Source organism: Pseudomonas sp. L13, assembly GCF_009935965.1.
Classification (GTDB): Bacteria; Pseudomonadota; Gammaproteobacteria; order Pseudomonadales; family Pseudomonadaceae; genus Aquipseudomonas; species Aquipseudomonas lactis.
Map to the genome: position 1 here is coordinate 1 of NZ_QODJ01000022.1, position 57,671 is coordinate 57,671.

The window sequence follows — 57,671 nt, forward strand, 5'->3', positions numbered from 1 at the left end:
AACCTGGTGCTGGCCGTGTACCGCCTGATCACCAACCCGGAGTGCCGCCAGTACATCCTGCGCCAGGCCTTCGAAGAGGCGATCCACACCCACGCCTACCAGTACTGCATCGAATCGCTGGCCATGGATGAAGGCGAGATCTTCAACATGTATCACGAGATTCCATCGGTCGCCAAAAAGGCCGCCTGGGGCCTGAAGTACACCCGCTCGATCTCCGATCCGAAGTTCGAAACCGGCACTGTCGACACCGACAAAGAGCTGCTGCGCAACCTGGTCGCCTATTACTGCGTGCTGGAAGGCATCTTCTTCTACTGCGGCTTCACCCAGATCCTGTCCATGGGCCGCCGCAACAAAATGACCGGCGTGGCCGAGCAGTTCCAGTACATCCTGCGCGATGAGTCGATGCACCTGAACTTCGGTATCGACGTGATCAACCAGATCAAAATCGAAAACCCACACTTGTGGGATGCCGAGATGAAGGAAGAAGCGACCCAGATGATTCTGCAGGGTACGCAGCTGGAGATCGAATACGCGCGCGACACCATGCCTCGTGGGGTGTTGGGCATGAATGCGGCGATGATGGAAGACTATTTGAAATTCATCGCTAACCGTCGTTTGACGCAGATTGGCCTTAAAGAAGAATACCCTGGCACCACCAACCCGTTCCCATGGATGAGCGAGATCATGGACTTGAAGAAAGAGAAAAATTTCTTCGAGACCCGTGTGATCGAATACCAGACCGGCGGCGCGTTGAGCTGGGACTGACGTAACCTCTGTAGGAGCGAGCTTGCTCGCGAAAAACTTCAACGATAACGCGTGCATCCTGAATGAACGCGGTGCCCTTGGGGTCTTCGCGAGCAAGCTCGCTCCTACATGATGGGGGCCGCGGTGTTCTTCAAACTTTTGCAAATTGCCTTTATGCCCAACCAAACCATCAAGACCCCTTGCGTCGGCCTGTGCTCCACCGTCTACGGTGACCTGGTCTGCCGGGGCTGCAAGCGTTATCACCATGAAGTGATCCAGTGGAATGGCTATAGCGCTGAGGAAAAACAAGCGGTGTGGCTGCGCCTGGAGCAGTTGCTGGTACAGGTGATGGCCAGCAAGCTGGAAGTGTTCGATCCACACTGCCTGCGTCAGCAACTGGAAGCGCGCAAGATACGCTTTATGCCGCACCAGTCGCCGTATTGCTGGGCATACCAACTGATTGCCCGTGGCGCGCGGGTGATCTCCAAGCTGGATGCGTATGGCTTGGCGTTGCTGCCGGAGTTTCGCGAGCGCCACCTGGCGGACCTGCGCGATGCGATAGACCGGGAGTTCTTTCTACTGTCCGAGGCGCATTACGAACGCTACATCGCCCCGGTTTTCTTGAAAGAGTCATTCGGGCCGGCGCTGATTGCTACGCGCTGACCCACATCGCAAACGCCGTGTGAGCCCCCTGCGATGGTGATCGACGGTAACCACGATGCGAAGCGAGCCGCTCTTGATCTGCTTTTGATCTTAGGCGCCCCGTTAAACCACGCTGGCCGGAATTCGACAGGGATTTGGGGGGTAAACCGGCAGGGATGCCGGTTTAGCCGCCCCGCGCCATGGATGGCGCGTGGCGGCGGCCCCCCAAATCACTGGCGGATTACGGGCACACCGAGCCTAGGCGAGGTGCCGAGTGGTGGGGCAAGAGCCTTTTGCTTACTTTTGGGCTCCTTTCAAAAGTGAGCCGCTGTCAGAGCGGAACCCTAGGTGGCCGTTACCGCAGGAACGGATATGTACACTGTCTACCTGTGTTGGCTGTCAGGCCGCTATCGCAGGCAAGCCAGCTCCCACAGTTGGATCGCGAGGCATCATCCCCCTTCACAGGCCAGCCCCCTCCTCCCCAATTGTGTTTAAAATGCCGCCCGCCCCGATGACCGACGCTTAACGATGACCCCAGACGCCCTCGCTACCCTGCACACCCACCTGCTCACGGCCCTGGCTGACGCGCCTACGGAAACCCGACGCCTGTTCCATGGCCGTGGCCGCTGCTGGCCAGGCCTGGAGCAACTCACCGTGGACTGGCTGCAAGGGGTCGTGCTGGTCGCCCTGTTCAAAGAAACCGAGCACCTGCAAGCCCTGAAGGACACCCTGTTGCAGATAGAGTGGAGCCGCTTCGGCGTGCACACCGTGGCCCTGCAACACCGCTACCTGCCGCAAAGCACCACCGAATGGCTGGTGGGCGACGCCATCGACGAGTTGACCATCACCGAAGGCGGCCTGCGCTACCTGATCGACCTGGGCAAAAAACAGAACAGCGGGCTGTTCCTCGACATGCGTTACGGGCGCAACTGGGTGCGCGAACAGGCCAGCGGCCAACGCGTGCTCAACCTGTTCGCCTATACCTGCGGCTTTTCCGTGGCCGCCATCGAAGGCGGCGCCGACCATGTGGTGAACCTGGACATGGCCCGTGGTGCCCTCAGCCGTGGCCGCGACAACCATCGCCTGAATGGGCATGACCTGAGCCGGGTGAGCTTCCTGGGCCACGATCTGTTCAAGTCCTGGGCCAAGGTGACGAACAACGGCCCTTACGACCTGGTGATCATCGACCCGCCCTCCTTCCAGAAAGGCAGTTTTCTGCTCACCAAGGATTACCAGCGCGTGCTGCGCCGCCTGCCGGACTTGCTCAGTGCCCAAGGCACCGTGCTGGCATGCATGAACGATCCGGCCTTCGGCGAAGACTTCCTGATCGACGGCGTGACCCGCGAAGCGCCGGGCCTGCGCTTTGTGCAGCGGCTGGAAAACCCACCGGAATTTCCTGATATCGACCCCCAGAGCGGGTTAAAGGCACTGGTGTTCCGTCAGGGCTGATGCCGAAACATCCTACGCTTGCTACGCTAACGGATACGCCGGGCGGTGAACCTTATCCTCCCCTTCCCGGTCGATACCTGCATTCCCTGGCCAGACTCGACGGCGCTACGTCGTCGGCTGCCCCGTTTGACCTTTTGGAGAACCGCCCGTGATATCGACCCTGCATGTAGCCAGACTCAAAGCCTGGGGCGCCCACGGCTTTACCGCCACCGGTGTGGTACTGGCCTTTCTGGCCACTCTGGCGCTGCTGGAAAACTCCCCCAAGGCGTGCCTGCTGTGGCTGGGCCTGGCGCTGGTGGTGGATGGCGTCGACGGCTCGCTGGCGCGACGGGTGAATGTCAGCACGGTGCTGCCCAGCTTTGATGGCTCGGTGCTGGACCTGGTGATCGACTACCTCACCTACGTGTTCATTCCTGCACTGTTTATCTACCGCTACATCGACCTGCCCGATTTCACCCACCTGTTTGCGGTGTCGGTGATCCTGGTGTCGTCGCTGTTCTGCTTTTGCAACGTGAACATGAAGAGCAAGGACAACTACTTCGTCGGCTTCCCTGCCGCCTGGAACGTCGTTGCCCTGTGCGTCTATATCATCCAGCCGGATGCCTGGGTCACCTTGCTGACCGTGATCGGCCTGGCGCTGTTGACCGTGACGCCGATGAAGTTCCTGCACCCGTTCCGGGTCAAGCGCTTCATGCCGATCAACATCGCAGTGACGACCATCTGGCTGTTGTGCAGCTTCCTGATGGTAGTGGACTACCCCAACACCAACCCTTGGACATTTGGCCTGTGGTCGCTGATGTCGGCGTACTTCCTGGGTATCTGCATCTGGCGCACGGCCGTGGAATGGCTGGGCGCGCACAAATAACGCTCTAGAACGCCCCGTTGTCGTGAGGTACGACATCGGGGAACACCGCCGCTACCTGCCACTGTTCAGTGATGTTTGCATGCGCATCGACCCTGAACAGGTCCCAGAAGGTATGGGTTTGACCATTGACCCGCCCTTCTGACTGGACCGCGACAAACTCACCTTCAGCCACCACCTTCCTGATCGCGACATACTCCTTGTCGCTCACCGTCAACGCTTGCGCCAGGCAAGCGGCGCCATCGGCAATTTCCGTAATGTGCTGCGCCAACCCATGCTTGCTGATGAACTCGGGCAGGCGCTGATGCTGCTTGTCGACCAGTACCGTCTGGACGAAGGCTTTAGCCGTGTTTCTGCTCTGCCGCGTCATGCCTGCATGTTCAACCGTAGCCGGGCCGTCAAGCTGGGTGCGGCCGGAGGCAGAAATGCGCATCACGGGCACCGACGCATCCCAATGCTCCTGGATCTGATCATCCACGACGCGGAACATGTCGACGCCGACAACGGCTTCGCCGCCGGTGAATACACCGTTGAGCCAGTTGCGATGAATGCCGTGCAACACCACCAGGTCGCCGTCGCTGAAGACCCGCACCAGCTCGTAGCTGTAGTCGTCTCGCAGGCTTGCCACTAACCGCTCAAGACCTTCTCGGCCGGTTTGCACATAGGGGCTGTGCTGCTTGTAGGTCGGGGCGACCCACTTCTGGATCACGGCCGGGTCCTTGGCGGTCATCAGTTCGGTCCACATCGTGGTCACCACATCTTTTGCGTTCATGTATCACCTCGTCTTTGCAATCAGGAGTCGCCGCAGTCGCTACTTCGCGTCACCGTCAACGGGACGCGCCAGGCCGAAATCGAGCAGCGCGACGTAGGGGTCCCAATGTTCGCGATAGGTTTTGATCTTGCCGCCTTCCAGCGTCACGATCGAAATGTAGTTCTGCTCGTAGAGCTTGCCCGAGCCCTTGATGGTGGCTGTGCCGGTGTATTCGTACACGTAGGTATGCGGGGTCTTCAGCGTATGGATGGTCCAATTTTCTACCGGCCCGACATCCAGGTTTTCCATATAAGGCACGAGCGAGCTGAAGTAGCGTTTCATGGCTTCAGCTCCACGGATCTCTTTGAAGAACAGGCCAAACTCGGTGGGCGCGAACGGAAACTCCCAACCGCCGTCCGGGGTGAAATAGGGAATCATCCGTGTCGGGTTTTCGGTCCAGCCGTTGACTGCATTGCAGACAAAGCGCGCCACTTCCAACGCATCGTCAGGGCCTTTGTAGGTGTGTTTCATGGTCTACCTCCAGGGGGTCAGGTCATGCACGGTTGTGAATGGGATGGCTTGAGGGGATGGGGCGCAGTTCTCGCAGGAACAGCGACAGCGCCAGGCCGATCTCGGCCGGAGAGTCTTCCTGCAAGCTATGAATGCCCGGCACGCTGACCTCGCGTTGATTGGCCCAGGTGCGGGCATAGGCCAGCGCACGCCCGGTGAGTACTGCGCCTGGCTGCCCGACGATCAGCAGCTTGGGTAACGCGTCGGTTGCGAGCCATGCGCCGAACGCCTCGACGATCCTAACCACGCCTGCCGGCTCACCATCGATAGGCAGTTCGCGGGGCCAGGTCAGTGTCGGCCAGCGGTCTTCCCGGGTGGCAAAAGGCGCGCGATAGGCGGCCATTTCCTCGACACTCAGAGTGCGCAAGGTGGTGCGAGGCAGAATCCCTTCGATGAAGAGGTTCTGCTCAAGGATCATTTGCTCGCCTGCTTGCGAACGCAGGGCTTTGAAGAGCTCCTCGCCTGCACCGGCGTAATCGTCCCAGCTCCCCGGAAACACCACGCCTTCCATATAGACCAGCGCCTGTACGCGATCCCGGTTGCGGTTGGCCCAATGCGCCCCCAGTGCAGTGCCCCAGTCATCGGTGACCAACACAACGTTGCTCAACCCCAAGGCCTCGAACCAGGCATCGAGATAGCGGGCATGGTCCTCGAAGCGATAGGCGCGGGTCGGCGACTTGCCCGAGAGCCCCATGCCGACCAAGTCCGGTGCCAGGCACCTGCCGTGCGGCAGCGCGTGAGGAATGATGTTTCGCCATAGGTACGACCACGTCGGATTGCCGTGCAGGAAGACGATGGGGTCGCCAGCGCCAACGTCCACGTAGCTCATGTCGGTGTCGAGCACGGCAACGCGTTGGCGTGGATGAGGGTCGCCGTATTTCGCAAGATTGTCGGCGGTAAGCAGAGGCATGTCGGGGGCTCCTTGAGTGCCAGCTGATTCGGTAAGTCATCAGCCTAACCAAAGGACAATCATTCAAATAGATGCTAGTTTTGAACCTTCTGTTACTTAAAACCGGACAATAGAATGACCATTCAGGCTGTACTGGAGGACCTCAACGATCTCTACTATTTCTCCATGGTCGCCGAGCACGGCGGGTTTTCGGCGGCGGGACGGGTGCTGGGCATCCCCAAGTCGCGCCTCAGCGCACGCGTCGCGGCGCTCGAACAACGCTTGGGTGCCCGCTTGTTTCATCGAACCACACGGCATGTGTCCTTGACCGACCTGGGTGAGCGATTTTTTATTCATTGCCGCGCCTCGATCACCGAAGCGCTGGCGGCTCAAGAAGTCATCGACATGGCCAGCGCCGCGCCGCGTGGGCTGGTGCGCATCAGTTGCCCGGTGCTGGCGACGCAGGTATTCCTGGCCCCTTACCTGCCGGCGTTCATGACCCTTTACCCCCAAGTGCGCGTACAGGTGCTTGCCACCGATCGCACGGTGGACCTGCAGGCAGAATCGGTGGACATCGCCGTGCGGCTGCGCCAGCCGGAGGACATGGACCCCGACCTGGTGGCCAAACCCCTGGGGATCAGCCGGCGCATCCTGGTCGCCAGCCCGGACTACCTCAAGCGCACAGGGCCGCTGTCTCATCCGGACGAGCTGGCACAACGGCCAACGCTCTACTACGAAGCGGCGGATGAGCCACAGCCACAATGGCTGCTGGTGGGCCCCGATGGCGCACGCACCACGGCCAGGCTGCGGCCGACCTTGATGTGCCGCGAGCATGAAACGATCCTGAATGCGGCCATCCACGGGCTGGGTATCGCGATGATGCCGGATGTCGCGTGCCTGCCCGCGCTGGCTCGACAGCGACTGGTGGTGGTACTACCAGAATGGAGTGCCCCCGAGCTGACGCTCCACCTGGCGTATTCGGCGCGGCGCGGCATGCTGCCTTCGGTCAGGGCGCTGATTGACTTTCTGTCCGAGCACCTGCCACAGATTGTGATGCAGAACTCGGTACCTGGTGGGATCTGCGCCGGGCGCTGATTTTTGGGCAGTGTAGACCTGTGTGGGAGCAGGCTTGCCTGCGATAGCGGTGGTTCAGCTAAAGACTCACTGACTGACACACCGCCTTCGCGGGCAAGCCCGCTCCCACAGGGATCGGTGCAATACAGGATCAGTGTGGGAGCAGGCTTGCCCTCACATTTGCATCGCCTGCACCCGCCACATCGCAGTAAGATGCTGGCTTTCTGCGGCCCTCCAACAATAAGCCCTGCCCATGCCTTTCGAACTCAGCGTTGACCTCACCACCCTGGCCATCCTGGCCGTTGTCGCTTTTATCGCCGGTTTTATCGACGCCATCGCCGGCGGCGGCGGTTTGTTGACCACGCCCGCCCTGCTCACCGCCGGCATGCCGCCGCATCTGGTACTGGGCACCAACAAGCTCAGCTCCACCTTCGGCTCGGCCACCGCCAGTTTTACCTTCTACCGCCGCAAGCTGTTTCACCCACGCCAATGGGTGCACGCCATCGTCGGTACGTTAATCGGCGCGCTGACCGGCGCGGTCGTCGCCCATTACTTGCCCGCCGAAACCCTGAACAAGATGCTCCCGGTGATCGTCTTCGCCTGCGGTGTGTACCTGCTGTTCGGCGGCACGCCCAAGGCGCCACTGGACGCCGAGGCACCGATCAAGAAGAAATGGCAAGCCACCCAGGGCTTTGGCCTGGGCTTCTACGACGGCGTGGCCGGGCCCGGCACGGGGGCATTCTGGACGGTCAGCACGATGCTGCTGCACCCTATCGACCTGGTGAAGGCCAGCGGCGTGGCGCGCAGCATGAACTTCGTCAGCAACGCGGCGGCGCTGACGGTGTTCATCATCAATGGGTCGGTGGACTGGATTGTCGGCCTGGCGATGGGCGTGTCGGTGATGTGTGGCGCGTTCTTTGGCGCACGCAGCGCGATCAGCGGCGGCGCCAAATTCATTCGCCCGGTGTTTATCACCGTGGTCCTGGGCCTGACCGTACGCCTAGCCTGGCAGCACTGGTTCAGCGTGGCCTAAGCGGCGGGCCACGTAGAGGTCGATGAGGTAACGCGCAATCGAGCGTGACGCCGGCAACGGCGGCAGCTCGTGGATATTGAACCACTGCGCATCCTCGATCTCGTCGGCCTGGGGCACGATATCGCCACCGGCGTATTCGGCGTGAAAGCCCAGCATCATCGAGTGAGGGAACGGCCAGCATTGGCTGCCCATGTACTGGATGTTCTTGACCTCCAGCTGCACCTCTTCGCGCACCTCACGGATCAGGCAGTCTTCGGCGGACTCACCCGGCTCGGCAAAACCGGCCAGGGTGCTGTAAACCCCGGTGACGAAACGCGGCGAACGCGCTAGAAGGATCTCATCGCCACGGGTCACCAGCACGATCATGCTCGGCGAGATCCGAGGGTAGCTGCGCAGGTCGCAGGCCTGGCAATACATCGCCCGCTCCCTCGGCACCTGCGCCATCGCCTGGCCGCAACTGCCACAAAAGCGGTGCTCCCGCGCCCAGGTGCCGATCTGCGCGGCGTAGCCCAGCACCTTGTACAGGGTGTGATCGCCTTGCAGCATAAAACCGCGCAGGCCCTGCCAACTGCACCCTGGCACATCCGCCACCGAGTCGAGTTCCAGCAGGTACACCGGCTCGCCGTCGAGGTGGCCGATGCCGTGTTCGGCAAACATCGACAAGTCCTGACGCTTGAGCCATTCGCGCGGGAACAGCGGGCCGTTGGTGTCGTGTAAAAAGCCTTCGCGGCTGCGGGCGACGGCCCAGCCGCCAGGGGCGTCGTTGTCCAGCAGCGTTGTGGTAATCCAGCCTGGGGTCATGTCGGTCAATCCACGAATTCGGGTTTCTGCTTACTCATGTGGGCCGCGATGGCCACGCGCAGGTCGTTGGATTGCAACATAGCCGAGTTCCAGGTGGCAACGTATTCCAGGCCGTCATTGACTGTGTGGTCACGCATGTAGCTGATCATGGCCTTGGTGCCGGTCACGGCAATCGGCGACTTGGCGGCGATTTGCTGGGCGAGGTCCATGACGCCCGCCAGCAGGCTTTGCTGATCGGCAAACACGCGATTGACCAGGCCGATGCGGCGCGCTTCATCGGCGCCGAACTGACGGCCGGTGTAGGCCAGTTCACGCAGCATGCCGTCGCCGATAATGCGCGGCAGGCGTTGCAAGGTGCCGACGTCGGCGGCCATGCCGATGTCGATTTCCTTGATCGAGAATTGCGCGTCTTCAGCTGCATAGCGCATGTCGCAGGCACTGATCAGGTCGATGGCGCCGCCGATGCAGTAGCCCTGGATCGCCGCGAGCACAGGCTTGCGGCAAGTGTCCACGGCGCTGAACGAGGCTTGCAGCTCAAGGATCTTGCGGCGCAGCAGGCGCGCATTGCGCCCCACGTCCTTGCCAAAATCATTGGCGATCGAGGCCAGCATCATCAGGTCGATGCCCGAGGAAAAGTGCTTGCCCGCGCCGCTGAGCACCACGGCACGCACGGCGTCGGTTTCGTCGATCCATTGGAAGATGTCGATGATTTCGGTCCAGAACGCCGCGTTCATGGCGTTGATCTTTTCCGGGCGATTGATCTGCACATGGGCAACGTTGCCGCTGAGTTCGACTACGAAGGCTTGGTATTCGGACATGGCAGTGATCCCTGACTGGCGATTGAGAAAGGCCAGACTATATCAAGGGTGCGCCACGGCGCATCGGCCAAAAACGGGACTGGCCACGGTGAAGGAAAAGACGCTGGATAAAACCCGATGCACAGGCCATCCTTTGCGCTTTAAGCCGCGCTGCCAGCGGCGCTCGACGTTTTAAGGATATGCCATGCACGCCCAACCCCTCGCCCCCGACGATTTCGAATTCATTGACGCCACCTTGCTCAAATACGGCGAAGACCACTCAGTGCTGAACATGGCCGAACTCGACGGTTATTTCACCGCCCTGGTTTCCAGCCCGGCCAAGGTGGATGTGGCCGACTGGTTCCCGGCGATCTGGGGCGGGCAAAATCCTGAATGGGATAACATGGACGAGGCCCAGGCTTTTCTCGAACTGTGTGTACGCCATATGAATACCCTGGCCGAACAATTGGCCACTGATGCCCAGGCATTCAAAGCCCGTTTCGATGAAACAGAACATCAAGACCAGGCGGTGACCCTTGCCGAGGAATGGTGCTTTGGCTATGTGCGCGGTGTGGAGATCGCCAACTGGCCGCCATTGCCCGCTGTACAAGCCGGGCAACTGGAGCGGATTTCCTGGTGCGCCGAGCAGGACAATTTCGAACTGCCGGCAGACCTGGATGTAAACGCCCATCAACAGCAGGTCAGCGAGATCGAACCGGCTGCGCGTGCGCTGCATGACTACTGGCTGAGCCAGCGTTAAGGCAGCAGGAGCGAGCTTGCTCGCTCCTACAGTTAGGGTAAGTCCCTCACACATTTGGGCACGCAAATCACCCGCTCACTCGACAAGCATGGCGTGTTTGCCTGATGATTCGGGTCCGCATGTCGGCCACTCCACGCCACCTCGCCTTGACCAGGAGCCTTGTACCTTGAGTTCGCAGAAAACCGTGACCGTTACACCGCCCAACTTCCCCCTCACTGGCAAGGTCGCGCCCCCCGGCTCCAAATCCATTACCAACCGTGCGCTGTTGCTGGCGGCATTGGCCAAGGGCACCAGCCGTTTGAGCGGTGCGCTCAAAAGCGATGACACGCGCCACATGTCGGTCGCCCTGCGGCAGATGGGCGTCACCATCGACGAGCCGGATGACACCACCTTTGTGGTCACCAGCCAAGGCTCGCTGCAATTGCCGGCCCAGCCGTTGTTCCTCGGCAACGCTGGCACCGCCATGCGTTTTCTCACGGCTGCGGTGGCCACCGTGCAAGGCACCGTGGTACTGGACGGCGACGAGTACATGCAAAAACGCCCGATCGGCCCGCTGCTGGCTACCCTGGGCCAGAACGGCATCCAGGTCGACAGCCCCACCGGCTGCCCACCGGTGACCGTGCACGGCCTGGGCAAAGTCCAGGCCAAGCGTTTTGAGATTGACGGTGGCTTGTCCAGCCAGTACGTATCGGCCCTGCTGATGCTCGCGGCGTGCGGCGAAGCGCCGATTGAAGTGGCGCTGACCGGCAAGGACATCGGCGCCCGTGGCTACGTGGACCTGACCCTCGATTGCATGCGTGCGTTCGGGGCCCAGGTGGACGCCGTGGACGACACCACCTGGCGCGTGGCCCCCACTGGCTATACCGCTCATGATTATTTGATCGAACCCGATGCGTCCGCCGCCACTTACCTGTGGGCCGCAGAAGTACTGACCGGTGGCCGTATTGACATCGGTGTAGCCGCGCAGGACTTCACCCAGCCCGACGCCAAGGCCCAGGCCGTGATCGCGCAGTTCCCGAACATGCAGGCCACGGTGGTAGGCTCGCAAATGCAGGATGCGATCCCGACCCTGGCGGTGCTCGCCGCATTCAACAACACCCCGGTGCGTTTCACTGAACTGGCGAACCTGCGCGTCAAGGAATGTGACCGTGTGCAGGCGCTACACGATGGTCTCAACGAAATTCGCCCGGGCCTGGCGACCATCCAGGGCGATGACCTGCTGGTCGCCAGCGACCCGGCCCTAGCGGGCACCGCCTGCACCGCACTGATCGACACCCACGCCGACCATCGCATCGCCATGTGCTTTGCCCTGGCCGGGCTGAAGGTCTCGGGCATTCGCATTCAAGACCCGGACTGCGTGGCCAAGACCTACCCTGACTACTGGAAAGCCCTGGGCAGCCTGGGCGTCCACCTAAACAACTGACACAGCCACCTGTAGGAGCGAGCTTGCTCGCGAAAAACGTTAACGAAACGCGTGTTTGCTGAATGAATGCGGCGCCTGTGAGTTTTTCGCGAGCAAGCTCGCTCCTACAATCCCGCCGGGAGCGTCAATGACCCTTCGCCAACCCTGCCCACCCGGCGCCTGTGTCTGCAACCGTGAACACCTGCTGCAAGCGCCCGGCGCTGACCTGCGCATTCTCCAACTGACGCGACAGCAGGAAAAAATCCTGCTGTCGCGCCTGGAGAACCTCAAGAGCCTGCAAGACCTCGAACACCTGCAACAGCGGATGTACGACCAGTTGGGCATCCGCGTACACATCGCACCAGGGCATACCGAGGTCAAGAGCATGCGCGGGATCCAGATCGTCATCGACGAACTGCCGGGCATGTGTCGCAAGACCCGCCAGTCCATCCCCGCCTCCATTCGCCGTGGCCTGGAGAAAAACCCAGAGATTGCCTACCGCTTGCTCGACGCCCACGACCTGTTTCGCGACGCTTGAATTAACCCGCGACGGCCTCATGCTCAAACAACCCCTGCCCCACAGCCCGGGCCTTGTGCAAATGCGCCTGGGCCGTGCCACTTTCCGAATCCAGCAACAACTCGGAGGTGAGAACCCGCGCACCGCAATAATCAAAGATGCCGTAGTCGATCTGGGTGTTCATGGCCTTGGCATAACCGTGTCGATCGAAGGCACTTTCGTCAGCTGCCCCCAGGGCCAGCAGATGCACGTGCAAATGCCTTAGTTTCTTCTGCACCGGTGTATCGGGGCCGTAATCAATCGCCCAGCCATTGACGAATACGCGGTCAACCCAGCCCTTGAGCAACGCCGGCATCGACCACCAGTAGATGGGGAACGCCAGCACCAGCGCGTCGGCGCGGTCGATGCGGGCCTGTTCGGCCAGCACGTCGGCTGGCGGCGTGGCGCGTGTACGGTGAACCCAATGATCGGCGGCGGTATAGCGTGGGTCGAAACCTTCGGCGGCAAGGTCGGCCATTTCAAAGGTGTGACCAGAGGCGGTCAAGCCCGCCCCCACCTCGGTGGCCACGCTATGGGTGAGGGATTGTGGGTCGTGATGAGCAACAACGATCAGTGCGTGCATGACTTTGCCTCCGTTTCGGCTTAATCTACTTTTAGTAAGTTACGTCGAATAAGTTACTTTTGGTATATAAGCATGTCAAGCAGTGAATCCCCTGCCCCACGTCGTCGTTTGTCCCGTGAAGATCGCCTGCGTCAGTTACTCGACGTGGCCTGGCAATTGGTGCGTGACGAAGGCACCGACGCCCTGACCCTGGGCCGCCTGGCCGAGCTGGCGGGCGTTACCAAACCGGTGGTGTACGACCACTTCGCGACGCGCGCGGGGTTGCTGGCCGCGCTGTATGCAGACTTCGACGCGCGCCAGGACCAGGTGTTTGCCGAAGCCATCGCCACCAGCAACGCGACCCTTGAAGACCGGGCGTGGGTCATCGCGTCGTCGTATGTCGATTGTGTGTTGTTGCAAGGTCGGGAAATCCCCGGCGTGATTGCCGCCTTGAGCGGTTCGCCGGAGTTGGAAGCGTCCAAGCGTGAATACGAGGCGATCTTCCTCGATAAGTGCCGGGACGCGCTGTCGCCCTTCACCCACGGCGGCAGCATTTCTCAGGCTGGGTTGCGCGCCATGCTCGGCGCGGCGGAAGCGCTGTCCCATGCGGCGGCCAATGGCGAGATCAGCCGCGAGGAAGCTCAGCAGGAGCTGCTGGAGACTATCCTCGGGATGGTCAGGCGCGTCAGGCCATAGGCAGACGGCTCTGGACGAACAGTTGCGCCTTGCGCGTCAACTGGTCCAGGTGCCGATCACGCTGTTTCTCTGCGTCGACCATGGCGCGCTTGCCGTGTTTTTGCAGCAGGTAGGTGTGGATCTGCCGCACTTCCAGCGAGCTGTAGATCGAGGCCACATCCAACACGCCCATCAGCCCTTCGGTGGCGTAGTTGCGAGTGTTCATCACGACCTGGGGGCCACGCGCACCGCGCACCTGGAACCCCATGGCTTCGAACACCGCGACCTTCTCTACCGCACAGGCCAGTTCGGCGTGGGGATAACGCGCCAACACCTCGTCCAGCATGCTGCGTGCCACACCCTGGCGACGAAAGCCGGCCTGCACCGCCATAAACGCGATGCCACACGCATGCGGATCATCCTTCACCGGCAGATACAGGCAAAAGCCCACCACCGCGTCGTCTTCCATCGCCACGACCAACTCCACCGCAACGCCTTTTTCGCCATTCAACGCCTCAAGGTACAGGTGCACCTCAAACCCGATGGTGTACTGGTAGATGTTGTAGAGCAGGTTGCTCGGCGCCAGCGCCACGCTGCTGATGTCGGTGAGGTTGTCTACCACCATCTGCAGGATCTGGCTGTTGATCGGTTCGGGGCACGGCGTGGTGTAGCGGGTAAGGCTGAACATGCAAATTCCTGGGGTTTCGCGTCAAGGCAGCGGCGATTGTACCTGTTGCGGGCCGCTCATGGCCCGCACACCTCGCGCAAACAGGTGCGCAGCCAGCGATGGGCCAAGTCGGCATCCTGTCGCGGGTGCCACAGCATCGCCACGGTAAACGGCGGCAACGTCACCGGCAGCTCAAAGCAGTGCAAGCCTCGAGGCGGCACGGTGATATAGCGCTCAGGCACGCTGGCGATCAGGTCAGTGCCCCGCGCCAGGGCGATGGCCGTGTTGAAACCCGCGACCACGATGCTGACCTGCCGAACCAGACCTTGCGCCTCCAGAGCATCGTCGATCTGGCCACGGTCCTGCCCGCGCCGCGACACATAGACGTGTTGTCCCTCGGCGAAACGCGCTGCGCTCAAAGGGCCGCGACTCAGAGGATGGCCCTCGCGCACCACGCCCACCAGGCGGTCACGAAACAGCGCTTGGGTCAGCACCTCGGGGCTGGCGCCGACATCGACTACACCGGTTTCCAGGTCGACACCACCGTCGCGCAGCAACGCACTGTGCTTGTCGCTCTTGTGCACAAAGCGCAAGCGCACACCGGGCGCTTCCTGGGCGATGCGCGCCAGCAAGGCGGGGCCAAAACGTTCGATGAATTCCTCACTGGTGCGCAGGGTGAAGGTGCGCACCACCGCCCCCAAGTCCAGAGTGTGTGCCGGGCGCAATACGGCCTGAGCGTCCTGCACCAGTTGGCTGACCTGCTCGCGCAGTTGCAAGGCCCGGGGCGTCGGCACCAGGCCGCGCCCGGCGCGCACCAGCAACGGGTCGCCAGTGGCCGCACGCAAACGCGCCAGGGCCCGGCTCATGGCCGAAGGGCTCAGGCGCAGGCGCTGGGCGGCGCGAGCGACGCTGCCTTCGGCAAGCAGCACGTCGAGGGTGATGAGTAAATTGAGGTCGGGCATGCGGGCTCCTTATCAGGCGTTGGGTGCAGCTATAACCTGCAACCCATGCGTCTTCCGCCATGTTAGGCGACGCCGTAGATTTGTGACAGGTGCATTCACTCAAGGAAACGCGCATGCAAACCTCCACACGCGGCGGCCTGGTCGCCTTGTCGCTGTCCATGTTGCTGGCCGCCCTGGGCACCAGCATCGCCAATGTCGGCCTGCCCAGCGTGGCGCACGCCTTCGGGGCCTCGTTTCATGCCGTGCAATGGGTGGTGCTAGCCTACCTGCTGGCCATCACCGCCGTGATCGTCAGCGCCGGGCGCCTGGGCGACCGTCTGGGGCGCCGGCGCCTGCTGCTGGCCGGGTTGCTGGTGTTTGCCCTGGCCTGCGCCGGGTGTGCCGCCGCGCCAACCCTGCCCTGGCTGATCGGGGCACGGGCATTCCAGGGCCTGGGCGCGGCAATCATGATGGCGATGACCCTGGGCATGGTGGGTGACACCGTCACTAAAGAAAATACCGGCCGAGTCATGGGCCTGCTCGGCACCCTGTCGGCACTCGGCACGGCCATGGGGCCGAGTGTCGGCGGGGTATTGCTCAGCCTGTGGAGCTGGCGCGCGCTGTTTTTGATCGGCCTGCCCTTGGCGGGTGTGGCTGCCGCCCTCGCCTACCATTATTTGCCGGTGGATGCTGACCGCCGCGACGCTTGGCCAGGCGATACATTCTGGGCGCCCCTGCGCGATGCGCCGTTGCGCGCCGGCTTGGCCATGAGTGCCCTGGTGTCGGCGGTGATCATGGCCACGTTTGTGGTGGGCCCGTTCTACCTGTCGCGTGGCCTGGGCCTCGATCCCGCCTGGATGGGCTTGGCCATGGCCGTGGGGCCAGCGGTCGCGGCGGTTACCGGTGTACCGGCGGGTTACCTGACCGATCGCCTCGGCAGCCAGTGCGTAACCCTCATGGGGTTGGGTGTAATGCTGTGCGGGAGCTTGTTGCTGTCGCAGGTGTCGGGGCTCGCCATGTATCTCGCGGCGCTGATCGTGTTGACGGCCGGCTACAGCCTGTTCCAGGCGGCCAACAACACGGCGGTGATGAGTCATGTACAGGCGGCACGCCGAGGTACTGTGTCCGGCCTGCTGAATCTATCGCGCAACCTGGGCCTGATTATCGGCGCATCGGCCCTCGGCGCGGTGTTCGCCCGCGCCACCCCGGATGTCAGCCACGCCGCGCCTGATGCGGTGGTTGCCGGCTTGCACGCGACCTTTGCCACGGCAACGGGTTTGTTGCTGCTGGCCGCCCTGATCGCCTGGAAACGCGCGCCCACGCTCGCCAACGCGAAGCAGACAAATATTGACAAGCTAAAATCGTAACGACTATTGTCTGACAACCTGATCACCAAGGTTTTCCCATGCTTGAGCTCCAGCGCCCCGATTCGCTTGTCGTACGGGTTGTCAGCGCCATTCGCGCAGAAATCGACTCCGGCCAACTGGCGCCGGAGTCGCGCCTGCCGACCGAACAGCAACTGGCCGAACAGCTCAACGTCAGCCGCTCCGTGGTGCGTGAAGCCATTGCCCAGCTCAAGGCCGACGGTGTGCTCACCGCCCGCCGGGGCCTGGGCTCGTTCATTTCGCAGACCCCTGCGGGCACGGTGTTTCGTTTCCCGCAGCCAAACGGGCGACGACCTGACCTGGCGCAGATGTTCGAAGTACGTCTGTGGATCGAAACCCAGGCCGCTTCGATTGCTGCCCAGCGCCGCGACAGTGCCGACCTGCAACGCATGCAAAGCGCCTTGCAGGCCATGCAGGACAACCGCGACGACTTTGAAGCGGCGGCCCTGGCCGATGTGGAGTTCCATCGCGCCATTGCCGACGCCAGCAAGAATGACTACTTCGTGGCCTTCCATGACTTCCTCAGGAGCCAATTGGCCACGGCGCGTAAAACCGCGTGGGAGAACTCGGCCTCGCGCTTTGCCAATGGTTCGGCCGACGCAACCTTGGAACATCAACAGCTCTACCAGGCCATCGTCGACGGCGACGCCCAACGCGCCGCCGCCGGTGCCGAGGCGCACCTGCGTGCCGCGGCGCGGCGCCTGCACCTGGAATTGCCGACCACGAATTGATCCACCCTGTTTGCAGCGTGTCCCTGGACACGCCATTTTTTTAACAAAAACATTAGTCTGACAACCTGATAAGCAGACCAAAATGTATAGCCTTAGGTATCCCTGCAATGATTCATGACTTTTGCATTATCGGCGGCGGCATCGTCGGCCTGGCCACCGCCATGGAGCTGCTCAAGCGCCAACCCGGCGCGTCGTTGGTGATCCTGGAAAAAGAGTCGGTGCTGGCCAAGCACCAGACCGGCCACAACAGCGGTGTGATCCATGCCGGCATCTACTACGCACCCGGCAGCCTCAAGGCCGATTTGTGCAAGCGCGGCGCCGAAGCCACCAAGCAGTTCTGCCGCGAACACGGAATCAAATTCGAGGTATGCGGCAAGCTGCTGGTGGCTTCCAGCCCGCTGGAAATGCAACGCATGGAAGCGCTGTACGCCCGTGCCCAGCTCAATGGCATGCAGGTCGAGCGCTTGAATGCCGAACAACTGCGCCAGCGTGAACCGAACATCGTCGGCCTCGGCGGCTTGTTTCTCGATGCTACCGGGATTGTCGATTACCGCCAGGTGTGCGAGACCATGGCCCAGGTGATCCGTCGCAACGGTGGGCAGATCTGCCTTGAACGCACCGTAACCGCCATTCACGAAGACACCGACACCGTCACCGTCAACACCGAGGGCGAGACCTGGCGAGCCCGCCACCTGGTGGTGTGCGCCGGCTTGCAGTCAGACCGCCTGGCCCGCCTGGCCGGCATCAGCATCGACCATCAGATCATCCCGTTTCGCGGCGAATACTTCCGCCTGCCTGCTGCCAAGAACAACATCGTCAACCACCTGATCTACCCGATCCCCGACCCGGAGCTGCCCTTCCTCGGCGTGCACCTGACCCGCATGATCGACGGCAGCGTCACCGTCGGCCCGAATGCCGTGCTCGGCCTTGGCCGCGAGAACTACCGCAAGTTCTCGGTGAACTGGCGCGACGTGGCGCAGTACGCCAGCTTCCCGGGCTTCTGGAAAACCCTCTGGCAAAACCTCGGCTCCGGCACCACCGAGATGAAGAATTCGTTGTTCAAGTCCGGCTACCTGGAGCAGTGCCGCAAGTACTGCCCGTCCCTGACCCTCGATGACCTGCTGCCCTACGAGGCCGGCATCCGCGCCCAGGCGGTGATGCGCGACGGCAGCCTGGTGCACGATTTTCTGTTCGCCCAAACCTCACGAATGCTGCATGTGTGCAATGCGCCCTCACCGGCCGCCACTTCAGCCATGCCCATCGGCGCGATGATCGCCGACCGCCTGTTCCAACCCCAGTAAGACCCGCACGGCCCGTTCACCCAACAATAACTACAAAGACCCAGAAGGAAGTCCAGCATGTCGGCATCCGCCTCCATCCCCGGTACCGAAACGCCCGAACAAACCCGCAAGCGCCTGCGCAAAGTAGCCGCCGCCACCATCTTCGGCTCGATGCTGGAGTGGTACGACTTTTACCTGTACGCCACCATGGCGGCGATTGTGTTTTCGAAGATCTTCTTCGATAACAGCGACCCGAAGACCGCCACGCTGATGGCCTTTTCTACCTTTGCCATCGGCTTTATCGCCCGCCCCTTCGGCGGCATCCTGTTTGGCTACCTGGGCGACAAGTTCGGGCGCAAGCAAGTGCTGGTGCTGACCTTCTGCCTGATGGGCGTGTGCACCACCTTGATTGGCTTGATTCCCAGCTACGCCTCCATCGGCATCTGGGCCCCGATCTTGCTGGTGTTTATCCGTATCATCCAAGGCCTGGGCGCCGGTGCCGAGCTGTCGGGCGCGGCGGTCACCTCCTACGAACATGCATCCCACGGCAAGCGTGGCAGCCAGGGCGCCTGGCCGGCATTGGGCCTGAACCTGGGCCTGTTGTTGTCCTCGCTGACCATTTACCTGCTGACCATCAACGGCAACGAGTTCCTGTTGGCCGGCGGCTGGCGCATTCCGTTTATCTGCAGCATCGTGCTAGTGGGCGTCGGCCTGTGGGTGCGTAACAGCATTCCGGAAACCCCACAGTTCGAAGAACTGAGCAAGGAAAAAGCCAAGGCCAAGCCATCACCCCTCAAAGCCTTGTTCAAGAATGACCTCAAGGGCCTTGCCGTGGTGTTTTTTGTCGCGATTGGCTACAACGCCCTGAGCTACATCTTCAAGACTTTTTCCCTGGCGTACCTGACCCAATTCAAAGGCGTGGATGTGCATGTCACCTCGCTGTCGGTGACCATCGCCAGCCTGGTGGCTATCGTCGCCGTACCCTGCTTCGGCTGGCTGTGTGACAAATGGAGCAGCAAGACCGTATTGATGCTCGGCGGGCTGTGTTCACTGTTGTTTGCCTACCCGTTCCTGGCCCTGCTCAACAGTGGTGAAAGCCTGATGATCTACCTCGCCATCGGCGTGGGCACCGGTATCCTCGCGCCGATGATGTTTGCACCCCAGGGCTCGTTCCTGAGCCGACAGTTCCCGACGCAAACGCGCTCTTCGGGTTTCGGCACCGGGCGTGAAATCGGCACCGCCATTGCCGGTGGCCTGGCGCCGCTGGGCGCGCTGTCAATGGTAGCGGCCTCGGCCACCCACTCCACTGATGGGGTGGTGGTGATCCTGGCGATTTCTGCGTTGTTGGTGGTGGTGTTTGCCCTGTGTGATCAGGGCGCGAAACACTCGGCATTCAAGAACTGAGCAAAAAAGTTCGGACCAACGGGTGCATGGATGCACCTGGATCGCGCATCATGGGCACTTTCAAGCTCAAGGGTAACGTCCATGCGCGTTCTGTCATTGATGATGGGTCTTACGACGCTGGCCGCCACTACGGTGTTCTGCGCCAGCGCGATGGCGAATGAAGAAAGTCAGTTAGTCCAACAGATCAACCAATACCGCAGCCAGGTACAACGCTGCGGTGACCAGGGTTCCCAGGAGCTGCCACCGCTGGCAAGCGACACACGGCTGGTATTGCCGGCCTCCAATGTCGGCGATTTGCAGCAGTCGCTGGCGCGGGCTGCGTACCCGATGGTGAACGTGCAGGCCATCAGCCTGTCCGGTCCCAAGGACGCCGAGGCCGCGATGAAAGCGGTACGCGAAAGCTTCTGCCGCGTAGTGCTCGATCCGCAGTTTGTCGACATCGGCGTGAGCAACAGCGGCCAGGACTGGCGCATCGTGCTGGCCCGCCCACTGCTGACCAGTGGCCTCGGGGACTGGCAAACCGAAGGCAGAAAACTGCTCGACCTGATCAACACCGCGCGTGCCGAGCCGCGCCAGTGCGGCACCCAGGCGTTCACCGCGACCACACCGCTGTCGTGGAACGACACGCTGGCCAGCGCGGCCAACAGCCACACGCGCAACATGGCCAACGGCAACTTCTTCGACCACCTGGACCACGACGGGCGTACGCCCGGTGACCGCGCCGAACTGGCCGGGTATATCGCGAAGAACATCGGCGAAACCATCGCCGCCGGCCTCGACACGCCGCGCAAGGTCGTCGACGGTTGGCTCGCCAGCCCCGGCCACTGCGCCACCCTGATGAACCCGCAATTTCGCGATTTGGGTGCTGCCTACGCGATGGACCCCAAGAGTGACGCGGGCATCTATTGGACGGGGTTATTCGGCACGCAATGAAGGTTGGGCGCCGGCCCAACCCGGCCAATAATGACGGCGTGAAAATAGACAATGAAATCAAAGTGCTATCAGGGAGATAATCGCGCTGAACTGAATGCGGTCATTCCGGTCTGTTGCTAGTCGGTGTGACTCTTCAAAGCTAAACAATGCGTGGCAAGCAAGGTGTGAACCCAATGATGAATTGGCTGCAAGGCAGCAGCGAAATGGCAGAGCGGGTTCGTCAGCATGATTGGGCCAATACGCCCCTGGGGCCGCTTGAGCACTGGCCCGATGTGTTGAAGACAACCGTTGCGCTGTCCTTCGCGTCGAGTTTTCCCCAGGCCATCGTCTGGGGACCTCAGTTGATTACCCTCTACAACGACGCGTTCACGCCGATCCTGGGTAGCAAACCCGACGCTCTGGGCCGCCCGTTCAACGAGATCTGGCACGAAGTGTGGGACGATATCAGCCCTATCGCCGACGCCGCGTTCGACGGGCACGCCACCTATATCGAAAACTTCCCGCTGCTGATCCAACGCAACGAAGCGCCGGAACAAGCCTATTTCACCTTTTGCTACAGCCCGATTCGCAACGCCCAAGGCGTGGTGGTCGGTCTGCTCGACACGGTGACCGAAACCACTGCCACCGTGTTCCTGGCCCGTCGTCTTGAAGTGCTGGACGCCATTAGCAACTGCGTGACCAACGCCACCGACGCCGAAACCATCATGACGTCGACCACCCGCTTGTTGGCCCAGCACCTGCAGGTGTCCATCTGCGCCTACGCTGACATGGACGAAGATCAAGACGGCTTCACCATTCGCGGCGACTGGTCGGCGCAAGGCTCGCCGAGCATCATCGGCCATTACAGCCTGGCGGCGTTTGGCGAATGCGCGGTCAACTGCCTGCGTGCCGGCGAGCCACTGGTGATACGCAATAATCTGAGCGAGTTGCCGCCCCATGATGCCGCAAGCTTCCAGGCACTCGGTGTGACAGCCACTATTTGCATGCCTTTGATCAAAGACGGGCGGCTCACCGCGCTGATGGCCGTACACGACAAAGTGCCGCGTTTTTGGTCGTCCTACGACATCGCGCTGTTGGGCGAAGTCACCGAACGTTCCTGGGCGCACATCGAGCGCGTGCGTGCCGACGCCGCCGTGCGTAAGGGCCTGGCCGCCTATACGGAACTCAATGCCACCCTCGAGCAGCGCGTGAATGAGCGTACCCGTGCGCTGGCCGAAGCCGAAGCTGCACTGCGCCAGTCACAAAAACTTGAGGCCATCGGCCAACTGACCGGTGGCGTCGCCCATGACTTCAACAACCTACTGACCATCATTCGCTCATCCGTGGATTTCCTGCGCCAACCGGGCCTGTCCGAAGAGCGTCGGCAACGCTATATGTGCGCGGTGTCCGACACCGTGGAGCGGGCCAGCAAGCTCACCAGCCAACTGCTCGCCTTTGCCCGTCGCCAGCCGTTGAACCCGCAGGTGTTCGATGTCGGCCAGCGCGTGCAGAACATCGGCGAGATGCTCGAAAGCGTCACCGGCGCACGCATTCATGTGCAGGTGCAATTGCCCGATCAGCCCTGCTATGCACGCATCGACCCCAGCCAGTTCGAAACCGCGTTGATCAACATCGCCCTCAACGCCCGCGATGCGATGGACGGCCAGGGTACCCTGACCCTCAAGGTCGCCGGCGAGCAAACGCTGCCACGTATTCGCGGGGATGCCGCGTCGTGCATGCCCTACATCGCCATCTCCCTGGCCGACACCGGCACCGGGATTCCCAGCGATACCTTCGAGCGCATTTTCGAGCCGTTCTTCACCACCAAGGCCGTGGGCAAAGGCACGGGCCTTGGCCTGTCGCAGGTATTCGGCTTTGCCAAGCAGTCAGGCGGCAATATCGATGTGGCCAGCACCCTGGGCCACGGCACGGTGTTTACCTTGTACCTGCCGCAAGTCGAAGGCGAAACGGCGCTGGATCAAGTCCCGCACGCAGACCTGCCTGCGTCGCAAGAGGCGGCTCATCAGCATGTGCTGATCGTCGAGGACAACCTTGAGGTAGGACGCTTCGCCAGCCAGATCCTCAAGGACCTGGGTTACCAGACCACCTGGGCGACCAATGCCGAACAGGCGCTGAACCTCGCCGGCACAGACGTCCAGGGGTTCGATGCGATTTTCTCCGACGTGGTGATGCCCGGCATGACCGGCGTGGCCATGGCCAAGCTGCTGCGCCAGCGCCGCCCGGACCTGCCCGTGGTACTCGTCTCCGGCTACAGTGAGGAGCTGGCGGACAGCGGCTATGAAGGCTTTGAATTCCTCGCCAAGCCCTACTCCGCCGATCAGGTTGCGCGGGTGCTGGCAAAGGCGATGTGCAAGGATCAGTCGACGACCGCCACCTGATTGCGGCCCGATGCCTTGGCCTGGTACAGGGCTTTGTCGGCGCTGTTCATCAAGCCGTTCAAGTCCAGATGCTGAGCGTGGGTGGAGGCCACGCCCAGGCTCGCGCTCACCCCCTGTACCGGGTCGGCGGGCAAGTCACCAATTTTTCGGATCAACTGCTCGGCAATGCCGCGCGCGGTCTCCAATGAGGTATTGGGCAGCAACACCGCAAACTCCTCGCCTCCCAGGCGACCGTAGATATCGGTCTGGCGAAAGGATGCGCTGATCACCGCGCCAATCTGGCGCAACACCTGGTCACCGGCTTGATGGCCGTAGGTGTCATTGATGGCTTTGAAGTGGTCCATGTCCATCATCAACGCACACAGCGGCTGCTGCTCGCGCAGGCACTGCGCGTAGAGCAACTGGGCTTGCTCGTAAAACGCCCGACGGTTCATCAGCCCGGTCAGTTCATCGGTCTGGGCGGCGCGGGTGGAAATGTGATGAGCGCGCTCCATTTGCCGGGTCAGGCGAAAGGCTTTTTCCAGGGCATCGGAGAGCTTGCGCGTCGCACCGACCACAAACGAGGCAAACACCAGCACCGCCAGCGCCACGCCGACTTGCATCGGTGAGGGCTGCAACAGCATCCATACCGTACAGGGAAGCAACACCAGCGCCATGGAGCCCAGCGTCATGTAGCGATAGGCCGAATAACAGGACACCGCGCTGACCGACATGCCCACGGTAAACAGCATCACCAACACCTGGGATAAGCGATCATCGACCGGCATCACCGCCAGCGCCCCGCCGCCCCAGATACCTGCCGACAGCATCAGCGTGACCCAGTAGTGGCGTTCCCAACGGGCGGGTGTACGCTCCGCGTCCGGGCAGCGAAACCATTGCACGAACAGATGCAGGCGCACCAATGATGAACCCGCCAAGAGCACCAGCCACACCAGGATGACCTGATGATCGAACCGGTCCCAGCACAGCCAGCAGAGCATGACGGCGCCCAGATAGCTGCCGAAGATCGCCGAGAATGATTGACGAAACAGCTGGTGCAAACGGTCGGTTCGCACCTGCTCTTCGATTTGCTGACCCTGATCTTGCCCGCGGCTATTCATGGGATTGGCCTGTGTGAACGGCGACGACAAAGGCGCCATTGTGGCACCTTGCCAGCAAGCCGAACAGCAGCATCCGCCGTGCTAGAGCGTTTCAGGCTCCTGAGGGCGCAAAATCAGCACGCCCAAGGGCGGCAAGTTCAGCGACAGCGACACCGGTTGCCCATGGCGCGGCTCATCCTGGGTAAACACCGCGCCACCGTTACCGTAATTGGAGCCGGCGTAAGTGTCGGCGTCACTGTTGATCACCTCACTCCAGCGCCCACCAAACGGCACACCGACTGCGTAGCCTTCGCGGGGCACCGGGGTGAAGTTGGCAACCACCAACACCGGTTTGCCATCCTTGCTCCAGCGCAGCCAGGCGTAGACGCTGTTGATCGCGTCGTCACCGATCAGCCATTGGAAGCCCTGGGGCGCATCGTCCTGTTCGTGCAACGCTGGTTCTTCGCGGTACAGGCGGTTCAAGTCGCCCACCAGCTTTTGCACGCCACGGTGCTCGGGGTATTGCAGCAAATACCAATCCAGTTGCTGGTCGTGGTTCCACTCGCGCCATTGGCCAAATTCGCAACCCATGAACAGCAGCTTCTTGCCGGGGTGCATCCACATGAAACTGAGGTAGGCGCGCAGGTTGGCAAATTTCTGCCAGCGGTCGCCGGGCATCTTGTCGATCAGCGAGTGTTTGCCGTGCACCACCTCATCATGGGAAATCGGCAGGATAAAGCGCTCGGACCAGGCGTACACCAACCCGAAACTCAGCTCGTTGTGATGATGGGCGCGGTACACCGGGTCTTGCTGGATGTAATGCAGGGAGTCGTGCATCCAGCCCATGTTCCATTTGTAGTTGAAGCCCAGGCCACCCTGCTGGGTCGGCTGGCTGACGCCAGGCCAGGCCGTGGACTCCTCGGCGATCACCAAGGCGCCCGGTGCTTCAAGGGCAACCACGTCGTTCAGGTGCCGCAAGAAGTCGATGGCTTCCAGGTTCTCGCGACCGCCATGGCGGTTGGGCACCCATTCACCGGCCTTGCGCGAATAATCGCGATACAGCATGGAGGCCACGGCGTCCACGCGCAGGCCGTCCACATGGAAATGCTTGAGCCAGTGCAAGGCCGACGCGAGCATGAAGCCGTGGACCTCGGTGCGGCCCAGGTTGTAGATCAGCGTGTCCCAGTCCTGGTGAAAACCTTCCAGGGGGTTGGCGTATTCGTACAGCGCGGTACCGTCAAATTGCGCCAGGCCGTGGGTATCGGTGGGGAAATGCGCCGGTACCCAGTCGAGGATCACGCCGATATCGGCCTGATGGCAGGCATTGACGAACCAGGCAAAGTCTTCCGGCGAGCCAAAGCGCGCACTGGGGGCAAACTGGGATAACGCCTGATAGCCCCAGGAGCCACCAAAGGGGTGCTCCATGATCGGCATCAGTTCGATATGGGTGAAGCCCAATTGTTGAACGTAAGGAATCAGCCGCTCGGCCAGTTCGCGCCAGCCATATTGACGGGCCACTTCACCGGCCTCGTCCAACTCGCACTGCCAGGACCCCACGTGCAGCTCGTAGATCGACAACGGCGCGGTGGATTTCTGCTTGTCGCCCCGCGATTGCATCCACTCATGGTCCTGCCAATCCACTTGCAAAGGTGCGGCGACCTTGGAGGCGGTGTCCGGCGGCAGTTGGGTGGCCAGCGCCACGGGGTCGGCCTTGAGCGGCAGAATGCCGTGGGCGCCGAGAATTTCGTACTTATAAGCCGCGCCCGGTTGCAGGCGCGGAATGAAGATTTCCCACACCCCCGAGGGATGGCGCAGGCGCATCGGATGACGGCGTCCGTCCCAGATATTGAAGTCGCCCACCACCGAAACCCGCCGTGCGTTCGGCGCCCAGACGGCAAAGCGCACGCCTTGCACGCCATCGACGCTCACCACCTGCGCCCCCAGGCAGTTGCCCAGGTCACGATGATTGCCTTCGGCAAACAGGTACAGGTCCATTTCCCCCAACAGCAATTGGCTGAAGCTGTAAGGGTCTTCGGTGATCTGCTCACCGCCGGCCCACTGGATTTTCAGCAGGTAGGGTTGGCGAGTGTTGAAGTGCCCGACAAACAGGCCCGGCACCTGGGTGGCGTCGAGGCTGCCAACCGGCTCGCCCGTGTCACGCGCCAGCACCTGGACACTCAGGGCCTCCGGCAGGAACGCACGGATAAACTGGCCGCCCTGCTCGTCATCATGGGGCCCCAGGATCGAGAAAGGATCAGGGTGCTCGGCGCGCACCAGCGCATCGACGTCCTTGGACGCCGGCAATGCAGTCAGCTTGGGCTGCAGCGGTTCTCTCTGTGTAAAACTCATGACGTCTCCCCACCGCGTACAGGTTTAGATATAGGTGTCAGCCCGTTCAGCAAGCCGTGCAGCCCTTGCAGGGGCACCGGCAGCCAGGTCGGGCGGTTTTCTGCTTCGTAGGCCACTTCGTACGCGGCCTTTTCCAGGCTGAACAAGGTCAGCGCTGCGTCATGGCCGTTGGCATCCTGCCAGTCATGCGCCAGTGTAGACGCAGCGGTCTGGTAAGCCTGGGTAAATGCTACGCGGGCCTCATTCAGGTAGCGATCGGTCACGCGTTTGCGCGCCGCGTTCGCTTCTGGCGTGTGATCCACCCCTTGCACATTCAGCGCCATGGCCGCCGCATAATCGAAGGAACGCAGCACACCGCTCACATCCTTATAAGGGCTGTGCTTGCCGCGCCGCTCATGCAGCGGCCGCGCCGGCTCGCCCTCAAAGTCGATCAAGTAGGCATCGCCCTTGACCACCAATACCTGGCCCAAGTGCAAGTCACCGTGCACGCGAATGCGCAACCCGCCCGCCGTGGCTTTGGCCAACGCCTGGACATGCGCCGCGATGGCTTTTTTCTGCGCCAGTAATTCACTGACCAACGCCTGGTCGGCGGGGTTCAACTGGCTTTGATGAAGCTTGAGCAACTGCAGGGCACGCTCGATCTGGGCGCCGACATCCTTGGCCCAGGCTTGGGTGTCCTTGGCCGTGGTGACTTCGGGCTTGAACGCTTTATCACTCGTTGGCGCGCCCAATACCACGTGCATTTCACCCAGGCGCTGGCCGAGCAAACCGGCAAAATCCGCCAGCTCACCGAGGGCGTTGTAGTGCTGTTCCTGCTCAGAGATCGCATCGGCCAACTCGTCACGGATCGCCCGCTCCAGGTTGTTCTGGGTCCAGCTCCAGGCATCCCCCTGGTTGCTCAGGTAACCCTGGGCAATCATCAGCAGGTTGTCCTGCCCCTGCCCATCGTGGCGGCTCATAAAGCCCAGCAGCGGCGAAATGTTCGGGTAGCCGGCGGCGGTCAGGTAGGCACTCATTTCCAGCTCTGGATGCACACCGGCGCTGACTTTACGAATCAGCTTGAGCACCAAGCTGTCACCGACCACCACCGAGCTGTTGGACTGCTCGGCAGACAGATAACGCACTGACGATTCACGGGTCAGTTGCAGTGCGGCCAGGTGTTCAGTTGCCTCAAACCGCAGATCGCCGTCAGGCGTATTGAGCACGGTGCCGGCCTGCATGGCCTGGATCACCTCAAGGATAAAAGGCTCAAGGCTGAAGGCATCGGTCACCAAACCTACCTGGCGGGTGCGTCGCACTCGGGCCAACGCCAATTGTTGGGGCAAGGCGCTGGTGAACTGGTCTTCGCCAAGGAAGCCCAAGGGCAGTTGGTAACGGTTGACCTGGCCAGCACTGGTCACTTCGATCTCACTGAGCAACACCGGATGCTGCGGGTCGCCGAAACGCACGCCGTAGGCGATGTGCACCGTGTCGATTGCCGTGTCTTTGCCGGCAAACCAGCGACGCTTGGGCAGCCAGGCGGGCAGTGACGTGTGTTCCAGGCTGGTGCGGCAAGGTTCTTCCAATAACTCTTCCATGCGTTTTTTCAGTACCAAAGTGGTGAAGTCGGGCATGCTTTGCGCCGGTTCCACATGCCAACTGGGCATCTGGTTTTCCGCCGCCAGCACGAACCAATAGAAACCATAGGGCGCCAGAGTCAGCAGGAAATTCAGCTGGCCAATCGGCGGGAAGGCATTACCGCCAAGCATCTCCACCGGCACCATGCCGGCAAAGGCCGACAGGTCCAGCTCCGCCGCCTGGGCGCTGCGCGACACGTTGGCCACGCACAGGATGATCTCGGTGTGGCCGTCTTCGCCGGTGTATTCACGGGTATACGCCAGAATGCGCCGATTAGTCGGCGAGAGCATTTTCAGGCTGCCACGGCCAAACGCCTTGGACTGTTTGCGCACTGCGAGCATGCGCCGGGTCCAGTTGAGCAATGAGTGCGGGTCCTGGGCCTGGGTCTCGACGTTGACCGACTGGTAGCCATATTGCGGGTCCATGATCGGTGGCAGCACCAGGCTGGCCGGGTCGGCACGGGAAAAGCCGCCATTGCGGTCGATGGACCATTGCATGGGCGTGCGCACGCCGTCACGGTCGCCCAGGTAGATGTTGTCGCCCATGCCGATTTCATCGCCGTAGTACAAGGTCGGCGTGCCCGGCATCGACAGCAGCAGGCTGTTAAGCAGTTCCACCCGCCGACGATCGCGCTCCACCAGCGGCGCCAGGCGTCGTCGAATGCCCAGGTTGATGCGGGCGCGGCGATCTGCGGCGTAGTAGTTCCACAGGTAGTCGCGCTCTTTGTCGGTGACCATTTCCAGGGTCAGCTCATCATGGTTGCGCAGGAAAATTGCCCACTGGCAGTTGGCGGGAATCTCCGGGGTCTGGCGCAGAATGTCGGTGATGGGGAAGCGATCTTCCTGGGCCAATGCCATGTACATGCGCGGCATCAGTGGGAAGTGAAACGCCATGTGGCATTCATCGCCGTCGTCGCCCTTTCTGTCGCCAAAGTACAGCTGCGTGTCTTCCGGCCATTGGTTGGCTTCGGCCAGGAGCATGCGGTCGGGGTAATGGGCGTCGATCTCGGCGCGGATCTGCTTGAGGACGTCGTGGGTTTCGGCCAGATTTTCGTTGTTGGTACCATCCCGTTCGATCAGGTAGGGAATGGCGTCCAGGCGCAGGCCGTCGATGCCCAGGTCGAGCCAATAGCGCATCACCGACAACACCGCTTTCATGACCTGCGGGTTATCGAAGTTGAGGTCGGGTTGGTGCGAGTAAAAGCGGTGCCAGAAGTACTGGCCGGCCACCGGGTCCCAGGTCCAGTTGGACTTTTCGGTGTCGAGGAAAATAATGCGCGTGCCGTCGTATTTCTGGTCATCGTCCGACCACACGTAGAAGTCTCGTGCGGCCGAGCCCGGCTTGGCCTTGCGCGCACGCTGGAACCAGGGGTGCTGGTCAGAGGTGTGGTTGATTACAAGTTCAGTGATCACCCGCAGCCCGCGTTGGTGGGCCTGGGCGATAAAACGCTTGGCGTCGGCCATCGTCCCGTAGTCGCTGTGCACACCGCGGTATTCGGCAATGTCGTAGCCGTCATCACGACGCGGCGAGGGGTAGAACGGCAGCAGCCAGATGGTGTTCACGCCCAGATCAGCGATGTAGTCAAGTTTGGCGATCAGCCCGGCAAAGTCGCCAATGCCGTCGTTGTTGGAGTCGAAATAGGATTTGACGTGAACCTGGTAGATCACCGCGTCTTTGTACCAGAGCGGGTCTTTGATAAAGGTGGCTGCCTTGGGTTTCTTGGCCATTGCAAACTCCTGGAAATACGCAATTCTTCAGAGCAAACGACTTTCTGGGGCAGGGATTCATCGAATTCTGTAGGAGCGAGCTTGCTCGCGAAAAACGTCAACGATAACGCGTGCTTCCTGAATAAACGCGGTGACTGTGAGTTTTTCGCGAGCAAGCTCGCTCCTACAAAAAGCCAATCCCCCTTCCCACATCAGGGTGTGCTGATGCGCCAGATGCCGAACGGCATCTGCGGCTCCAGCCGGGTCCATTGGGTCTTGCCGTACCAGGTCCAGCGGTGGCCGTTCATCAAGTCTTCGCCCTGGGTCTGGGCATCGTCGGGCAAGCCCATCTCCCACAGTGGCAATTCAAAGTGGGCTTCCTGGGCGTTGTGCGGGTCCAGGTTGACGGCGACCAGAATGAAATTACTGCCGTCCTCGTTGCGCTTGCCGAAATACAGGATGTTGTCGTTCCAGGCGTTGTAGAGCTTGAGCCCCAGGTGCGTGTGCAGCGCCGGGTTCTGGCGGCGGATGCGGTTGAGCTGGGCGATCTCGGCGATGATGTTGCCGGGCGCAGTGAAGTCGCGGGGGCGTATCTCGTACTTCTCCGAGTCGAGGTACTCCTCTTTGCCCGGCACCGGCGCGGCTTCGCACAACTCAAAGCCTGAATACATCCCCCACAGCCCCGAGCCCATGGTGGCCAGCGCGGCGCGGATCAGGAAACCTGCACGGCCGGATTCATGCAGGAAACCCGGGTTGATGTCCGGCGTATTGACGAAGAAGTTCGGGCGGTAGCATTCACGCCAGGGCGACTGGTTCAGTTGGGTGAGGTACTCGCTCAGCTCAGCCTTGGTGTTGCGCCAGGTGAAGTAGGTGTAGCTCTGGGAATAGCCGACCTTGCCCAGGCGCGCCATCATCGCCGGGGTGGTGAAGGCTTCGGCGAGGAAGATCACCTCCGGGTACTTGGCACGCACGTCGCTGATCAGCCATTGCCAGAACGGCAGCGGCTTGGTGTGCGGGTTGTCGACACGAAAGGTCTTGACGCCCTCTTCCACCCAGCCCACCACGATATCGCGCAGCTCGGTCCACAGGCTCGGGATGGCATCGGCCGCGTAAAAGTCGACGTTGACGATGTCCTGGTACTTTTTCGGTGGGTTTTCCGCGTACTTGATCGTGCCGTCCGGGCGCCAGTTGAACCAGCCCGGATGCTGCTTGAGCCACGGGTGGTCCTGGGAGCACTGGATGGCGAAGTCCAGGGCGATTTCCAGGCCGTGGTCGGCAGCGGCCTGGACCAGCCGGCGAAAATCATCGCGCGTGCCCAACTGCGGGTGGATCGCCTCGTGACCACCCTCCTCACTGCCGATGGCATAAGGACTGCCAGGATCATCGGGGCCGGCGGTGAGTGAGTTGTTCTTGCCCTTGCGATGGCTACGGCCGATGGGGTGAATCGGCGGGAAGTACAGCACGTCGAAGCCCATGTCATGGATCATCGGCAAACGCGCATGCACGTCGTTAAACGTGCCGTGCCGCGCCGGATCGTCGGTGATCGAGCGCGGAAACAGCTCGTACCAGCTGGCAAATTGTGCGGCCTCACGCTCCACGTCAATCGGGTATGCGGGGCTCACGCTCAAATAGGCGCGATGGTCGGCCTGGGTCATCAGGTGCGCACTGTCTTCGTGCAGGAACAACGCCACCTGCTCGGTTTCCAGCAGGCCGGAGAGTTCATGGTGCAACAACATCAAGCGCTCACGCAGTTCATTGTCACTGCGTTCGGCGGCCTGCAACACCAGGCTGCGGCCCTCTTGCAACTCGAGGCTGACCGGCACCCCGGCCTCATGTTTCTTGCGCAGCTCGTAGCAGAAGCTGGCGAACGTATCGATCCAGGCTTCGATGCAGTACTCGTGCGGCCCCTGGTGCGCAACGCTAAACGCACCCTCCCAGCCATTGTTGCCGATATCCAGCATGACCACGCTGTGCCAGCTTTCATCCCCCAGCGCGCGCCAGCGGATCAACACCGCCAGCTTATCGTGACCATCGGCAAACACTTTGCTGGTCACATGGACCCGCTGGCCCACCACTGCCTTGACGGCAAACTCACCGTTGTCGATGACCGGCATGGTGCTTTCGATCGCGATCCTGGGTAACAGCAGCGCCTGGGACAGCGGCAGCACGGAGTCTTCTGGAACCAGTGTTTCAGCAGTCATCGAGCATCTTCCCCTTACGCCCTGTGGACGCTCTTGGCTTGATCCGAATTCAAAGGCGGCGGCGCTCTCCCCGAGCGTGGCCGTTTAAGGTCCGAGCCTGGGCGCGCAGCAAAAGTTCAGGTGGATATGCCGCCACTGGGCAGGGAATCAATTGCCCCAGGCCGCGGTCCACCGCTAGAGCAAAGCACAAAGGAGGCCACACCGATGAATATCCCGATACCCCCTGAACCTGAAGATCCGAATATTGACGAGCCGCCACTGCCGATACCGCCCGGCGAACCGGCGCCCATTCCGGAAAAAGAGCCACCGGAATATGACCCGGAGCCCGTGCAAGAACCGCCAACGACCGTGCCTCCGGTGATCGTCTAAATCATCCGAGCAAGAACAAGTTCTGCTCGAACACCAGAACGTTCGGGTGTTCGAGCACACCAAAAAACGAGGATTCCTACGAAACCCACCGTCAAGGCTGAATGTTCGTTTCACTGTTCCTTTCTATATTGATCTCGCGTGAATGCTCAGCCTTTCTTTCATCTGACCTTTAGCCCCTATATCGCGAGTAGCCCCATGTCGACTATCACCTCCCCATCAACGGCCACTGCTCCGGTCGCCACGCCCACGTCCTCCAATCCAGTCTCCAATCAACACACGCTGACACCCGAGCGAATTGATACGTTGCTCAAGGCCGGCCCGAATTGGTCATCCTCCCCTAAGGCGCCTGACCGCTCACCCAATACCCCCGTGTCGCCAACGACGAAGGCCAACGCCTCACCCTCTATCTCGGAGGTAGAGGCGACGAACAAGCTGGATGACCTGAATACGGCATTGACCCCAGACACGATCAAGGAAATTCAACGCACTCCAGGCTCGCCGAAATCTCGCGCAATCACTGAGCAGTTCAACACCACATTGACCCCAGAGAATGTCCAATTGATGTCGCGGGGCGCCAACGCGAAAAAAAACCGTGGAACACTTCGAGAGATCCGCGACAAGCTCGACAAGAAAAATATTGATTCAAACCTGGAGTCCGCCAAACACCAAGTGATCAATGACACGGCCGATAAAATGAGGCTCAAAATTCTGGAAATCATTACCGCCGCGTTCGACGGTGACATCTGGAACACCGTCGACCATCACACAAACTGGCTCGAAGAATTTGGGGGGATGAGAAAGAGTTTTTCTGCAATGGAGGCCCAGTCCAAATCACTCACGGATACAGCCTCCTCCCTGAGCGATGAAAAGCTCGGCCTGTCGGCTGAGTCGCAAACCCAGGGGGCAACAAACACCGACACAAGTACTGACACCTCTTCAACCTACACTTTCAACGCGACCAATGAATCCACCCTCGAAGCTCCCAGCGAGATCCGGGGTTTCAAATCGGGTGACAAGCTGGACCTGTCCGGCATCCAGAAGCAGCTGAACACGCCGCTGCGACAGGTCGAGCGGGCTCCAGAGGCGAAGGGAGAAATGCAGATCCATCACTTGCCCAGCGCCAACACCAGCGTAGTTGTTATCGCCGACGCGCCGGGCAAGCCACCCTTTGTGCTCAAAGTGTTTGGTGAGGTACGCCAAAGCAATATCGTGACCTGATCCGTAAGATGAACCGGCATCACTTTTCCAATACTTTGACGATTCTCGGCATGATGCTGAACACCGCCAGGGCCAGCAGGGTACTGAGTACCGCGGTCGATTCGCGGCCCATGCCCGCCGCCACGCCAATGGCGGCGGTCATCCACAACCCGGCCGCCGTGGTCAGGCCCTTCACATGCTGGCCCTCCTCGTCTTCCTTGCCCTTGAGGATGGTGCCGGCACCGAGGAAGCCAATGCCCGCAATCACCCCCTGAACCACACGGCTCATGGCATCGGCCTGGTTGCCGGACATCTGCGGCACCAGCACAAACAGCGCCGCGCCCAGTGCCACCAGCATATGAGTACGCACCCCGGCCGCCTTGCCCTTATGTTCACGTTCAAACCCCAGGATGCCGCCGAGGATCGCCGCGATCAGCAGGCGCACGGTCACTTGGGTGAGTTGCCGGGCGTCGCCAATGTCCGCGAATTCGGCTTGCAGGGTTTGCCATACCAGATGCCACCAGGCGTCCATGGATACGCTCCTTTTTATTATGGGTAGATAAAGGATGGACAGCGCAGACCGCCAGTCAGTTGCCTGGAACCTGCCTCTAGAGGTGCCGCCTAAGGCTATATAGCCCATAGAAAGGAGATCGCCATGACCCTGCGCATCGACAACCATTTGTGCTACTTCAAGCTCGGCGTGGACGGCCAGGAGCAAAGCCTGCCAGCCACCCGCGTGACCATCCTTACCGACAATGACAAAGCCATGTCCTGTGTGGACTTGGCTGGCAAACGGATATACATCACTGAAGCTGAGGCCGACAAACTTACGGTTGAAGGGGCCACGGACAGCCGTAACCATGTGAAGGCGGCAGCGCCTGGTTCGGTAATTTAATTGATCTGTGTCATCGAACCCACTGACTCCCTGCACCCCTAGGCCCTGGGGGTGCAGCACATTGACGCACACGAACGTGCCAAACCTATCTGATCCGCTTTTTATCATTCCACCTGAGTCTGTTATGCAAACAGCCCGTCGCCCATAGTTCATCGGCCTGATGGAGGCTGATGAGCGAACGACCATGAGCGAACGAATCCCAACCGTGGAAACCTTTGAGCCCATTCACCCAAAGAAGGTGAAGGCCAAATCCAGCGACTACCTGATCCATACCCGCAGTTTTACCGGCCTGTTTCGCACCTTGCGCGTGGGCGGTGCCGGCCTGCTGTTCCTGGCTTTTTTCGGCACCGTGTGGCTGAACTGGGGTGGGCGCCAAGCCGTACTGTGGGACCTGGCCGAGAGCAAATTTCATATCTTTGGTGCGACGTTCTGGCCTCAGGACTTCATCCTGCTGTCGGCGCTGCTGATCATCTGCGCCTTCGGCCTCTTTGCAATCACGGTGTTTGCCGGCCGCGTCTGGTGCGGCTACACCTGCCCGCAAAGCTCGTTCACCTGGCTGTTCATGTGGTGTGAAAAGGTGACCGAGGGGGAACGCAACCAGCGCATCAAACTGCAGGCCGCGCCCTGGAGCCTGAACAAGCTGGCACGGCGTTCGGCCAAACACACGATGTGGCTGGGTATCAGTGTGTTGACCGGGCTGACGTTTGTGGGCTATTTCACCCCCATCCGTCCCTTGGCCGCTGAATTGCTGACCTGGCAGATGGGCGGTGTGAGCCTGTTCTGGGTGTTGTTTTTCACGGGTGCCACCTACATCAATGCCGGTTGGCTGCGCGAAGCGGTGTGCATGCACATGTGCCCCTATGCACGGTTCCAGAGCGTGATGTTTGATAAAGACACCCTGACCATTTCCTACGACGCCGCCCGTGGCGAGCAGCGTGGCCCGCGTAAGCGTGACGTGCAGCCAGCCGAAGTTGGCCTGGGCGATTGCATCGACTGCCACCTGTGCGTGCAGGTATGCCCCACCGGCATCGACATCCGCGACGGCCTGCAAATGGAATGCATCGGCTGCGCAGCCTGTATCGACGCCTGTGATTCGATCATGGACAAAATGGGCTATGCCCGTGGTTTGGTCAGTTACACCAGTGAGCATCAATTGCAGGGGGGCAAGACTCACCTGCTGCGGCCACGCCTGATCGGCTACAGTGCCGTGCTGCTGGTGATGATCGCGGCATTGGTGGTGGCCCTGATTGAACGGCCGATGGTGTCGCTGGATGTGACCAAGGACCGTGGTATGTTCCGCGAAAACAGCCAGGGCTTGATCGAGAACATCTACAGCCTCAAGGTGATCAACAAGACCCAGCAGCGCCAGGACTACCGCCTGGAACTGGTGGATGCCGAGGGCTTCCAGTTGCAAGGCAAGACGCAGGTCAGCCTGGCGCCCGGGGAAATTGTCGATATACCGGTGTCGGTGGCGTTGCTGGCGGACACACCGGCCAGCAGTTCTCAAACTATCCGTTTTAAAGTAACGGATGTGGATGAACCGTGGATTTATACCGCTGCTGACAGCCGCTTCGTTGCCCCCTTGAATCGCTGAGCAACTGTAGGAGCGAGCCTGCTCGCGAAAAACTCACCGGCGCCGCGTTCATTCAGGAAACACGCGTTATCGTTGACGTTTTTCGCGAGCAAGCTCGCTCCTACATTTCGCCTTGCGTACACATTCAAAAAGCTAATTAGGCCGCCATGAAACGCTACGAAAAATTCGCCGACGACATCGCAGAACTGATCCGCTCCGGCGTCCTCGGCCCCGGCCAGCGCGTGCCATCGGTGCGCTATGCCAGCCAGGCCTACGGCGTCAGCCCGTCCACCGTGTTCCAGGCCTATTACTTGCTGGAGCGTCGTGGCCTGATTCGCGCGCGGCCGCGTTCTGGCTACTTCGTCAACACCCATGCGCCCAGCCCGTTTTCCGAACCGGTGGTGAGTGAGCAGGTGCATGAGTCCACCGATGTGGGCGTCAGCGAGCTGGTGTTCTCGGTACTGGACTCGATCAAAGACCCCAACACCGTGCCCTTCGGTTCGGCCTTCCCCAGCCCCATGCTGTTCCCGCTGCCGCGCCTGGCTCGCTCCCTGGCCAGTGCCAGCCGCGAAATGGACCCACGCCTGGTGGTCACCGACATGTCGCCAGGCAACCCGCAACTGCGCCGGCAGATTGCCCTGCGCTATATGGTCGGCGGCCTGATGCTGCCGATGGAGGAGCTGCTGATCACCAACGGCGCCCTCGAAGCGCTCAACCTGTGCCTGCAGGCCGTGACCGAACCGGGCGACCTGGTCGCCATCGAAGCGCCGGCGTTCTACGCCTGCTTGCAAGTGCTTGAACGCTTGAAGCTCAAGGCCGTGGAGATTCCGGTGCATCCGCGTGACGGTATTGACCTGAACGCCCTGGCCCAAAGCCTTGAGCGCTATCCGATCAAGGCCTGCTGGACCATGACCAGCTTCCAGAACCCCATGGGCGCCACGCTGCCTGAGGAGAAAAAACAGGCGCTGGTGCAATTGCTGCGCAGCCATCAAGTGCCGTTGATCGAAGATGACGTCTACGCCGAGCTGTATTACGGGCAACAAGCGCCGAAACCGGCCAAGGCCTTCGATACCGAAGGGTTGGTAATGCACTGCGGCTCCTTTGCCAAGAGCCTGGCGCCCGGTTACCGGGTGGGCTGGGTCGCCGCCGGGCGCTTCGCGCAGAAGGTGGAGCGGCTGAAATTGATGACCTCGCTGTGCCCATCGATGCCGGCCCAGGCGGCGATTGCGGATTACCTGCAACACGGCGGCTATGACCGGCACCTGCGCAAACTGCGTTACGCCCTGGAAGAACAGCAAAGCGCCATGCTGGCGGCCATCGCCCGCTACTTCCCGGCGCAGACGCGGGTCAGCCAACCCGCGGGAGGCTATTTTTTGTGGTTGGAATTACCGGAGCAGACCGACTCGCTGAAACTGTTCCAGATGGCCCTGGCCCAGGGCATCAGTATCGCGCCGGGGCCGATCTTTTCTGCGACCCAGCGGTTCAGAAACTGCATACGCTTGAACTATGGCAGCCCGTGGAACGAGGCGTCGGAAAAGGCCATGGAAACGTTAGGGCGGATTGTGCGCTCGTTCTAAATGGAACCCACGGTCCCGTTTCAACGACTCAGAGGCGTCCACTGACCGAATAAAGAGACCTGCGTGATCACCTGGAAAAACTGCCCACTGCCAGCACGTGTACCCCGCGACTTGAAGCCTTTTCCCGTCCCTCACCACTACATGCGCTGGGCGGAACAACAGCAAGTGCGCCAGATGACAGGTCCGAACGGACGCCCTGCCGGTGAGCATCGCTCGGCAGAGGCGATCATCGAGCACAGTAGCGTGACGAAAAACTTCCTCGAAGGCTGCGATTTCTATCAGGTCGTCGATGACCTCAAGCGACAGGTCGGCGATTGGACTAACGCTAATCCAGACCCCAAAGCTCGAGCCAATGCGGCCTACGATCTGGATAAAGTGCTGCGCTTTCTCGATAACGTCGATGATCGCACCCTCAATGGCAGCGATAGCCGCAATGGCCATATCGAGGGTTTTTCCAACTGTGGCTATGGCGTGGTGAAGCACTCCGAAGCCGACCTGCTCCGGCAATTCTCCTGGTACGGCTACGAGGTGCTGCGCACCCTGCGGACCTGATCGGCCAGCGCGTTAACGGCCGCCGCCCAGGTCAATGAACGTTCCGGTGGAATACGATGCCTTGTCCGACAGTAACCAGATAATTGCCTCCGCCACTTCATCCGGGCGCCCGCCCCGCGCCATCGGGATCCCGGACTCCAGCTTGCTGACCCGGTCCGGGTCGCCGCTCAGGGCATGGAAATCGGTAAAGATATAGCCAGGGCGTACCGCGTTGACACGGATGCCCTCACCTGCGACCTCTTTCGATAGGCCGATAGTGAAGGTATCCAGCGCCCCCTTGGAGGCGGCGTAGTCGACATACTCACCCGGCGAGCCCAGCCGCGCCGCTACTGAGGACACGTTGACGATACTGCCGCCCTGCCCGCCATGGCGGGGCGACATGCGCAACACCGCGTGCTTGGCACACAGGATCGGGCCCAGCACATTGGTCTTGAGGATTTTGAGGATACGAAACTCGGACATCTCATCGACCCGCGACTTGTGCGCCACGGTGCCGGCGTTATTGACCAGCGCAGTGACCCGACCCAACTCCGCATCAACACGATTGAACAGGCCGATCACTTCATCCTCGATGCTGACATCGGCCCGCACGGCAATCGCCTGGGCGCCCAACGCGCGGACCTGATCAAGTACACGGTGAGCAGCGTCTTCATCAGACTGGTAGTTGATGCAGATGCGATAGCCTTGGCGAGCGGCGAGCAATGCTGTCTGGGCGCCAATTCCACGACTGCCCCCCGTGATAATGACGACTTTGTCCATGGCTTCGACCTCCTGATTCAACCGGATGTTTAGGGTTGGATCCAAGAATACAGCCAACAGAGCGTTTTTTCACAGACCCAGGTCAGCACCTTCGCAGCCTGCCTGGCTCAGTGTATAGATCTCTGCTGATGAGACTGGCGCAGGGTGCGATACCGGTTGTGCCCCTCCGGCCACCAAAACCTGCCCGGTAGGCAGGCAAGACGCACTATGCCCAAAGCGCCCGTACGACATCTGTGCTGTCAATGCCCATTGGCCGGAAAAGGGCTCATATAACTCAGCGGTCCGAGCGTTTGCGGGGGTTGAAATTGCGCTGTCACCGATGACCAGCACCTGGCCTGTCGCCAACCTGGTCGCACTGTGATTTTTGCGCGCAACGCACATCACAGACGTCTCCCAACTGTCCGACGTCGGATCATAGGTGTAGGCACAACGTTGTGCCGGCCCAAAAGGCGTATTCGAACCGCCAGCGACCAAGACGCGACCATCCGCCAGCAAGGTCGCCGTATGCTGCATGAGCGCCATGGGCATCGGCTGTGCTTGAGACCACTGCCCGGTTGATACGTGATAAATAAACGCGCTGGACAACGCCACGTTTTGCCGGCCGGAAAAGCCGCCGACGACCAAGACGTTTGTGTCGGCCAATAAAGTGGCCGTGTGATTCATGACATCGACGGGAAGCCAGCGCTGAAGGTGCCAGAGGTCATCAAGCGGATCATATAGCTCAACGCTGTCTTGCACCTGTCCGCCCGAAGGCCCCAGGTTATTTCCGCCGACCACCAGCACCCTGCCTGAATCGAGCAAGGTGGTAGTGTGACTCAAGCGCGGAGTCTGCAACCGCCCTGCCCCCCTCCAGCGATCTGCTGATACGTCATACAACTGTGCATCACTCAGCGCGTAAGACGCATTGCTGCCACCTACGACCAACACCACATCGGACGGCAAAAGCGCAACGCCACAGGTATGACGAGCCACCGGCAGCGACGCTCGTGCAGACCACTCACCCGACCCTTGATTGTAGAGTTCAACGCCACTGGCTCCTGCAATCACCAAAACGCCCAGCCCGGTGGTCACTGCGCAATGCGCATATCGCGGCTCAAGCATTGACCCAGTGCTTTTAAACTCACCTGCAACATTCATATTCATGACGCAAGCGCTCGCGCTATCTTCGTAGCACTCAATCTAACCCTCGGCCTAGGCGGTCGCTACTGTCAGAATTAACAGGCACCGGCAAGATACGGCGCACTCCGTACCGCTCAGCCGTTAGCCTTTTGAATTTCGGCGATGAACTGATCAGCTGGAAGTGGATGACCGAGCAGGTAGCCTTGCAAGGCATTACACCCCAGGCGCGTGAGGAAGCGCTGCTGCACATCGGTCTCCACACCTTCAGCGACAATCCGCAGGCCCAAGGCCTGGCCGAGGGCCACGATGGCCGAGACGATGGCCGCGTCGTCGCTGTCGTGTTCCAGGTCACGCACAAAACCGCGGTCGATCTTCAACTCGTTGGCCGGCAGGCGCTTGAGGTACATCAGGCTGGAGTAACCGGTGCCAAAGTCATCAATGGACAGGTCCACGCCCATGTCCGAGAGCTGCTGCAATACCGTCATGCTCGCGTCGGCATCGCTCATGGCGGTGGTCTCGGTGATTTCCAGCGTGAGGCTATTGGCCGGCAATTGGTGACGCTCCAGCGCGGCCGCTACGCTGTTCACTAACCCGGCATGGCAGAACTGCAACGCCGACAGGTTGACGGCAATACGCCAGCTCTCATAACCCTGGGCGTACCACAGGCGCATCTGCCGGCAGGCTTCATCGAGCACCCACTCGCCGATGGGAATGATCAGCCCGGTTTTTTCCGCCAGTGCAATAAACGTAGCGGGCATCAGCAAGCCCTGTTGCGGATGCTCCCAGCGCAACAGCGCCTCGGCCCCCACGGCAACACCGCTGACGGCGTCGAACTTGGGTTGGTAATGCAAACGAAACTGCCCCTGCTCCAGGGCATTGCGCAGGTCTTGCAGCAATTGCAGTTGTTTGCGCGCGTTGGTGTTCATCGACACATCGAAGAAGCTGTAGCCGTTCTTGCCCATGCCCTTGGCGTGATACATCGCCGCGTCGGCGTTCATCAGCAGTTCCTGGGGGTTATTACCGTTGCCCGGGAACATGGCGATACCGATGCTCGCCGAGATCTGCAACTCATGTTCGGCCACCGTGAAGGTGCGGTTGATCAGGCTCACCTGGCGCTCGGCCAAGCCCATGGCATCGTCGGGCTGGGTGAGCTGCACCAGCAACACAAATTCATCACCGCCGATGCGGGCCAGGGTGTCCTGGCTGCGCAAATCCTCGCGCAGGCGCAAACCGACCTCGCGCAGCAACTGGTCGCCCAGGTGATGGCCAAAGGCATCGTTGACCGGCTTGAAACCATCCAGGTCGATAAACATCAAGGCAAAGCAACCGCCCCGTTCGTTCACCGCCTGGATGCCCTGTTGAATGCGATCAGCCAGCAGCGTGCGGTTAGGCAGGCCGGTGAGCATGTCATGCAGGGCCAGGTGGGTGAGTTCCTGATTGGCCAGGGTCAGGGAATCGGTGAGCACGGCGGTGCGCGCTTCCAGGCGCGCATCCAGCACCGAGGTCAACAACGCAATGACCAGCACCGCCAGCGAAGTGACCAAGACCAGGTTATCCAGGCCCTTGCCACTCAGGCCGGTCAATGCGGCGCCGCAGAAGCTGCCGTCGGCAAAGCGCGCCGCAGCCATCCCGGTGTAGTGCATGCCCACGATGGCCACGCCCATCACCACGGCGGCGCCACCCCGTGCCAGCCGTACATAAGGTGTGTTGCGCCGCAGGTTGAAGGCAATCCACAGCGCGGCGCCGGAAGCCACCACCGCGATCATCAACGAAGCGCCGAACAAGGTCGGGTCGTAATCAATGCCCGGCGTCATGCGCATCGCGGCCATGCCGGTGTAATGCATGCTGGCGATACCGGCGCCCATCACCAGCGCGCCAAATGCCAGTTGCCAGGCCGGCAAGCGTGGCTGGCTGACCAGCCACAACGCAAACCCGCTGGATAGCACGGCGATCAACAGCGAGAACAGGGTAATGGCTACGTCAAAGCCCAGGGCAAACGGCAGGCGCAGGGCCAACATCCCGATAAAGTGCATGGACCAGATGCCGACGCCCATCGCCACTGCGCCACCCGTGATCCATAGATAAACGGCACGTCCCTTGGCGGTCGCGATACGCCCGGCCAGGTCCAACGCGGTGTAGGACGCCAGGATGGCCACGCACAGGGAAATCACGACAAGGGAGGTTGAATAGCTACCGATCAGCATGGGACGTCTCGCAGGCGACCGGCGCAAAAGCCCGTGCCGGGTGGCAAATCGGGCGATTGTAGCGAGTATGAATCCGAGGCAGGTGATTAATTGATCCGTAGGCCATGACCCAGTTTTTGGCGTCAATCGGCTGGCTTCATCAGGGTGTTTTCAACGACGTCACGGACATCAAAATGCGGGGTTATCTGTAGGAGCGAGCTTGCTCGCGGAAAACTGACAGGCGCCGCGTTCATTCAGCGAGCACGCGTTATCGTTGACGTTTTTCGCGAGCAAGCTCGCTCCTACAGTCGGTCACTGCTTTTCAGCCAGGGAGGTCTGGCCGTCCCAGCCTCCGCCCAACGCGGCGATCAATTGCACACTGGCCACCAGGCGCGATTGCAACAAGGTCAATACGCTGCGCTCGTTACTCAGGGCCGTTGCCTGCACCGTGACCACATCCAGGTAGGCAATCAGTCCTGCCTTGTACTGGTTCTCGGTCAAGCGCAAGGATTCACGCGCGGCATCCAGCGCTTCATTGCTGACCACCGCCTCGTCGGCGAGCACCTTGAGCTGCACCATGTAGTTTTCCACCTCACGGAAACCGTCCAGCACGGTCTGGCGGTACTTGGCCACGGTCTCGTCATAGCTGGCCACGCTGCGGTCGACTTCCGCCGAGCGTTGACCGCCATCGAACAGGGTCATCGCCAACTTCGGCCCCACCGACCAGAAGCGGTTCGGCAGGCTGATCCAGTCCTCGTACGTACTGCTGGAATAGCCGCCCTGCAGGCTCAGGCTGAGGTCCGGGTAATAAGCCGCCTTGGCCACGCCGATATTGGCGTTGGCGGCGATGACCGAGCGCTCGGCCGAGGCGATATCGGGGCGACGCTCCAGCAATTGGGACGGCAGGCTCACCGGTATCTGCGGCAGGGCCGGGATGTCTTTGCTCACCGCCAAGTTGAAGTTGGCTGGCGCTTCACCGATCAATACGGCAATGGCGTTTTCCAACTGGGCGCGCTGCCAGATCAGATCAATCAGGCTGGCCTGGGTGGTCTTGAGCTGGGTTTGCGCCTGGGCGATGGCATCCTTGCCAGCCACACCGGCGCGGTATTGGTTTTCGGTCATTTTCAACGAGCGCTGGTAGGTATCCAACGTGGCTTGCAGCAGACGCGTCTGTTCGTCCATGACCCGCAGTTGCAAGTAACTTTGCACCAACTCCGACTGCTGGCTCAGGCGCATCGCGGCCAAGTCCGCGGAGCTTGCCTCGGCGCTGGCTTCGTTGGCCTCCAGGCCACGGCGCAATTTGCCCCAGATATCGGCTTCCCAACTCACGCCTAACTGCGCGTTAAGGGTGTCGCGGATACCGCTGCTGGAGCTGCTGAGGCTGGCGCTACTGCTACCGGTGCCCTGGCTGGCGCGGGTCTTGCCAACGCTCAGGTCAACGCTGGGGTAAAACGCCCCGCGTGAGCTGCGCACCAGGGCCTGTGCCTGGCGAAAACGCGCTTCGGCCTGGGCGACGGTCTGGTTGGAGGCGTTGAGGCGTACCACCAGGTCGTTGAGTTGACGGTCACCGTACAGCTCCCACCAGGCGCCGCGGGCCAGGGAATCGCTGGGGTTGGCCTGGCGCCAGCCCTGGGCCTCTTTGAATTGCACCGGCTCGATGACCTCCGGGCGCTTGTAGTCGGGGCCGATGGCGCAGGCGCTGAGCAACATAGCCAGGCCCACTGTAGGAGCGAGCTTGCTCGCGAAAGCCGTCAACGATAACGCGTTCATTCTGGATGAGCGCGGCGCATGGGCGTTCTTCGCGAGCAAGCTCGCTCCTACAGGGGTTGCAGGGGCGTTGGTTGGGTCGGTCATAGCGCAGTGTCCAGGGCAGCATCGGTACGCACGCCGCGCCAGGCGTTGAAGCGGTGGCGCGCGCGGTCGAGGTAAAGGTAAACCACCGGGGTGGTGTAAAGGGTCAGGATCTGGCTGAACACCAGGCCGCCAATAATGGTCAGGCCCAACGGATGGCGCATTTCTGCACCGTCGCCACTGCCGAGCAGCAACGGCAAGGCACCGAGGATCGCGGCCAGCGTAGTCATCAGGATCGGCCGCAGGCGCAACAGGCAGGCGCTGCGGATCGACTCCAGCGGGCTCATGCCATCGTTGCGCTCCAATTGCAGCGCCAGGTCGATCATCAGGATCGCGTTTTTCTTCACCACGCCGATCAACAGGAACAAGCCCAGCAGCGAGATCAGGCTGAACTCGCCACCCAGCAGGTAGATCGCCAACAACGCGCCGACACCCGCCGACGGCAGCGTCGACAGGATGGTCAGCGGGTGAATGTAGCTTTCATACAAAATACCCAGCACCAGGTACACCGCCACCAGCGCGCCGAGAATCATGAACGGCTGGCCTTTCTGGGTCGCGGCGAAGGCATCGGCGGTGCCGGCCATCTTGGCGATCACGTCTTCGGGCAACCCGACCTTGGCAATCGCACGCTCGATGGCCGCCGTGCCCTGCTCCACCGTGACCCCGGGCGCCATGTCGAAGGCGATATTCTCCGAAGCAAACTGGCCTTCATGGCTGACGCGGTCGTCGGCCAGGCTGTTCTCATAATGGGCAATGGTCGACAACGGCACCCGTGCGCCGTCGGCGGTGATCACCTGCATCTGGTTGAGGGTGATCGGGTCCTGGGCATATTTGGGGTTGACCTCCATCACCACCTGGTACTGGTTGAGGCTGTCGTAGATGGTGGAAATCTGCCGCTGGCTGTAGGCGTTGTTGAGCACCGCCGTGACCATGTCCATGTCGATGCCCAGGCGCTTGGCCTGGTCGCGGTCGACAATCAGCGTGACCTGGGCCGCGCCCCGGCCTTCGCGGGCGTCGATGGCGGTCAGCTCTGGCAATTCACGCATGGCCGCCACCACTTTCGGGTACCACAGGCGCAGCGCGGCCAAGTCACCGCTTTGCAGGATGTAGGAATACTGCGCGCTGGTCTGGTCGCGGCTGCCACCAAACTGCAGGTCCTGGTCGGCCATCAGGAACAAACGCCCGCCCGGGACCAGCGGCACCTCCTTGCGCAGGCGCTCGATCACCGCCTGGGCGGAGATCTTGCGTTCACTGATCGGCTTGAGGCGCACCAGCATCACGGCGTTGTTGGTGCCTTGGTTGCCACCGATAAAACCGGCCACGCTGAGCACCGCCGGGTCCTTGAGCACCGCCTGGCGAAAGATCTCCATCTTCGGCTGCATCACGCTGAACGACAGGCCATCGTCGCCGCGCACGAAACCGATCAACTGGCCGGTGTCCTGCTGGGGCATGAAGGTCTTGGGCACCACCACGTACAGCGCGATATTCACGCCCACGGTGACCAACAGGCTGAGCAAGGTCAGCCGCCGATGGCGCAGCACCCAATCCAGGCTGGTGGCGTAGCCAGCGACCATACGGTCGTTGACCTTCTGGCTCCAGCGCTGCAAACCGGTCTGCCGGTCCTTCACATGTGGCTTCAACCAGCGGGCGCACAGCATGGGCGTCAGGGTCAACGAGACAATCAGCGAAACGATGATCGCCGCCGACAAGGTGATGGAAAACTCGCGGAACAGGTTAGTGACAATCCCGCCCATGAACAGGATGGACAGGAACACCGCCACCAGCGACACGTTCATCGACAGCAAGGTAAAGCCGACTTCCTGGGCGCCCAGGTACGCCGCCTTCATCGGCGGCACACCCTCGTCGATGTGCCGGGAAATGTTCTCCAGCACCACGATGGCATCATCCACCACCAGCCCGGTGGCGAGGATCAACGCCATCAGCGAAAAGTTGTTCAGCGAAAAGCCGTACAGGTACATCACCGCGAAGGTGCCCACCAACGACACCGGCACCGCCAGGGTCGGGATCAGCGAAGCACGGAAGTTACCCAAGAACAGGTACACCACCAGGATCACCAGCCCCACGGCAATCAGCAGGGTCATTTCCGCCTCATGCAGGGTGGCGGTGATCACGGGCGATCGGTCCATGGCCAGGCTGAGCTTGACGCTGGACGGCAACACCGCCTGCAAGGCCGGCAACTGCGCCTTGATCTGCCGCACCGTTTCGATGATGTTGGCGCCGGACTGGCGGTTGATCACCAGCAACACCGCCGAATCATTGTTGAAGAAACCGCTGTTGTAGCGGTCTTCCACGCCATCAGTGATCTTCGCCACGTCCTTGAGGCGCAGGGCGGCGCCGTCCTGGTAGCGAATCAGCAGGGGCTCATAGTCCTTGGCTTTTTCCAACTGGTCGTTGGCCTGGATCTGCCAATTGCGCTCGCTGTCTTCCAGCGAGCCTTTGGGCCGGCGCTGGTTGGCATTGGCGATGGTGTTGCGCACATCGTCCAGGGCAACGCCGTACTGATCGAGGGCCTTGGGTTCCAGTTCGATGCGCACCGCCGGCAGCGAACTGCCGCCGATCTGCACTTCGCCCACACCCGGCACCTGGGACAGGCTCTGGGACAGGATGGTCGAGGCCAGGTCGTACAACTGGCCCTTCTGCAACACGTCAGAGGTCAGCGACAGCACCATGATCGGCGCCTGGGATGGGTTGATCTTCTTGTAGGTGGGCATGCTGCGCATACCACTGGGCAGCAGGTTGCGCGACGCGTTGATGGCCGCCTGCACTTCGCGCGCCGCGCCGTTGATGTCGCGGTCGGAATCGAACGCCAGAATCACCCGCGTCGAGCCCTGGCTCGACGAACTGCTCATGGTGGTGATACCGGCAATCGCGCCGAATGAGCGCTCCAGCGGCGTGGCCACCGTAGACGCCATCACCTCGGGGCTGGCACCGGGCAAGCTGGCCGACACCACAATCACCGGGAAGTCGATCTGCGGCAATGGCGACACCGGCAGCAGGTTGAAGCTGACGCCACCGAGCAACATGATCGCCAGGCTCAGCAGCATGGTGGCGACCGGCCGGCGGATGAAAGGTCCGGACAGGTTCATGGCTCAACCGGCTCCAGGCGTTGCGGCTCTTTGCGCCAGCGCCGGCCAAGACGATCGAAGTACAGGTAGATCACCGGCGTGGTGAACAGCGTCAATACCTGGCTCACCAGCAAGCCACCGACCATCACCAGGCCCAGGGGCTGGCGCAGTTCGGCCCCGGAGCCACTGGCGAGCATCAACGGCACCGCACCGAACAAGGCGGCCAGGGTGGTCATCAGGATCGGCCGGAAGCGCAACAGCGCGGCCTGGTAGATCGCGGTCTGCGGGTCCAGGCCCTGGTTACGTTCGGCGTCGAGGGCGAAGTCGATCATCATGATCGCGTTCTTTTTCACGATACCGATCAGCAGGATGATGCCGATGATCGCAATCATGCCCAGGTCATTGCCGCTGAGCAGCAACGCCAGCAAGGCCCCCACCGCCGCCGACGGCAAGGTCGAGAGGATGGTGATCGGGTGGATATAGCTCTCATAGAGCACACCGAGCACGATGTACATGGTGACCACCGCCGCCAGGATCAACAGCAAGGTGCTCGACAATGAGGCTTCGAACGCCTGGGCCGCGCCCTGGAACTGGGTTTGCACGCCCACCGGCATGCCGATGTCCTTCTGGGTCTGGTTGATCAATTCCACACCTTTACCCAGCGCCACGCCGGGCGCCAGGTTGAACGACATCATCACCGCCGGGAACTGGCCGATATGGGCAATTGCCAACTGCGCCTGGCGCTGCTCCACATGGGCCAGGCTCGACAGGCGTACCTGGCCACCGTCGGTGGTCTTCACATGGATCTGGTTGAGAGCCGCCGGGCCGAGGGTTTCGCCGGACTGGGCCTGCAACACCACTCGGTACTGGCTGGCCTGGGTGTAGATGGTGGAGATCTGCCGCTGGCCGAAGGCGTCATACAACGCATCGGTGATGGTAGAGACACTCACGCCCAGGCGCGAGGCCGCATCGCGGTCAATCACCAGGTACACCTGCAAGCCTTTGTCCTGCAGGTCGCTGGCGACGTCTGTGAGTTCCGGCAACTGGCTGAGGGCGTGTACCAGCTTGCCGCTCCACAATGCCAACAACTCGGCGTCTGGCGAAGACATGCTGAACTGGTACTGGGTACGGCTGACCCGGTCCTCGATGGTGAGGTCCTGCACCGGCTGCATGAACAGGCGGATGCCCACCAGCTTGTCGATCTGCGGTTGCAGGCGGGTGATCACCTGGGCGGCGCTCAAGTCGCGCTGGCCGTGGGCCTTGAGGTTGATCAGCAAGCGGCCGCTGCTGAGGGTGGCGTTATCGCCGTCCACACCAATGTAGGACGACAGGCTCTCGACCGCCGGGTCGGCGAGGATGATCTTCGCCAACTCCTGCTGGCGTTGGCTCATGGCCGCAAAGGAAATCGACTGCGGCGCTTCGGAAATGCCCTGGATCACCCCGGTGTCCTGCACCGGGAAAAAACCCTTGGGCACCACCAGGTACAGCACCACCGTAAGCCCCAGGGTAGCGATGGCCACCAGCAACGTCAGCGGCTGGTGCTTGAGCACCCATTGCAGCTTGCGGCCATAGGCTTCGATCAACCAGTCAATCCAGGCGCCGCTGGCTTTGTAGAAGCGGCCCTGCTCTTCTTCCTTGGGTTCGCGCTTGAGCAGGCGCGCGCACATCATGGGCGTAAGGGTCAGGGACACCACCAGGGAAATCAGGATCGCCACGGCCAGGGTGATGGCAAATTCACGGAACAGCCGCCCGACCACATCAGCCATGAACAGCAGCGGGATCAACACCGCAATCAGCGACAAGGTCAGGGATATCAGGGTGAAACCGATCTGCTTGGCGCCCTTGAGCGCAGCCGCCATCGGCGTCTCGCCTTCCTCGATATAGCGCGAGATGTTCTCCAGCATCACGATGGCGTCGTCCACCACAAACCCGGTGGCGATGGTCAGGGCCATCAGCGTCAGGTTATTGATGGAGAATCCGGCCAGGTACATCACGCCAAAGGTGCCCACCAGGGACAGCGGCACGGCGATGGACGGAATGATCGTGGCGCTGACGCGGCGCAGGAACAGGAACGTCACCATCACCACCAGGGCAATGGCGATCAGAAGCTCATGTTGTACGTCTTTGACCGAGGCGCGGATGGTCTGGGTACGGTCGGTGAGCACCGTCACGTCCAGGCCGGCCGGCAGGTTGTCGGTGATGCTCGGCAGCAGCGCCTTGATGCGGTCCACCACCTCGATCACGTTGGCGCCTGGCTGGCGCTGGATATTGAGCAGCACGGCCTGGTTCTCGTTGGCCCAGGCGGCGAGACGCTCGTTTTCGGCGCCGTCGACGATCTGCGCCACATCCTTGAGCCGCAGCGGCGCGCCATTGTTGTAGGCCAGGATCAGTTCGGCATATTGCTCAGGCGAGACCAACTGGTCGTTGGCGTCGAGCATCGACACGCGGGTGGGGCCGTCAAAGTTACCCTTGGGCTGGTTGACGTTGGAGGCGGCGATCAGGGCGCGCACGTCCGAGAGGTTCAAGCCATTGGCCGCCAGGGCCTCGGGGTTGACCTTGATGCGCACGGCCTGGCGCTGGCCACCAGCGATGCTGACCATGCCGACGCCGCTGATCTGCGCGATTTTCTGCGCCATGCGCGTGTCGACCAGATCGTTGAGCTTGGGCAGCAACATGGTTTTGGAGGTGATTGCCAGGGTCAGCACCGGGGTATCCGCCGGGTTGACCTTGTTGTACACCGGCGGCGCCGGCAAGTCCTTGGGCAGCAGGTTGGTGGCGGCGTTGATCGCGGCCTGCACCTGTTGCTCGGCCACATCCATATTGATGTCGAGGTTGAAACGCAGGGTCAGCACCGAGGCACCGCCGGAGCTGGTGGACGCCATCTGGGTCAGCCCGGGCATCTGCCCGAACTGGCGCTCCAGCGGTGCGGTGACCGCGCTGGTCATCACATCGGGGCTGGCGCCGGGGTACAGGGTCATCACCCGGATGGTCGGGTAATCCACCTGGGGCAACGCCGACACCGGCAGCAGGCGGTACGCGATGATGCCGGCCAGGACAATGGCCAGCATGCTCAGCGTGGTGGCGACCGGGCGAAGGATGAACAGGCGCGACAGGTTCATGAACCGACCTTTTGCGCCTTGCCGGCATCAGCACCGGTCTCCCCTTTTGCTGCGGGCTTGCCTTGCAGGTGTTCGGTCGGGGTAGTCGGCACTTCGCTGCTGGCGTTGACCACTTCGATCTCGCTGCCGTCCTTGAGGCGGTCAGTACCTTCCAGCACCACGCGGTCGCCAGCGGCCAGGCCTTCCTTGATCACGGTGTTTTCGCCATCGGTGTCGCCCACCACCAGCGGCTGGACCTTGACCTTCTTGTCGCCGTCGAGCTTGTAGACAAAGGTGCCATTGTTGCCGAACTGGATCGCCGCGGAAGGCGCCAGCACCACGTTGTTCAAGGTATCGGCCAGCAGGTGCACATTGACGAACTGGTTGGGAAACAGCGCCTGGTCCTTATTATCGAAACGCGCCTTGAATTTCAGCGTGCCGGTAGTCACGTCAATCTGGTTGTCCAGGCTTTGCAGTACACCGACCGCCTGTTTTTTCACGTCGCTACGGTCCCAGGCTTCCACGGGCAACTTGTTACCGGCGTGGTAACGGGCCAGCACGGTTTCCAGGGTATTTTCCGGCAGGGTGAAAGCCACGCTGATCGGCTGGGTCTGGGTGATCACCGCCAGGGCGGTGGTGTCGTTGGCGGCCACCAGGTTGCCGACGTCAAGCTGGCGCAAACCGACGCGGCCACTGATGGGCGCGCGGATCTTGGTGAATTCCAGGTTGAGTTTGGCGTCGTCCACCGCGCCCTGGTTGGTCTTGACCGTGCCCTGGTATTGCAGAACCAGCGCTTCGGCGGTGTCCAGGGTTTGCTTGGCGATACTGTCCTGGGCGTACAGGTCGCGATAACGCTGCACATCAACCTGGGCGTTCTTCAACTGGGCCTGGTTCTGCAGCAAGGTGCCCTGGGCCTGGAGCAAAGCGTTCTGGTAGCTGCGTGGGTCGATTTCTGCCAGCAGGTCGCCGGCCTTGACCATCTGCCCTTCCTCGAAGGCGATCTTGACCAGCTCACCGCCCACCCGGCTGCGCACATTAATGGTGTTCAGCGCAGTGACGGTGCCCAGCGCCTTGTAGTACACCGGAAACTCCCCCAGCACCGCCGGTGCCACACGCACCGGCACCGGCCCGGTGGAACCACCGAAGCCCGGGCGCGCCATGCCGGTCTTGCCCGTGTGCCCCGCCGGAGCATCTTTATGGGCCGCGCCACTGGGCCAGAATTTCCAGCACAGGCCGGCGATAACCAGCAGCACGAGCAGGCCAAACAGCCAGCGGCGGGAGTTGCGGGAGGAGGATTGCATGGAGTGATCAACCATTGGGGGTGAGAGCTTCTTCTTCGGGAGGCTGAAAGATAAGCACTGGGGTGCGTTTAGAAAAGCACCTTTACCGGCTATTTACCTTAGGCTTACAACGTTTAACTTTTGATCTTAGTCCACCGGCTATTTCGCTAAGCCGCTGACGCTCAAATAAAAACGGCCTGGACTAGGCCAGGCCGCAATCATGCATCATACGTGTTACTGCCAAACGACAGTCATACGTAGAAACAGTTACTTCAACACAGCCAGGGCGGCGTCGTAGTTTGGCTCTTCAGCGATTTCCTTGACCAACTCGCTGTGCAGCACGTTGTCGTTTTCGTCCAGTACCACGACAGCGCGTGCGGTCAGGCCCTGCAGCGGGCCGTCAGCGATGGAAACACCATAGTCAACGGCGAAGTCGGCGTTGCGGAAATCCGACAGGTTCTTCACGTTTTCCAGGCCTTCGGAACCACAGAAACGCGCTTGGGCGAATGGCAGGTCGGAGGAGATGCACAGCACCACGGTGTTGGCCACATCGTTGGCCTGGGCGTTGAACTTGCGCACCGAAGTGGCGCAGGTTGGGGTGTCAACGCTTGGGAAGATGTTCAGCACTTTGCGCTTGCCGGCAAAGGTAGCCAGGGTGGCGTTGGACAGATCGCCGGCGGTCAGGGTGAAGTCTGCAGCTTTGGCGCCGACTTTCGGCAATTGGCCTTCAACCTGGACCGGGTTGCCTTTAAGGGTGACTTGAGCCATGAACGGAATCCTTATGCTGGGTTTGGTTAAACGAATTCGAGAGGCGGAAGTTAACCACAAAGTGCCGAAGCTACCTACCGCCAGACACAAATTGTCATGTCCTGAGGTTGTGGTTTAATTGCGCGCTTTTCGCCTGCCCTTCTAAGGAAACCTTCGTCGATGAATCAGCCCGCCACCAAAGTCCTGGTCATTGGCTACGTCTGGCCCGAGCCCCGCTCCTCGGCAGCGGGCGGGCATATGATGCAAATCCTTGAGAGCTTTCTTACGCAAGGTTGGGACATTACCTTCAGCAGCCCCGCCACCATCGGCGAGCACAAGGCCGACTTGCCGGCACTCGGAATCGCCGAACGCGCCATCGAACTCAATAACAGCAGTTTCGATGATTTTGTCCGCGAACTGGCCCCGGATATCGTGCTGTTCGACCGTTTCATGATGGAGGAGCAATTCGGCTGGCGCGTGGAACAATGCTGCCCCGACGCGCTGCGGGTGCTGGAGACCTCCGACCTGCAAAGCCTGCGCGACGCCCGCCACCAGCGTTTTAAAGAACAAGTAAAAGCCAACCCCGACAGCGACGACTTCAGCGCCCTGTTCGCGCCGGCATTGGAGGACGAGTTCCAGCGCATGGCCAATACCGACCTGGCCAAACGCGAAATCGCCGCCATTTACCGCTGTGACATCAGCCTGATGATCTCCGACGTGGAGATCCGCCTGCTCACCGAACAGTTCAAAGTGCCTGCCACCCTGCTCCACTGGTGCCCGTTGATGCTGCAACCGCCCACCGACGCATTTGCACCCTTTGAAGACCGTGCGCATTTCCTCAGCATCGGCAACTTCCGCCACGCGCCCAACTGGGATGCGGTGCTATGGATGAAGCACAGCCTGTGGCCGCTGATTCGCCAACAACTGCCGGGCGCGCAGTTGCATATCTACGGCGCCTACACCCCGCCCAAGGCCACCGCTCTGCACAACCCGGCGCAGGGCTTTCATGTGATGAACTGGGCCGAAGATGCGCTGCAAGTCATGACCGCCGCGCGCATTTGCCTGGCACCGCTGCGCTTTGGCGCCGGCATCAAGGGCAAGTTGGTCGATGCGATGTTGTGCGGCACGCCGAATGTCACCACCCCCATCGGCGCCGAGGCCATGGGCGATGACCAGCCCTGGCCCGGCGTGATCGCAGAGGACGCCCCGGCCCTGGCCGCCGCTGCCGTGGCCCTTTACCAAAACCGCGAGCGCTGGACCCAGGCCCAGGAACAAGGGCGCCAACTCCTGGCCCGGCGGTATGACCAGGACCTCCACGGGCCCGCCTTGGTGGAATGCCTGGAACGTTGCCGCAGCAACCTTGCCGCCCATCGCCGAGACAACTTCACCGGCAGCATGCTGCGCCACCACGCGCATAAAAGTACCCAGTACATGTCCCAGTGGATCGAGGCCAAAAACCGCACCCTATAAACACTGGCGCTGGCGAGGTCGCGCGCGACGGGGCATTATCCTACGCAGCGACCACAATAAAGCGACGGCAGCATGACCCGAGCAACGCGCATCACCGACCCTTCCTACGAGCTGATGGACGACCACAACGGCCTGTCCATCATCTATCGCCAGCACGGCTTCCCCTGCCCCCTGGTGCGCTGGCATTTCCACAAGGAATACGAGCTGCACCTGATCGTCGCCAGCTCAGGCAAGGTGTTTATCGGCGACTACATCGGCAACTTCTACCCCGAAAGCCTGTTCCTCACCGGCCCCAACCTGCCGCATAACTGGATCAGCCAGGTGGAAGAAGACGAGGTCGTACCCAAGCGCGACATGCTGGTGAACTTCACCGATGAATTGTTCGAACACGGCAGCCACATCTTCACCGAACTCAAAAGCCTGGCGCCGCTGCTGGAACGTGCGCAATACGGCATTGAATTTCGCTGCAAAAAAACCATCGCCCACGCCATGACCCTGATGCAACGCATCGAAGACGCCCAAGGCATGGCACGCCTGGGGCACTTCTTTATCCTGCTGGAAGTATTAAGCGCCTGTGAGGACTACCAGTTACTGTCCGGCGTGACCACGCCACAGCAAGCCGACGAACACAGCATCGACCGCACCAACCGCGCGGTGGACTACATCTTTGCCCACTACGCCCGAGAGTTGCCGCTGGAGGAAGTGGCGGAGTACCTGGGGATGAAGCCGACGTATTTTTCCCGGGTGTTCAAACAGGCGACCGGGCGGACTTTTATTGAATTCGTCAATCGGCTGCGCATCAGCAAGTCCTGTGAATTGCTGGCCGATGGGGACAAGGCGGTGACGGATGTTTGTTTTGAGTCGGGGTTTAATAATATTTCCAACTTTAATCGGCGGTTTCAGCAGCTTAAGGGGATGACGCCATCTCACTATCGGCGGTTGGCGGTGCAGCGGTTGACGGAGCAGAATTTGGCTTGAAATAAATTGAACTAGCTGGCTCATTCCCCGTAGTTCGACGCTCTATGGCTGGGCAAGACCCTCCTCATTAATCAACGAAAAACTGATGTTATTCACGGCATAATTTTCAAGATAACCAATTATAACTTTTGCATTCGAATGCCATTCGCTAGACAGCTTATATGCGTCCCATCCCCCTCGTATACCCAGCCCGCCCGGAAGCCTGGCACGACCTCTCGAATCCAGAGGTTCTCCCAGAGCACTACGTACACTTTGCTGATTAATCATCAGGGAAAATGGACTGGGTAACCGTCCAGCATAAACCGGTTGCCCGCTCGTCGGGATGAGTGTGATCAGGATCTGTTTCAAGGACTTGGTCGTATCACTGAAGAGCAACTCCACGCCTTCTACTGGTTGCATGGTTGGCCAATTGCTGTCCTCAAACGATTTCACCAGCGGCTGGTTGGGAATTTTCCCTTCAGCTACAAGCTCGGTGAAACCAAGCCCTAAATTCTTTACCCACAACTTAATCGCTAACGCATCCATCATTACCACCCCTGAACTGGGTTAACGCCATGTAATTATCGGCGAGCGGTCCGAATATTGAACTAAGCACCCCACTCTGGACAGTTAGCGGAGCAATGGTTAACCGAACAGAATCTGGCTTGAAGTGATTACTCCCACGCGCTGCGCGTGTGAACATTACTACTTAGTCGAATTTAATTTTCAGAGCAAGTTCAATTACGGTGTACATCACCCAAATAGAAGCCCATGCTACATACCATATCGTCATAACGATATTGAAGTCCGACGTGAACACATGGATAACCAAAATCATCCATGCGGTAGATGTCGCTACCACCGTACCCTCGATATCTTAAAATTTTAACCGGCTCCTTCGACTCAAAAGGTGCTCCAAGCATTTTACGGACATTGATCCGACTCATACTGGCCGTCATCGATAAAGGTAATTCGCCACTGTAAGGGCGGGCACCATCAACCATACTTATTAGTGAAAAAAGAACTTTTTCGAGAGCCGCATCTTTTGATCGAAACCATAGCTCAACTCCCTCCTCCGGCTTCTGTATCAAGTATTCATTATCACAATCTACTATCGATGGTTTAAAGGCATCATTAGTAACCACACCATCAGCGAAGAGCTCAGCATGGGCAAAGCCTATCCTCGTAATCAGACGATTAACCATTACGACATCCATTCACCCTCCTTCATATCAGTCTCACGCTCGCAGACGGGAAAGACCACATTTATGAGTCACTCATCGTAAAGAGTGAAAACCAGCGTATTAACCCTATAGTCCTGCGCATATTTAAATATCATTTTGGCACGTGGATGTATCGTTGAGTCGAGCCTGTATGCATCCCATCCGCCCGTTTTTCTATTTAGGGGAAGCTCTGTCGGACCTTTCGACTCTAGAGGTATTCCGAACAACTCCTGTATGTCAGCCTTATTCATCGATAGCGCTAGCGGCGGTGGCAGCTTACCTCTATACACCGGCTGCCCCTCGACGGTTTGAGCAAGAATAACGTATAACGTTTCCAAACATCTGGAATCAGTCGCAAAGCTCAACTCCACTCCGTCCTCTGGCTCTATATCTAGCCAGTCCCTTCCCTCATAAAGCTCTCGTAACGGCATATTAGGGATAACACCCTCTGCAATCAGCGATTCATACGGGTGTCCCAGATTCTTTATCAATAATACGATCATTGAGGCGTTCATCAGTACCTCACCTTGGTCGTTCTTGCGCTCTGCGGAGCAACGATCATCGAAAAAAATGGCGGCTATGGTGCCAAGGTTTTTTCCCACGTTAGAGATGAATTTTCTGCTGTATTAGGGATGCCCTCGGTTGATTAACGAAAACACCAACGTTTTGATCTGCATTGTTGATGTGTACTGAAAGGACACTTTTAAATTTGGGAAGTTAATCTGATCCAGCGCGTAAGTGTCAAATCCACCTAATACTGTATCCAAAGGCAGCTTCGTCAGGCCTTGTGACTCCATGGGCATACCGAAAGCTGCTCGCACCTCTGACTTGGATGTTAATAACGCGAAAGGCTTGGGAAGTTCACCCTTGTACTCTGTTGTACCTTCAACAGTAGAACGCAGGGTGATGAAGAGTCGCTCGAACCTCCTCGTCTCAGCCCAGAAACTTAATTCCAGGCCGTCACCTGGCTTTTTCAGCGATAACCAATCACGCCCGTGGTAGAGTTCAGTGAGTGGTCGGTCCGGAATAACTTTATGGAAAATTAAATTCTCATAGGTCCATCCTAGATGCTTGATCCAACTTTCAATGGTCACGGCGTCCATCAATACCACCCCTGAGCTTGGTTGATGTCATGTAATTTTTGACGAGCGGCCTCGATATCGAACTCAGCGAATCCCTCTTCGAGCAACCCTCGCTTAATTGCATCCACGTTACTGTTCACCGCTGCTCGAAGGTCTTTAGCATCTTTACTCTGCCTGGATTTAGTATTTCGGCCACCATAGGTCTCACTGTAATTCTGATGCACTCTGACTGGTATAGCGATGCTAGCGCCACGACGTAGAAAGCTCTGAACCTCCTCCTCCGTCAAATCCGCCATACGATGCCTTAACGCCAATTCAAGCGCCTTTTGCGCAGGAATATGGTCAATATCCAGCCCATCCTTACGGCTACGACTCATCAAATCAGCTGCCTGCCCAACCTCCAACGGCCTGACCG

Annotated in this window: 50 protein-coding genes (1 of these 50 running past the window's edge); 24 read left to right on the forward strand and 26 right to left on the reverse strand. The window is 60.6% G+C overall.

Annotated features, from left to right (window positions below; all coding sequences use genetic code 11):
* From DK871_RS13095 to pcsA, 4 genes are all read left to right on the forward strand, one after another.
* The coding region (locus DK871_RS13095; protein ID WP_161905332.1) for a ribonucleotide-diphosphate reductase subunit beta at positions 1 to 765 on the forward strand (765 nt) is incomplete at its 5' end.
* A 153-nt stretch (positions 766 to 918) separates the two neighbouring features.
* Positions 919 to 1,407: a DUF1289 domain-containing protein gene (locus DK871_RS13100; RefSeq protein WP_161905388.1), complete on the forward strand. Its 489-nt coding sequence runs from the start codon at positions 919 to 921 to the stop codon at positions 1,405 to 1,407.
* Positions 1,408 to 1,914: 507 nt separating this feature from the next.
* Complete coding sequence (locus DK871_RS13105; RefSeq protein ID WP_161905333.1) at positions 1,915 to 2,835, forward strand: class I SAM-dependent methyltransferase; 921 nt, start codon at positions 1,915 to 1,917, stop codon at positions 2,833 to 2,835.
* 148 nt (positions 2,836 to 2,983) lie between these two features.
* Complete coding sequence (gene pcsA / locus DK871_RS13110) at positions 2,984 to 3,700, forward strand: phosphatidylcholine synthase (protein ID WP_003191017.1); 717 nt, start codon at positions 2,984 to 2,986, stop codon at positions 3,698 to 3,700.
* A 4-nt stretch (positions 3,701 to 3,704) separates the two neighbouring features.
* Here the strand turns inward: pcsA and DK871_RS13115 are convergent, their stop codons facing one another.
* Genes DK871_RS13115 through DK871_RS13125 form a run of 3 tightly spaced genes read right to left on the reverse strand, consistent with a single transcriptional unit; the run spans position 3,705 to position 5,928 of the window.
* Complete coding sequence (locus DK871_RS13115; protein WP_161905334.1) at positions 3,705 to 4,469, reverse strand: nuclear transport factor 2 family protein; 765 nt, start codon at positions 4,467 to 4,469, stop codon at positions 3,705 to 3,707.
* A gap of 39 nt (positions 4,470 to 4,508) precedes the next feature.
* A complete protein-coding gene (locus DK871_RS13120; RefSeq protein WP_161905335.1) occupies positions 4,509 to 4,979 on the reverse strand; it encodes a nuclear transport factor 2 family protein in 471 nt (156 codons plus the stop codon).
* Between the two features lie 22 nt (positions 4,980 to 5,001).
* Positions 5,002 to 5,928, reverse strand: a complete 927-nt coding sequence (locus tag DK871_RS13125; protein ID WP_161905336.1) for a haloalkane dehalogenase — start codon at positions 5,926 to 5,928, stop codon at positions 5,002 to 5,004.
* A 114-nt stretch (positions 5,929 to 6,042) separates the two neighbouring features.
* Here DK871_RS13125 and DK871_RS13130 point away from each other — a divergent pair, with 114 nt between their 5' ends.
* Together DK871_RS13130 and DK871_RS13135 are read left to right on the forward strand one after the other, a co-directional pair.
* Entirely contained in the window at positions 6,043 to 7,002 is a 960-nt protein-coding gene (locus tag DK871_RS13130) for a LysR substrate-binding domain-containing protein (RefSeq protein WP_161905337.1), read from the forward strand.
* Positions 7,003 to 7,234: 232 nt separating this feature from the next.
* Complete coding sequence (locus DK871_RS13135) at positions 7,235 to 8,014, forward strand: TSUP family transporter (RefSeq protein WP_003191011.1); 780 nt, start codon at positions 7,235 to 7,237, stop codon at positions 8,012 to 8,014.
* Here the strand turns inward: DK871_RS13135 and nudC are convergent.
* Together nudC and DK871_RS13145 are read right to left on the reverse strand one after the other, a co-directional pair.
* Positions 7,982 to 8,815, reverse strand: a complete 834-nt coding sequence (gene nudC / locus DK871_RS13140) for an NAD(+) diphosphatase (protein WP_161905338.1) — start codon at positions 8,813 to 8,815, stop codon at positions 7,982 to 7,984. The genes DK871_RS13135 and nudC overlap by 33 nt on opposite strands.
* A 5-nt stretch (positions 8,816 to 8,820) precedes the next feature.
* A complete protein-coding gene (locus DK871_RS13145) occupies positions 8,821 to 9,633 on the reverse strand; it encodes a crotonase/enoyl-CoA hydratase family protein (protein ID WP_161905339.1) in 813 nt (270 codons plus the stop codon).
* 184 nt (positions 9,634 to 9,817) lie between these two features.
* Between DK871_RS13145 and DK871_RS13150 the strand changes: the two genes are divergently transcribed.
* The 3 genes from DK871_RS13150 (at position 9,818) to DK871_RS13160 (ending at position 12,312) form a co-directional block, all read left to right on the forward strand.
* Positions 9,818 to 10,372 (forward strand): UPF0149 family protein, encoded by a 555-nt coding sequence (locus DK871_RS13150; protein WP_161905340.1) that lies wholly within the window; start codon positions 9,818 to 9,820, stop codon positions 10,370 to 10,372.
* A 166-nt stretch (positions 10,373 to 10,538) separates the two neighbouring features.
* Positions 10,539 to 11,795: a 3-phosphoshikimate 1-carboxyvinyltransferase gene (gene aroA, locus DK871_RS13155; RefSeq protein WP_161905341.1), complete on the forward strand. Its 1,257-nt coding sequence runs from the start codon at positions 10,539 to 10,541 to the stop codon at positions 11,793 to 11,795.
* 127 nt (positions 11,796 to 11,922) lie between these two features.
* Positions 11,923 to 12,312, forward strand: a complete 390-nt coding sequence (locus DK871_RS13160; protein WP_161905342.1) for a hypothetical protein — start codon at positions 11,923 to 11,925, stop codon at positions 12,310 to 12,312.
* Position 12,313: 1 nt separating this feature from the next.
* Here DK871_RS13160 and DK871_RS13165 read toward each other — a convergent pair whose 3' ends face one another.
* Positions 12,314 to 12,913, reverse strand: a complete 600-nt coding sequence (locus DK871_RS13165; protein ID WP_161905343.1) for an NAD(P)H-dependent oxidoreductase — start codon at positions 12,911 to 12,913, stop codon at positions 12,314 to 12,316.
* Positions 12,914 to 12,985: 72 nt separating this feature from the next.
* Between DK871_RS13165 and DK871_RS13170 the strand changes: the two genes are divergently transcribed.
* A complete protein-coding gene (locus DK871_RS13170; protein WP_161905344.1) occupies positions 12,986 to 13,588 on the forward strand; it encodes a TetR/AcrR family transcriptional regulator in 603 nt (200 codons plus the stop codon).
* On the opposite strand, the gene DK871_RS13175 is transcribed toward DK871_RS13170, so the two are convergent.
* Positions 13,578 to 14,255 carry a GNAT family N-acetyltransferase gene (locus DK871_RS13175; RefSeq protein WP_161905345.1) on the reverse strand — a complete coding sequence of 226 codons (678 nt, stop codon included), beginning with the start codon at positions 14,253 to 14,255 and terminating at the stop codon, positions 13,578 to 13,580. The two genes, DK871_RS13170 and DK871_RS13175, sit on opposite strands and share 11 nt — an antisense overlap.
* Positions 14,256 to 14,311: 56 nt before the next feature.
* Positions 14,312 to 15,196, reverse strand: coding sequence for a LysR family transcriptional regulator (locus DK871_RS13180; protein WP_161905346.1), 885 nt, complete (start codon positions 15,194 to 15,196; stop codon positions 14,312 to 14,314).
* A gap of 113 nt (positions 15,197 to 15,309) precedes the next feature.
* Here DK871_RS13180 and DK871_RS13185 point away from each other — a divergent pair, with 113 nt between their 5' ends.
* The 6 genes from DK871_RS13185 to DK871_RS13210 all read left to right on the forward strand — a co-directional run bounded on the left by DK871_RS13185 (position 15,310) and on the right by DK871_RS13210 (position 23,286).
* Entirely contained in the window at positions 15,310 to 16,542 is a 1,233-nt protein-coding gene (locus tag DK871_RS13185; protein WP_161905347.1) for an MFS transporter, read from the forward strand.
* 38 nt (positions 16,543 to 16,580) lie between these two features.
* Positions 16,581 to 17,291, forward strand: coding sequence for a FadR/GntR family transcriptional regulator (locus DK871_RS13190; protein ID WP_161905348.1), 711 nt, complete (start codon positions 16,581 to 16,583; stop codon positions 17,289 to 17,291).
* A gap of 107 nt (positions 17,292 to 17,398) precedes the next feature.
* Complete coding sequence (gene lhgO, locus DK871_RS13195) at positions 17,399 to 18,592, forward strand: L-2-hydroxyglutarate oxidase (RefSeq protein WP_161905349.1); 1,194 nt, start codon at positions 17,399 to 17,401, stop codon at positions 18,590 to 18,592.
* 57 nt (positions 18,593 to 18,649) lie between these two features.
* Positions 18,650 to 19,975 (forward strand): MFS transporter, encoded by a 1,326-nt coding sequence (locus DK871_RS13200; protein ID WP_161905350.1) that lies wholly within the window; start codon positions 18,650 to 18,652, stop codon positions 19,973 to 19,975.
* An 81-nt stretch (positions 19,976 to 20,056) separates the two neighbouring features.
* The gene (locus DK871_RS13205) at positions 20,057 to 20,908 is read left to right on the forward strand and encodes a CAP domain-containing protein (RefSeq protein WP_034135509.1); all 852 of its coding nucleotides are present in this window, start codon (positions 20,057 to 20,059) and stop codon (positions 20,906 to 20,908) included.
* Between the two features lie 173 nt (positions 20,909 to 21,081).
* Positions 21,082 to 23,286, forward strand: a complete 2,205-nt coding sequence (locus DK871_RS13210; RefSeq protein WP_161905351.1) for an ATP-binding protein — start codon at positions 21,082 to 21,084, stop codon at positions 23,284 to 23,286.
* On the opposite strand, the gene DK871_RS13215 is transcribed toward DK871_RS13210, so the two are convergent.
* The 4 genes from DK871_RS13215 to DK871_RS13230 all read right to left on the reverse strand — a co-directional run bounded on the left by DK871_RS13215 (position 23,265) and on the right by DK871_RS13230 (position 32,238).
* Positions 23,265 to 24,425, reverse strand: a complete 1,161-nt coding sequence (locus DK871_RS13215; protein WP_161905352.1) for a diguanylate cyclase — start codon at positions 24,423 to 24,425, stop codon at positions 23,265 to 23,267. The two genes, DK871_RS13210 and DK871_RS13215, sit on opposite strands and share 22 nt — an antisense overlap.
* 42 nt (positions 24,426 to 24,467) lie before the next feature.
* The gene (gene glgB / locus DK871_RS13220; RefSeq protein WP_161905353.1) at positions 24,468 to 26,714 is read right to left on the reverse strand and encodes a 1,4-alpha-glucan branching protein GlgB; all 2,247 of its coding nucleotides are present in this window, start codon (positions 26,712 to 26,714) and stop codon (positions 24,468 to 24,470) included.
* On the reverse strand, positions 26,711 to 30,058 hold the full coding sequence (gene treS, locus DK871_RS13225) for a maltose alpha-D-glucosyltransferase (protein WP_161905354.1): 3,348 nt from the start codon (positions 30,056 to 30,058) through the stop codon (positions 26,711 to 26,713). Before treS ends, glgB begins: the two co-directional genes overlap by 4 nt.
* Positions 30,059 to 30,249: 191 nt before the next feature.
* Complete coding sequence (locus DK871_RS13230; protein ID WP_161905355.1) at positions 30,250 to 32,238, reverse strand: alpha-1,4-glucan--maltose-1-phosphate maltosyltransferase; 1,989 nt, start codon at positions 32,236 to 32,238, stop codon at positions 30,250 to 30,252.
* A gap of 204 nt (positions 32,239 to 32,442) precedes the next feature.
* On the opposite strand from DK871_RS13230, the gene DK871_RS28625 reads away from it, so the two are divergent.
* The gene (locus tag DK871_RS28625; protein ID WP_178116049.1) at positions 32,443 to 32,607 is read left to right on the forward strand and encodes a hypothetical protein; all 165 of its coding nucleotides are present in this window, start codon (positions 32,443 to 32,445) and stop codon (positions 32,605 to 32,607) included.
* Between the two features lie 195 nt (positions 32,608 to 32,802).
* Positions 32,803 to 33,825 (forward strand): M10 family metallopeptidase C-terminal domain-containing protein, encoded by a 1,023-nt coding sequence (locus DK871_RS29120; protein ID WP_256677459.1) that lies wholly within the window; start codon positions 32,803 to 32,805, stop codon positions 33,823 to 33,825.
* 19 nt (positions 33,826 to 33,844) lie between these two features.
* Here the strand turns inward: DK871_RS29120 and DK871_RS13240 are convergent, their stop codons facing one another.
* Positions 33,845 to 34,336 (reverse strand): MgtC/SapB family protein, encoded by a 492-nt coding sequence (locus DK871_RS13240; RefSeq protein WP_161905356.1) that lies wholly within the window; start codon positions 34,334 to 34,336, stop codon positions 33,845 to 33,847.
* 123 nt (positions 34,337 to 34,459) lie between these two features.
* On the opposite strand from DK871_RS13240, the gene DK871_RS13245 reads away from it, so the two are divergent.
* From DK871_RS13245 to DK871_RS13260, 4 genes are all read left to right on the forward strand, one after another.
* Complete coding sequence (locus DK871_RS13245; RefSeq protein WP_161905357.1) at positions 34,460 to 34,699, forward strand: DUF3203 family protein; 240 nt, start codon at positions 34,460 to 34,462, stop codon at positions 34,697 to 34,699.
* 184 nt (positions 34,700 to 34,883) lie between these two features.
* Positions 34,884 to 36,293 (forward strand): cytochrome c oxidase accessory protein CcoG, encoded by a 1,410-nt coding sequence (gene ccoG, locus DK871_RS13250; protein ID WP_161905358.1) that lies wholly within the window; start codon positions 34,884 to 34,886, stop codon positions 36,291 to 36,293.
* Positions 36,294 to 36,439: 146 nt separating this feature from the next.
* Complete coding sequence (gene mapR / locus DK871_RS13255; protein WP_032892039.1) at positions 36,440 to 37,849, forward strand: GntR family transcriptional regulator MpaR; 1,410 nt, start codon at positions 36,440 to 36,442, stop codon at positions 37,847 to 37,849.
* A gap of 63 nt (positions 37,850 to 37,912) precedes the next feature.
* On the forward strand, positions 37,913 to 38,401 hold the full coding sequence (locus DK871_RS13260; protein ID WP_309137757.1) for a hypothetical protein: 489 nt from the start codon (positions 37,913 to 37,915) through the stop codon (positions 38,399 to 38,401).
* A 12-nt stretch (positions 38,402 to 38,413) separates the two neighbouring features.
* Here DK871_RS13260 and DK871_RS13265 read toward each other — a convergent pair whose 3' ends face one another.
* From DK871_RS13265 to tpx, 8 genes are all read right to left on the reverse strand, one after another.
* The gene (locus DK871_RS13265) at positions 38,414 to 39,160 is read right to left on the reverse strand and encodes an SDR family oxidoreductase (protein WP_161905359.1); all 747 of its coding nucleotides are present in this window, start codon (positions 39,158 to 39,160) and stop codon (positions 38,414 to 38,416) included.
* A gap of 69 nt (positions 39,161 to 39,229) precedes the next feature.
* Positions 39,230 to 40,303 (reverse strand): kelch repeat-containing protein, encoded by a 1,074-nt coding sequence (locus DK871_RS13270; protein WP_161905360.1) that lies wholly within the window; start codon positions 40,301 to 40,303, stop codon positions 39,230 to 39,232.
* A gap of 110 nt (positions 40,304 to 40,413) precedes the next feature.
* Complete coding sequence (locus DK871_RS13275; RefSeq protein WP_161905361.1) at positions 40,414 to 42,483, reverse strand: bifunctional diguanylate cyclase/phosphodiesterase; 2,070 nt, start codon at positions 42,481 to 42,483, stop codon at positions 40,414 to 40,416.
* 291 nt (positions 42,484 to 42,774) lie between these two features.
* The gene (locus DK871_RS13280) at positions 42,775 to 44,316 is read right to left on the reverse strand and encodes an efflux transporter outer membrane subunit (protein WP_161905362.1); all 1,542 of its coding nucleotides are present in this window, start codon (positions 44,314 to 44,316) and stop codon (positions 42,775 to 42,777) included.
* Positions 44,313 to 47,420: an efflux RND transporter permease subunit gene (locus DK871_RS13285; protein WP_161905363.1), complete on the reverse strand. Its 3,108-nt coding sequence runs from the start codon at positions 47,418 to 47,420 to the stop codon at positions 44,313 to 44,315. Before DK871_RS13285 ends, DK871_RS13280 begins: the two co-directional genes overlap by 4 nt.
* A complete protein-coding gene (locus DK871_RS13290; protein WP_161905364.1) occupies positions 47,417 to 50,518 on the reverse strand; it encodes an MdtB/MuxB family multidrug efflux RND transporter permease subunit in 3,102 nt (1,033 codons plus the stop codon). Before DK871_RS13290 ends, DK871_RS13285 begins: the two co-directional genes overlap by 4 nt.
* Entirely contained in the window at positions 50,515 to 51,813 is a 1,299-nt protein-coding gene (locus DK871_RS13295; protein ID WP_003190969.1) for an MdtA/MuxA family multidrug efflux RND transporter periplasmic adaptor subunit, read from the reverse strand. Before DK871_RS13295 ends, DK871_RS13290 begins: the two co-directional genes overlap by 4 nt.
* Positions 51,814 to 52,044: 231 nt before the next feature.
* A complete protein-coding gene (gene tpx / locus DK871_RS13300; RefSeq protein WP_014718696.1) occupies positions 52,045 to 52,545 on the reverse strand; it encodes a thiol peroxidase in 501 nt (166 codons plus the stop codon).
* Positions 52,546 to 52,704: 159 nt separating this feature from the next.
* Between tpx and DK871_RS13305 the strand changes: the two genes are divergently transcribed.
* Together DK871_RS13305 and DK871_RS13310 are read left to right on the forward strand one after the other, a co-directional pair.
* Positions 52,705 to 53,994: a glycosyltransferase gene (locus tag DK871_RS13305; RefSeq protein ID WP_161905365.1), complete on the forward strand. Its 1,290-nt coding sequence runs from the start codon at positions 52,705 to 52,707 to the stop codon at positions 53,992 to 53,994.
* Positions 53,995 to 54,066: 72 nt separating this feature from the next.
* Positions 54,067 to 54,972, forward strand: coding sequence for an AraC family transcriptional regulator (locus DK871_RS13310; protein WP_003190965.1), 906 nt, complete (start codon positions 54,067 to 54,069; stop codon positions 54,970 to 54,972).
* A 42-nt stretch (positions 54,973 to 55,014) separates the two neighbouring features.
* Here DK871_RS13310 and DK871_RS13315 read toward each other — a convergent pair whose 3' ends face one another.
* The 5 genes from DK871_RS13315 to DK871_RS13335 all read right to left on the reverse strand — a co-directional run.
* On the reverse strand, positions 55,015 to 55,500 hold the full coding sequence (locus DK871_RS13315; RefSeq protein WP_256677460.1) for a DUF6392 family protein: 486 nt from the start codon (positions 55,498 to 55,500) through the stop codon (positions 55,015 to 55,017).
* A gap of 188 nt (positions 55,501 to 55,688) precedes the next feature.
* Complete coding sequence (locus DK871_RS13320; RefSeq protein ID WP_161905367.1) at positions 55,689 to 56,168, reverse strand: DUF6392 family protein; 480 nt, start codon at positions 56,166 to 56,168, stop codon at positions 55,689 to 55,691.
* A 56-nt stretch (positions 56,169 to 56,224) separates the two neighbouring features.
* Positions 56,225 to 56,689 (reverse strand): DUF6392 family protein, encoded by a 465-nt coding sequence (locus DK871_RS13325; RefSeq protein ID WP_161905368.1) that lies wholly within the window; start codon positions 56,687 to 56,689, stop codon positions 56,225 to 56,227.
* Positions 56,690 to 56,800: 111 nt separating this feature from the next.
* A complete protein-coding gene (locus DK871_RS13330; protein WP_178116050.1) occupies positions 56,801 to 57,277 on the reverse strand; it encodes a DUF6392 family protein in 477 nt (158 codons plus the stop codon).
* On the reverse strand, positions 57,277 to 57,671 hold the 3' end of the coding sequence (locus tag DK871_RS13335) for an S-type pyocin domain-containing protein (RefSeq protein WP_161905370.1). Its footprint extends 1,072 nt past the window's final position; only the last 395 of its 1,467 coding nucleotides appear in the window; the start codon falls outside the window, past its right edge; the stop codon is at positions 57,277 to 57,279. Before DK871_RS13335 ends, DK871_RS13330 begins: the two co-directional genes overlap by 1 nt.

Bases quoted from the DNA above. Each gene is read 5' to 3' on its own strand.
- DK871_RS13100 (WP_161905388.1), top strand. From the start codon at position 919: ATGCCCAACCAAACCATCAAGACCCCTTGCGTCGGCCTGTGCTCCACC.
- DK871_RS13105 (WP_161905333.1), top strand. From the start codon at position 1,915: ATGACCCCAGACGCCCTCGCTACCCTGCACACCCACCTGCTCACGGCC.
- DK871_RS13115 (WP_161905334.1), bottom strand. From the start codon at position 4,469: ATGAACGCAAAAGATGTGGTGACCACGATGTGGACCGAACTGATGACC.
- DK871_RS13120 (WP_161905335.1), bottom strand. From the start codon at position 4,979: ATGAAACACACCTACAAAGGCCCTGACGATGCGTTGGAAGTGGCGCGC.
- DK871_RS13125 (WP_161905336.1), bottom strand. From the start codon at position 5,928: ATGCCTCTGCTTACCGCCGACAATCTTGCGAAATACGGCGACCCTCAT.
- DK871_RS13130 (WP_161905337.1), top strand. From the start codon at position 6,043: ATGACCATTCAGGCTGTACTGGAGGACCTCAACGATCTCTACTATTTC.
- DK871_RS13135 (WP_003191011.1), top strand. From the start codon at position 7,235: ATGCCTTTCGAACTCAGCGTTGACCTCACCACCCTGGCCATCCTGGCC.
- nudC (WP_161905338.1), bottom strand. From the start codon at position 8,815: ATGACCCCAGGCTGGATTACCACAACGCTGCTGGACAACGACGCCCCT.
- DK871_RS13145 (WP_161905339.1), bottom strand. From the start codon at position 9,633: ATGTCCGAATACCAAGCCTTCGTAGTCGAACTCAGCGGCAACGTTGCC.
- DK871_RS13150 (WP_161905340.1), top strand. From the start codon at position 9,818: ATGCACGCCCAACCCCTCGCCCCCGACGATTTCGAATTCATTGACGCC.
- DK871_RS13160 (WP_161905342.1), top strand. From the start codon at position 11,923: ATGACCCTTCGCCAACCCTGCCCACCCGGCGCCTGTGTCTGCAACCGT.
- DK871_RS13165 (WP_161905343.1), bottom strand. From the start codon at position 12,913: ATGCACGCACTGATCGTTGTTGCTCATCACGACCCACAATCCCTCACC.
- DK871_RS13170 (WP_161905344.1), top strand. From the start codon at position 12,986: ATGTCAAGCAGTGAATCCCCTGCCCCACGTCGTCGTTTGTCCCGTGAA.
- DK871_RS13175 (WP_161905345.1), bottom strand. From the start codon at position 14,255: ATGTTCAGCCTTACCCGCTACACCACGCCGTGCCCCGAACCGATCAAC.
- DK871_RS13180 (WP_161905346.1), bottom strand. From the start codon at position 15,196: ATGCCCGACCTCAATTTACTCATCACCCTCGACGTGCTGCTTGCCGAA.
- DK871_RS13185 (WP_161905347.1), top strand. From the start codon at position 15,310: ATGCAAACCTCCACACGCGGCGGCCTGGTCGCCTTGTCGCTGTCCATG.
- DK871_RS13190 (WP_161905348.1), top strand. From the start codon at position 16,581: ATGCTTGAGCTCCAGCGCCCCGATTCGCTTGTCGTACGGGTTGTCAGC.
- lhgO (WP_161905349.1), top strand. From the start codon at position 17,399: ATGATTCATGACTTTTGCATTATCGGCGGCGGCATCGTCGGCCTGGCC.
- DK871_RS13200 (WP_161905350.1), top strand. From the start codon at position 18,650: ATGTCGGCATCCGCCTCCATCCCCGGTACCGAAACGCCCGAACAAACC.
- DK871_RS13205 (WP_034135509.1), top strand. From the start codon at position 20,057: ATGCGCGTTCTGTCATTGATGATGGGTCTTACGACGCTGGCCGCCACT.
- DK871_RS13210 (WP_161905351.1), top strand. From the start codon at position 21,082: ATGATGAATTGGCTGCAAGGCAGCAGCGAAATGGCAGAGCGGGTTCGT.
- DK871_RS13215 (WP_161905352.1), bottom strand. From the start codon at position 24,425: ATGGCGCCTTTGTCGTCGCCGTTCACACAGGCCAATCCCATGAATAGC.
- glgB (WP_161905353.1), bottom strand. From the start codon at position 26,714: ATGAGTTTTACACAGAGAGAACCGCTGCAGCCCAAGCTGACTGCATTG.
- treS (WP_161905354.1), bottom strand. From the start codon at position 30,058: ATGGCCAAGAAACCCAAGGCAGCCACCTTTATCAAAGACCCGCTCTGG.
- DK871_RS13230 (WP_161905355.1), bottom strand. From the start codon at position 32,238: ATGACTGCTGAAACACTGGTTCCAGAAGACTCCGTGCTGCCGCTGTCC.
- DK871_RS28625 (WP_178116049.1), top strand. From the start codon at position 32,443: ATGAATATCCCGATACCCCCTGAACCTGAAGATCCGAATATTGACGAG.
- DK871_RS29120 (WP_256677459.1), top strand. From the start codon at position 32,803: ATGTCGACTATCACCTCCCCATCAACGGCCACTGCTCCGGTCGCCACG.
- DK871_RS13240 (WP_161905356.1), bottom strand. From the start codon at position 34,336: ATGGACGCCTGGTGGCATCTGGTATGGCAAACCCTGCAAGCCGAATTC.
- DK871_RS13245 (WP_161905357.1), top strand. From the start codon at position 34,460: ATGACCCTGCGCATCGACAACCATTTGTGCTACTTCAAGCTCGGCGTG.
- ccoG (WP_161905358.1), top strand. From the start codon at position 34,884: ATGAGCGAACGAATCCCAACCGTGGAAACCTTTGAGCCCATTCACCCA.
- mapR (WP_032892039.1), top strand. From the start codon at position 36,440: ATGAAACGCTACGAAAAATTCGCCGACGACATCGCAGAACTGATCCGC.
- DK871_RS13265 (WP_161905359.1), bottom strand. From the start codon at position 39,160: ATGGACAAAGTCGTCATTATCACGGGGGGCAGTCGTGGAATTGGCGCC.
- DK871_RS13270 (WP_161905360.1), bottom strand. From the start codon at position 40,303: ATGAATATGAATGTTGCAGGTGAGTTTAAAAGCACTGGGTCAATGCTT.
- DK871_RS13275 (WP_161905361.1), bottom strand. From the start codon at position 42,483: ATGCTGATCGGTAGCTATTCAACCTCCCTTGTCGTGATTTCCCTGTGC.
- DK871_RS13280 (WP_161905362.1), bottom strand. From the start codon at position 44,316: ATGACCGACCCAACCAACGCCCCTGCAACCCCTGTAGGAGCGAGCTTG.
- DK871_RS13285 (WP_161905363.1), bottom strand. From the start codon at position 47,420: ATGAACCTGTCCGGACCTTTCATCCGCCGGCCGGTCGCCACCATGCTG.
- DK871_RS13290 (WP_161905364.1), bottom strand. From the start codon at position 50,518: ATGAACCTGTCGCGCCTGTTCATCCTTCGCCCGGTCGCCACCACGCTG.
- DK871_RS13295 (WP_003190969.1), bottom strand. From the start codon at position 51,813: ATGGTTGATCACTCCATGCAATCCTCCTCCCGCAACTCCCGCCGCTGG.
- tpx (WP_014718696.1), bottom strand. From the start codon at position 52,545: ATGGCTCAAGTCACCCTTAAAGGCAACCCGGTCCAGGTTGAAGGCCAA.
- DK871_RS13305 (WP_161905365.1), top strand. From the start codon at position 52,705: ATGAATCAGCCCGCCACCAAAGTCCTGGTCATTGGCTACGTCTGGCCC.
- DK871_RS13310 (WP_003190965.1), top strand. From the start codon at position 54,067: ATGACCCGAGCAACGCGCATCACCGACCCTTCCTACGAGCTGATGGAC.
- DK871_RS13315 (WP_256677460.1), bottom strand. From the start codon at position 55,500: ATGATGGATGCGTTAGCGATTAAGTTGTGGGTAAAGAATTTAGGGCTT.
- DK871_RS13320 (WP_161905367.1), bottom strand. From the start codon at position 56,168: ATGGATGTCGTAATGGTTAATCGTCTGATTACGAGGATAGGCTTTGCC.
- DK871_RS13325 (WP_161905368.1), bottom strand. From the start codon at position 56,689: ATGAACGCCTCAATGATCGTATTATTGATAAAGAATCTGGGACACCCG.
- DK871_RS13330 (WP_178116050.1), bottom strand. From the start codon at position 57,277: ATGGACGCCGTGACCATTGAAAGTTGGATCAAGCATCTAGGATGGACC.